Below are 57,671 nucleotides of genomic sequence, written 5' to 3' on the forward strand. Positions count from 1 at the left end.
CCATGACACCTCCCCCCCCGCCCCTCCGCGAAAAAAACGCGATAGATAGATCGTCGCCTACGCCTAGGGGAGCGAAGGCCGAGAGTCGGGTTCACCTGCCCTGGGGGTGGTTGTGCTCTAGCGTGGTCGCGGTGACGATTCAATTTCAGTCCTGGTGGTCGACGCTCACGCCATCAACGCGGGCAGCGCTGATCGCAGAGCCGAAACGGATTCTTCCGCTCGAGCTCGTGCCCGAGCTGGCTAGCACCAATCCGCCGAGGGTGGTCGGGGTGGCGTACTGGGTGGAAACCCAGAATCCTCCAGGCTTCACCCTGGATTCCGAGACCGTGAAGCAGATCCTTGCGTGCCGGGATACGCTGGCTAGTTGGTTCTCTGACCTCGACCCCGCCGTCCGCAAGGTGATCGCCGCCAGTCCGGCCGGCAGAATTCCTGCACAACACAACAGTCCTGACCTCGTCGCGCTGGGTTTGGTATCGACTGCTGGTGATCCTCCGGATGAGGCTCCGTTTAGGTTGACGATGATCGGGCAAGACGCTGTCACTTGGTTGCAGAGTTTGAACGTGGAACCGTGACGTCGAGCGGAACCTGATTCGTCGGGGCCAGTTGGAGTCAGCGAAAACCAAACACCCCCGACCAATCAGGTCGGGGGTGTTGCTGGCTCCGCTGACTACCGGGCCGTAGACCTAAGTACCTCAACCTGAGCGAGGATCGCCGCCGCGATCTTCTCTGCTGTGTCGAGATCGAAGCCCTGGCCGTCGATGAGGACGACACGCGTTTCTCCTTCCTCCTCGCAGGTATGAACCTGCCGGCCAACCGTGATCCTGGCGTCATCGTGGTCGGTTGACGGGAATGTGGTCGACACGACGTAGTTCGCTGCGCTCTCGGCCGTGAATGCCATTGCCTCGGTGAGTAGTGTGTCGACGTCCTCAGGCGTCACGTAGTCCTGCATGTGTTCCCCTCGTGTGGTTGTGGTGAGAAATAGTGCAGCAGGAGACCGACAGAGTCGACGCCCTGCGGGCGGCAGTGCTGACCGAACGGAGAACCCAAGGGTTCCGGAGTGTGTAACCCCACCCCGGAAACTCCCACGAACCATGCCCCGTTATCGCGTCACGGCAACGCCTGTAGCCCACCCACTGGAAGCGGGCAGGCTGGCGTCGACCCTCACAGCGTCCGGCCGGAACCATCCGTGAGAGCGCCCGCGCCGGTTCGCGGGATTGAGTACACCGGGTGCCGCTGGGGTACGTCGGGCGGCGCTGTGGACGACGAGGAGACCGTTACCGGCCCACTCCGCCGACCACTTCCCAGCATCGGGAAATGGTCGACGGGGCAGGTCGCTAGCGGATGCCTGCCTCGCGCCACGCCTCGGTAGCGCAGTCGACCGCATCGATGAATGCGGCGGGGGACGTCAGTGTCAGATGAATAAGTACCTGGCGCTGCTGCTGCGGCGTCATGGCGTCGTAGTCGACGAGGAGGTCGCTGATCGCGCGGCTCATGCGGGCACCGCCCACATCATCGAGGCGAAGGTGACCAGGCCGAGAAAGAAGATGTATGCGCCGAAGACAATGGCGACGCTGAGGAGCGCGGTACGTAGTCCAGCGACGGTGGATGCAGATATGCTGCGGGAACGGTTCATGACGGCCTCTATCCGTTGTGTTCCGAGGCCCTGGAAGGTGTTGGTAGCACCGACCGGGGCCGTTCTGTGTGTTCGGAACCGGGAGAGATTGCCCCGTAGTGCACGCTGGGTGCACAGCAGGGGGATTCGGGCCTATTCGTGCAGGTCAGAGGGTGCCCCCGGCAGGAATCGAACCTGCGACCTAGAGATTAGAAGGCTCTTGCTCTATCCAACTGAGCTACGGAGGCGTGACCCCTGTTCGGGATCGGGTCAGGAGTCTACCGGCTCGGGTTGGCGCGTCACGCCAGGCCGCGCGACGACGCTGCGTAGTACCTGGGCGTGGCTCACACGCGCCCGCCTCCTACCCTGGTGGCATGGCATCACCCGAGCTCGCCCACGTCGACACGCCGCCGACCCGGACGGCACGCGGCAGCGTGGTTCCCGTTTTCGTCGTCCTCGGTCTGATCGCCGGACTGGTCGCAGCGTTGGTTGTGGGACTGTCGGCGTCCGAGGCGCTGGTGCGACTCGGCATCCCCGACCCCGGCCCGCTCACCACGTACGGGCTGCCCGCGCTCAAGGCGATCGGTGAGGTCGCGGCGATCATCTCCATCGGGTCGCTGCTGCTCGCGTCGTTCCTGGTGCCGCCGCAGAAGAGCGGCGTCCTCGACGTCGACGGGTACCGGGCGGTGCGGACGGCGTCGAATGCGGCGATCGTGTGGGCGGCGTGCGCGCTGGTGCTCGTCCCGCTGACGGTGTCCGACACGTCGGGTCAGCCGTTCGGTGAGGCGCTGCAACCGGAGAACCTGTGGCGGGCGATCCCGCAGATCGAGCTCGCGGAGGCGTGGCGGAACACGGCGATCCTGGCGATGATCCTCGCGATCTGCTCGAGGATGCTGCTGCGCTGGAACTGGACGCCGGTGGTGCTCGCGCTCGGCGTCGTGACGTTGATCCCGCTCGCGCTCACCGGCCACTCATCGGCCGGCGGTTCCCACGACATGGCGACGAACAGCCTCCTGTGGCACCTGGTCGCGGCGTCCCTGTGGGCCGGTGGCCTGTTCGCGCTGTTCGTCCACGCCCGCCGCGGCGGTGCCCACACCGACCTCGCCGCGCGCCGCTTCTCGAAGGTCGCGACCGCGGCGTTCGTCATCATGGCGATCTCCGGCGTCATCAACGGCCTCGTCCGGCTGCCGCTGAGCGACCTGTTCTCCAGCACCTACGGCTGGCTCCTGGTCTCGAAGACGGTCGCCCTCGTGATCCTCGGCGTGTTCGGTTTCCTGCAGCGCAGGCAGGCGCTGCCCGCGCTCGAAGCGGACCCGACGTCGCGTGGTGCGTTGATCCGTTTCGCGGGTGGAGAGGCGATCATCTTCGCGGCGACGATCGGACTGGCGGTCGGACTCGGCCGCACGCCGCCTCCGCCCACGGACATTCGCCCGACGCCCGCCGAGGTGCAGCTCGGCTACAACCTCGACGGCCCGCCGACCCTGGCGCGCCTGATGTTCGACTGGCGCTTCGACCTGATCTTCGGCACCGCCGCGATCATCGCCGCCGTCTGGTACGTCATCGGGGTGCGACGACTGCGGCGACGCGGCGACAGCTGGCCCGTCGGCCGCACCGTCGCCTGGCTCCTCGGCTGCGCGACCCTGCTGATCGGCACGTCGTCGGGTCTCGGCCGATACTCGCCCGCCGTGTTCAGCGTCCACATGGGCGCGCACATGGCGCTGTCGATGCTCGCGCCCGTGCTGCTCGTCCTCGGCGGACCGATGACGCTGGCGCTGCGCGCACTCAAGCCCGCGGGCCCCGACGGCGCGCCCGGGCCGCGCGAGTGGCTGCTCGCCGCACTGCACAGCAAGTACTCGCGGTTCATCACGCATCCGCTGGTGGCGTCGTTCCTGTTCGTCGGCGGCTTCTACGCCCTGTACCTCGGCGGGATCTTCGGTGCGACCCTCGATTCGCACGGCGCGCACCTGCTGATGAACGTGCACTTCATCCTCAGCGGCTACCTCTTCTACTGGGTGGTCATCGGCATCGACCCGGCGCCGCGTCAGATCCAACCCGTGACGAAGCTGGCGATGGTGTTCGGATCGCTGCCGTTCCACGCGTTCTTCGGCATTGCCCTCATGAGCACCATGGAGGTCATCGGAGGCTGGTACTACCGGTCGCTGGGACTCGGCTGGAACGACGACCTGTTCAACGACCAGAAGGTCGGCGGTGGCATCGCGTGGGCGACCGGCGAGATTCCCCTGGTCCTGGTGATGCTCGCACTGCTGGTGCAGTGGTCGAGGTCCGATGAGAAGACCGCCAAGCGCATCGACCGTGCCGCCGACCGCGACGACGACGCGGAGCTCGCCGCGCACAACGCGATGTTCGCCGAGCTGGCCCGCCGCGACAAGGACGGCTGGAACTAACCGGCCTGGCGCAGCCGATCCCGGGCCTCGGCCGGGGTGACGGTCTCGGGACTCTCCGCGACGGGATTGGCGAAATGCCATTTCAGGACCGATCGCGTCACCGGCAGGGTGCCACGGAGGACGGCCTGCATCGCCGCGGGTGACCGGGTGGCCCGCACCGCCGCCCTGGCAGCGGGTACGACGGCGCGGTCGAGAGCCGCGGGCTGGTCGAAGTCGCCGAGGACGCGCATCCACTTCGGGAGGGTCGCGATGGCGGCGGGCGCGATCAGCCGACTCGACGCCCACAGGGGCCACCGGCCTGCGCCGCCCTCGGTGCGCAGCAGGTAGTGCATGCCGCGCTGCGCCCGTTCGGACGTGCACAGACGAGGTCGGACCTCGGCGAAGTACTCGCGGACCGCCGCCCGTGACGCCGGGACGTCGGACTTCGCGCAGGTCTGCAGCTCGGCGGCGACGACGCAGTCGGCCCAGTACCGGTCCTCGTCCTCGGGCGTGAGCGGTCCCGGCCCGAACATATCGTACGCCTTGAGCACCGAGTGCCAGCCCGTGACGTGGATCCACAGCTGGCTGTCCGGGTTGTTGGCCGCGTACCGCTTGCCCGAGACGGGCTCGATTCCGGTGACGCGGGCGTGGACCCGCATCAGCAACTCCGACGTCTCGACGGCGGTGCGGCTGTCGCCGACCGCGACGACGAGGAAGTACGACAGGGTGCCGTCGAGGCGGCCCCGCGGGTCGGTGTAGATCCCGTCGGCGTCCGCGACGGCTGCCGCGAGCATGGGGTCGAAGTGTTCCAGCGTGACGGCGCGTTGGAATCCGATGAGGGCGGTCGGATGCGTCCACACCTTCCACGTCGGGGAGTCCGGGCCGAAGAACCCGTTGTCGCGTCGGGGGAGTGTCGGGTCGAACGGCCAGGTGCGGGTCGCCATCATGCGGGAGTCGGTCATCGTGTGCCCCTGTCGGTGTCCTGCGTCCATGAATACAACGCGACCGTAGCAATGTGGTGGGGCGAATACAACGGTTGCGTAGGATTGGTGACCGTAGGGTGAGCCGGAGGAGGTGGCGACCACATGACGAGAGCCGACGCCGAACGGCCGCGACGCAAGTACGCGCCGCGCCTGCCGCCCGAGCAGCGGCGTGAGCAACTGCTCGACGCGGCGTTCGAGGTCACCAGGCGGCACGGGCTCCACGACCTGAGCATGGAAGCGGTCGCGACCGAGGCCGGTGTGGGAAAACCCGTGCTGTACACGGTGTTTCGCGCCCGAGCCGACCTGGTGGCGGCGCTGCTCGAGCGCGAGCACGGGCGTGCCGTCGCGCAGGTGCTGGCAACGATGCCCACCGACCTCACCGCTGCCGGACCCACCGCGGCGTACACGGCCACCGTCACCGGATTCGTCGGCGCCGTCCTCGACAACCCGACCCGGTGGCGTCTCATCCTCACCGCGCCCGACAGCGCGCCGGGGGAGTATCGCGACCACCTGCGGTCGGCCCGGTCCGCGGTGCTCGCCCGCGCCGTGGAGCTTGCGTATGCGGGCATCGCGCTGGAGCCGGCGCTCGCGGAACTCGACGCGGACCTGCTCGCCCACACGATGCTGTCCTTCGCCGAGATGCTCGGACGCCTGGCCGTCAGCGATCCCGACCGCTACACCAGTGATCGGCTTGCCAACTACGCGGCTTCCCTTGCCGGCCTCATCGCCGATCCGACTAGCACGCGCCGTGGACACCGGCCGGATACCGGGCGCTGAATTCGCCCACCCTGTGGACGGTTTCACGAACCGTCCACAGATCGTAACGGGGTACTCCCGTCGCCTCCGTGGGCCGGACACGATCGGGGTGTGACGCCGAGCGGCGTCGGACGAGGAGTTCGCAGACATGTACGAAACCCACACGGCCGTGATCGGCACCGTCATCACCAACCCGGTCAAACGATCGACCGTCGGTGGCGAGGAAGTCATCAGCTTCCGAATGGCCAGCAACGCCCGAAGGTTCGACCAGGCAACGGGGGAGTGGACGGATAGCGGCACTCTCTACCTGACCGTCAGCTGCTGGCGCCGACTCGTCGACGGCGTCGCCGCGTCGTTGATGAAGGGTGATCCGATCGTCGCGTACGGACAGTTGCGGACCAGCGAGTACACCACCAGGGAGGGTGCCCCGCGGTCGGACCTGGAGATGCGTGCCACCGCGGTCGGACCCGACCTGGCCCGATGTGTCGCGAAGCTCGAACGCGGACAGAAGAGTTCGAGCGCGCCGGACGCCCTCGATGGCGGTGCAGGGTCCGATTGCGAGAGCGATGTGACCGGTGCGGAACTCGAGACGGTCGCGACCGGGTAACGCGCACATCACATCTCGATGGTGTCCGGTCACAGAGGTGCCGAAATGCGGTGTCCCCCAGGAGAGAGCGCATACGGTGAACTCGCTCGCACGATCACGTCTGTAGCGGATCTGGGAGGCGTTGATGAGGTGGACGACGGTTCTGTCGACAGTGCTCGTCACGATCGCGGCGGGTGTCGCCGGGACACCCGGCGTCGCCGGCGCGGCGGAGGGTCCACCGGGCTCGGTCGTCCAGGTCGAACCGATCTCCGCCGCGGCAGCACTGCCCGGTGCCGCCGACGGATACCGGGTCGTCTATCGCACCACCGACCACCACGGCGCCGGGCGCCTGAGCTCCGGTGCCGTGTACGTGCCACCGGGCGAGGCGCCCGCGGGTGGCTGGCCGGTGGTGTCGTACGCGCACGGCACCATCGGCCTCGCCGACGGATGCGAGCCGTCCACGGTCGGTGGGCTGGGCCAGGAAGCGACGTACATGGATCGGTGGCTGCGTAGGGGCTACGCGGTTGTCGCCACCGACTACGCGGGCCTCGGCACCCCGGGGGAACTCGCCTACCTGGACGGCGTCGCGGCCGGCCACGACGTCGTCGACATGGTCCGAGCCGGGCGTTCGGCGGTGCCGGAGCTCTCGTCGCGCTGGGTGGTCGCCGGACTGTCACAAGGTGGGCACGCGGCGCTGCACACCGCGCGCCTGGCGACCACGTACGCGCCGGAACTCGACTACCGCGGCGCCGTCGCATTGGGGCCACCGACCAACCTCGACCAGGTGTTCGCGCTCGGCATGCCGGGGATCCCGAACTTCGGACTCGCGGGCCTGACCAAGTTCACCCTGTTCACGATGGCGGGCCTGCGCGCAGCGCGGCCGGACCTGAACATCGATTCGTATCTGTCGGCGCGCGGCCTCGAACTCGCCAGGATCTCGACGCAGGTGTGCACGCGCGAAGTGGACAAGTATGTCGGTGGTGCATCCGTGGGTGACCTGTTCGTCAAGCCCCTCCACGACCTGCGCCCGGCGTTGACGGAGTACCTCGGAGTGCCGACCTCGGGGTACGACCGCCCCTTACTTCTCGGGCAGGGGGCTGTCGATCGCGTCGTCCCCCTCCCCCTGACCCTCGTCTTCGCGGGCCAGCTGGCCGCGTCCCGGACCGCCGTGAACTTCCGGGTGTATCCGACCGCCGATCACATTGGCACGCTCGCTGCGGCGTTCGACGACTCCGCACGGTTCGTCGACGCGGTGACGCGGTGAGCTGCTTGCGGTGAACATCGCCGATTCGTTCCGGAGACGGACCGAATGAGGTATTCACATCGTATGCGACATACCTGGGGGTCTGAATTCTCTGACGAGTTGGCGGGACGGAGGCGGCGAATCTTCCCGACACGAGCTGTGCTGGTACGGGTGGCTGCGGCTGCGGCAACCATGGCGACGGCCGCAGGGCTGCTGGGGCCCGCAACCGCGACCGCCACGCCGCCTGCTCCCGGCACCGTGATCGGAACGGACGCGCTGCCGCCGATGGCGCAGCTTCCCGGGACCGCGTCGCAGCGCCGGCTCACGTACTGGACCGAGGGGCCGACGGGCGCCCCCGCCCTCAGCACGGGCGCCGTCTACGTTCCGAGTGGTACCCCGCCTGCTGGTGGGTGGCCGGTGATCTCCTCGGCGCACGGCACCACCGGTGTCGGTGACTCGTGTGCGCCCGCGCACGGGTACGACACCACCTACCTCACCCGGGACTACCTGTCGGGGTTGCTGACGCGGGGCTACGCGGTGGTTGCCACGGACTACGTGGGGCTGGGCACCGAGGGAACACATGCTTACCTGCACGGACGCAGCGAGGGCCGGGCCGTGATCGACATGGTCCGGGCGGCGACCTCCGTGACCCCGGAACTGTCTCGCAGATGGGCGGTGGTCGGCCACTCGCAGGGCGGGCATGCGGCGATGCTCGCCGCCCATCAGGCCACCGACTACGCGCCCGAGCTCGACTACCGCGGCGCAGTCGCCACCGGCACGCCGGCGAATCTGGAGTTGCTCCTGCCGTTCGGCGGACCCGGATTCCCGAACCTCGGGCTCAACGGACTGACCATGTTCGCCTCCTACATCATCAACGGTCTGAAGGTTGCCCGCCCCGACCTTCCGATCGACGACTACCTGACGCCGGTCGGAGCGGCGCTCGTCAAGGATTCCGAGTCGCTGTGCTACACGGAGTTGCGCGATCGTGCGGGCACCATCGGCGTCGGCGAGATGTTCAGCCGGCCGCTGAACGAGCCCCGGATCAGGGATGCTCTGCGTGACTATCTCGCGGTCCCCACCACGGGCTACGACAGGCCCGTGTTCATCGGGCAGGGACTGCGCGACCAGACGGTGCCCTTCCCGCTCGCCACGAAGCTCGCGCTCGACATGGAGGCGGCAGGCGAACCCGTGACCTTCCGGACCTACGACGCCTTCCACGGCTCCTCGATCGTGGTGTCGCTCCCCGACACGACCGCCTTCATCCGGTCGCTGTTCGAGACCGCCTGACCTTGCACGCCGACCTGCGGCGGGCCGTGCGCCCGACGCAGGTCGGTGAGTATCAGGTCCTCGACCCGTGTGGATTGGGGCGGCGTCTGCGCTGCCGATACCCTGGTGCACATGGCGGAGTTCATTTACACGATGAAGAAGGTGCGCAAGGCGCACGGCGACAAGGTCATCCTCGATGACGTCACGATGAGCTTCTACCCGGGCGCGAAGATCGGCGTCGTCGGCCCGAACGGCGCGGGTAAGTCCTCCATCCTCAAGATCATGGCCGGGCTCGACCAGCCCGGAAACGGTGAGGCGTTCCTCGCCCCAGGCGCCTCCGTCGGCATCCTCATGCAGGAGCCGCACCTGGACGAGACCAAGACCGCTCGCGAGAACGTCGAGGAGGGCCTCGGCGAGACCATGGTGCAGCTCAAGCGCTACAACGAGATCGCCGAGCTGATGGCCACCGACTACTCCGACGAGCTCATGGAGGAGATGGGCGAGCTTCAGGAGAAGCTCGACCATGCCGACGCCTGGGAGATCGACTCCCAGATCGAGCAGGCCATGGACGCGCTGCGCTGCCCCCCGGCCGACGAGCCCGTCACCCACCTCTCCGGTGGCGAGAAGCGCCGTGTCGCGCTGTGCAAGCTGCTGCTGAGCAAGCCCGACCTGCTGCTCCTCGATGAGCCCACCAACCACCTCGACGCCGAGTCGGTGCTGTGGCTCGAGCAGCACCTGGCCGCCTACCCGGGCGCCATCCTGGCGGTCACCCACGACCGGTACTTCCTCGATCACGTCGCGCAGTGGATCTGTGAGGTCGACCGCGGCCGTCTCTACCCGTACGAGGGCAACTACTCCACTTACCTGGAGCAGAAGGCTGCCCGCCTCGAGGTGCAGGGCAAGAAGGACCAGAAGCTGCAGAAGCGCCTCAAGGAGGAGCTCGCCTGGGTCCGCTCGGGCGCGAAGGCACGCCAGTCGAAGAACAAGGCCCGCCTGGACCGCTACGACGAGATGGTCGCGGAGGCCGAGAAGCACCGCAAGCTCGACTTCGAGGAGATTCAGATCCCGACCCCGCCGCGACTCGGCAACGTGGTGGTCGAGGTCGAGAACCTGGACAAGGGCTTCGACGGCCGCATGCTCATCAAGGACCTGTCGTTCACGCTGCCGCGCAACGGCATCGTCGGCGTCATCGGCCCCAACGGTGTCGGCAAGACCACGCTGTTCAAGACGATCGTCGGGCTCGAGGAGCCGGACTCGGGCACGGTCAAGGTGGGCGAGACGGTCAAGCTCAGCTACGTCGACCAGAACCGTGCCAACATCGACCCGACCAAGACCGTGTGGGAGGTCGTCTCCGACGGACTCGACTACATCGAGGTCGGCCAGAACGAGATGCCGTCACGCGCGTACGTCAGTGCGTTCGGATTCAAGGGCCCGGACCAGCAGAAGCCGTCGGGGGTGCTCTCCGGTGGTGAGCGCAACCGCCTCAACCTGGCGCTGACCCTCAAGGAGGGCGGCAACCTGATCCTCCTCGACGAGCCGACCAACGACCTCGACGTCGAGACCCTCAGCTCGCTGGAGAACGCGCTGCAGGAATTCCCCGGTTGCGCCGTCGTGATTTCCCACGACCGCTGGTTCCTGGACCGGACCTGCACGCACATCCTGGCGTGGGAAGGCGCATTCGGCGACAACGAGGCGGCCTGGTACTGGTTCGAGGGCAACTTCGAGGCCTACGAGGAGAACAAGGTCGCGCGCCTCGGCGCCGACGCGGCTCGCCCGCATCGCGTCACCCATCGCAAGCTGACCCGCGACTAGGTGCGAGTGCGTTGACGAAGCTCTACACCTGCGAGGTTCACGTGCGCTGGGGCGATTCCGATCGCCTCGGCCACGTGAACAACGTCCTGTATGCGGAATACGCGCAGGAGGCTCGCGTGCAGTTCTTCCGTGACTGCATCATCGGGGCGGGCGCGCTGCCCACCCCGATGGTGGTGCGGAAGATGACCTTCGACTACCTGCGGCCCGTGACGGACGAGACCGGTCCGATCACGGTCGAGATCGTGATCCCGCACGTCGGTACGTCGTCGTTCGTGGTGCATCAGTTGATGCGCGACCGCAACGGCGAGGTGTGTGTCCGCGCGGAGGGCGTGATGGTCGGATTCGACCCGGAGACCGAGAAGTCCGTTCCGCTGCCCGAGCGGACGCGTGAACTGTTGAAGGAGTACGCGCCTGTCGAGGTGTCGGCTCCCGCGCGGTAAACCCGGCTAGGCTCAGCGGTGCACACCTGTCCGTGAGATCAGGGGGTGACCGCGAGGTGACCGTGTCTGCAGATCGATTCGGCTCGGAGTGGACGGCGGGCCTGCCATCCGCCGTCTCCGAGCATCTCCCCGAGGTGATCGGCGCCTATTTCCGAGGAACCGACGCCGCCGTGACGGACGAGGTCGTCACCGACGAGGCGATGGCGGCGTTCCGTGCACACCTCGAGTTCGCGTCCGTCCGCGAGCCGGGGCTGTCGGCCGCCCGCGTCGTCGTCCCCACCGACGGAGCTCCCGCGGTCCAGGTGGTCACCGACGACATGCCGATGCTCGTCGAGTCGGTGACGGCGCTGCTGGCGCGGTTCGGTGTCACCGTCGTCGAGATCGTGCACCCCGTGCTGAGGGTGCGCCGGGACTCCGCAGGCCGCCTGGTCGACGTGCTGGTCGACGGTGCGCACCACGAGAAGTCGACGCACACCGAATCGTGGATGCACCTGCGACTGCATTCGGCCACGGATCCCGCGCTGTTCGACCCCCTCGCCTCCGCGGTCGGCGATGTCCTCGACGACGTCCGGCAGGTCATCGCCGACACCGACGCGATGCGGGCGATGCAGCGCGATCTCGCGGATCGCCTGGACGTACTCGCGGACGGCGGACCCATCGGCTACCCCGAACACGAGATTCGGGACACCGCGGCCCTGCTGCGCTGGTTCGCCGGGGGCAACTTCGCTCTTCTCGGCTACCGCCGGTACGAGTTCGGCGACGCGGCCGCGCACGGTGGGGCGGTCGGCCGAATCGTCCCCGGCAGCGGACTCGGGGTGCTCGGCGCCGAGATCCGCACCGACCACCGGATAGACCTGCCTGCACCGCAATTCGATGCCGACGGGCCACTGCTGACGTTCGCGCAGGGGCCGCTGCCCGCGACCGTCCACCGTTCCGTGTACCCGTCGTTCGTGCGTGTGCTGGATCTCGACGACACCGGTGCGGCCGTCGGTGAGCATCGATTCCTCGGCGTGCTCACCGTGACCGGTGTCCACGAGAACATCCTCGACATCCCCGTCGTCGCGGCCAGGGCTCGGGCCGTCATCGCCCGCTCGGGCTGCGACCTGCACTCGTTCTCCGGTCAAGCGATGCTGGAGGTCATCCAGTCGTTGCCGCGTACCGAACTGTTCTCGATCGGCACCGCCGAACTGTTCGACACGGTCTCGGCGGTCGTCGCGATCGGGGTCCGCAGGCAGGCTAGGCTCTTCCTGCGCGACGACCACGACGGTCGATTCGTGTCCGCGCTGGTGTATCTGCCGCGGGACCGCTACAACACCCGGGCGCGCCTGGCAATGCAGTCGATCCTGCTTCGCGAGCTCGGTGGCGGCACCCTCGACTACAGCGCCCGCGTCACCGAATCCGACTTGGCGATGGTTCATTTCACGATCCGGACCTCGGTGACGGAGCCGGCGCCGAACGTGGACACCTCCGCGGCGAATCGCGAGCGGATCGAGACGTTGCTCGCTGCGGCGACCCGCTCCTGGGACGACGACCTGGCCGACGCGGTCGTCGGGGATCTGGACGTGACGTCGCTGACCGCGCAGCGCTACGCGTCGGCGTTCCCGGAGAGCTACAAGGAGGACTTCGGTGCCGCGCGCGCTGTCCGTGACGTCGCCAGGCTCGAGGCTCTCGGTGTCGACGGCGTCGACCTGCAGTTGTATCGCAGGCGTGGCGCACCGCCCGGGCGTTGGCGCTTCACCCTGTACATCACGGGGGAGGGCGTCTCGCTGAGCCAGGTGCTGCCGGTACTGCAGTCGCTCGGGGTCGAGGTGGTGGACGAGCGTCCCTACGACGTCACCCGGCCCGACGGAACCCTGTGCTGGATCTACGATTTCGGTCTTTCGGCGGCGCCGGAACTCGTCGACGCCGAGGTGGAGGAGAATCTGGAATCCGAACTGGGTGAGCGGCTACCCGCCGCTCGCGACCTCCAGCGCCGCTTCACCGAGGCATTCACCGCGGTCTGGCGCGGGTTGTCCGAACCCGACAAGTTCAACGAGTTCGTGCTCCGCGCCCACCTGGAGTGGCGCGAGGCAGCGATGCTGCGTGCCTACGCGAAATACCTGCGGCAGGCCGGTTTTCCGTACAGTCAGTTCCGCATCGAGTCGGTGCTGCTCGAGCACGCGGACACCACCCGTCTGCTCGTCGACATGTTCGCGGCGATGTTCGATCCCGATGCGGCGGATTCGTCGCGCGCCGAACGACTCGTCGTCGAGGTGCGACGTCGAATCACCGAGGTGGTCAGCCTCGACGCCGACCGGATCCTGCGGGCGATGCTCTCCCTCATCCTCGCGACCCTGCGCACCAACGCCTATGTGCGCGGTCCGGGTGGCGAGCGGCGGGACGTGCTGGTGTTCAAACTCGACGCCGAGCAGGTCACCGAACTGCCCAGGCCGCGGCCGCGTTTCGAGGTGTTCGCCTACTCGCCGCGGGTGGAGGGCGTGCACCTACGATTCGGACCGGTCGCCCGAGGTGGCCTGCGCTGGTCGGATCGCCGGGAGGACTTCCGCACAGAGATCCTCGGCCTGGTGAAGGCGCAGGCCGTCAAGAACGCCGTCATCGTGCCGGTCGGGGCGAAGGGCGGATTCGTCGTGAAGCGGACTCCGGCTCCCACGGGTGACGCGGCATCCGACCGGCAGGCGACACTCGCCGAAGGCCGCGCCTGCTACCGCCTGTTCATCGCCGGACTCCTCGATGTCACCGACAACGTCGAACCGGCAACCGGCGCGGTGCTGCCCCCGGACCGGGTGGTCCGGCGCGACGGCGACGACACCTACCTCGTCGTGGCCGCGGACAAGGGCACCGCCACCTTCTCCGATCTCGCGAACGAGGTTGCCGCCGAGTACGGTTACTGGCTCGGCGACGCCTTCGCGTCCGGCGGATCGGTCGGCTACGACCACAAGGCCATGGGTATCACCGCCCGTGGAGCGTGGGAATCGGTGAAGCGGCACTTCCGTGAGCTCGGTGTCGACGTGCAGGAGCAGGACTTCACGGCCGCCGGTGTCGGAGACATGAGCGGCGACGTCTTCGGCAACGGCATGCTGCTCAGCAGACACCTGCGCCTCGTCGCCGCATTCGACCACCGGCACGTCTTCCTCGACCCGAACCCGCACGCCACGCGGTCGTTCGCGGAGCGCGAGCGCCTGTTCCGGATGCCGCGGTCGTCGTGGGCGGACTACGACACCGCCCTGATCAGCGCGGGCGGCGGCGTGTGGGATCGCTCGGTCAAGTCGGTGCCCCTGAGCGACCAGGCGCGCACAGCGCTCGGCCTGGACGCCTCGGTGTCCGAACTGTCACCGCCCGAACTGGTCCGCGCCATCCTGCGCGCGCCGGTCGACCTGCTCTGGAACGGCGGCATCGGCACCTACGTGAAGGCGTCGACCGAATCGCAGGCCGACGTCGGGGACAAGGCGAACGACCTGGTCCGGGTGAACGGTAACGAGGTTCGGGCCAAGGTGATCGGCGAGGGCGGGAACCTCGGCGTCACACCGCGCGGACGCGTCGAGTACGACCTCTCGGGCGGCCGGATCAACACCGATGCCCTCGACAACTCGGCAGGCGTGGACTGCTCCGACCACGAGGTCAACATCAAGATCCTGCTCGACACGGCAGTCGGGAGCGGAGCGCTTGCCCCTGCAGAACGCAACGACCTCCTCGCGTCGATGACGGACGAGGTCGCCCGACTCGTGCTGCGCGACAACATCAATCAGAACACCCTGATGGGCACCTCCCGGGCCGATGCCGTGGGAATGCTCGGCGTGCACACCCGCTTGCTCGCCGACCTCGAGACGTCACGCGGGCTCGACCGTGCGCTCGAGGCGCTGCCCACCGACGAGGAGATCGCGCGACGTCGGGAGATCGGACGCGGCTTCACCTCGCCCGAGCTCGCGACCCTGCTCGCGCACGTGAAGCTGACCGTCAAGGACGACCTGCTCGCCAGCGAACTACCCGACAGCCCCACCTACGCGGTCCGGCTGCCGCACTACTTCCCGCGGCCGCTGCGCGAGCGGTTCGCGCCGCAGATCGGCGGGCACCGACTGCGCAGGCAGATCGTCGCGACGATGCTCGCCAACGAGGCCGTCGACTTCGGCGGCATCAGCTACCCGTACCGTCTCGCCGAGGAGGCAGGGGCCAGCAGCACCGACGCGATCCGCGCGTTCACCGCCGCCACCGAGATCTTCGACCTGCGCCAGCTGTGGTCCGACATCGGCAGCGCCGCCGTGCCCGCGTCCGTCGCGGACGACCTGGTCCTGGAGTCGCGGCGGATGCTGGACCGGGTGTCGCGCTGGCTGCTGACCAACCGGCCGCAGCCGATCGCCGTCGGCGCCGAGATCAACCGCTACGCCGGCCGGGTTCGTGAACTGATGCCGCGGGTCCACGGCTGGCTGCGGGGTCACCACCTGACCGAACTGGAATCGCGGACGGCGTCCGTCACCTCGCGCGGCTGCCCGCGCGACCTGGCGTTGCGGGTCTACGGGCTGCTCGACGCGTTCCCGGTCCTCGACATCATCGACATCGCCGACATCACCGAACGCGAACACGACGAGGTCGGGCCGCTCTACTACACCCTCGACGCGCACCTCGGGATCGACGAATTCCTCACCGCCATATCGGGACTCGAGCGAGGTGACCGGTGGCATTCGTTGGCCCGACTGGCGCTGCGTGAGGATCTGTACGGGTCGCTGCGGTCGCTCACGATGGACGTCCTGTTCGGGGGTGAACCCGACGAGAGTCCGGCCGAGAAGATCGAGGACTGGGAGTCGACGAACGCCTCCCGGCTCGCGAGGGCGCGGGCGGCGCTCACCGAGATCGGGGAGTCTGGAACGCTTGACCTCGCGACGCTGTCCGTGGCGGCGCGTCAGGTACGGAGCATGGTGCGCGGAGCGGGCACCCGAGCAGAAGGAGCACGGTGAGCGGGGTTCTTGCAGAGACGGCCCAGCAGGGGAGCCAGGTGGGGTTCCACACCAAGGTCGGGGTCCGCTGGTCCGACATGGACGTCTTCCAGCACATCAACCACGCCCGGATGGTGACGCTCCTCGAGGAGGCCCGCATCCCGTGGCTGTTCGAGGACGGCATCCCGACGGTGACGCTGCGTGACGGCGCCGTCATCGCGGACCTGCACGTCCGCTACCGCGGTCAGCTCCGGCACGACGACGGACCGCTCGACGTGCTGATGTGGATCGACCAGATCCGGGCCGTCGACTTCACCATCGGCTACGAGGTGCGTGCAGGCGGCGCCGACCCGTCGTCCGCGCCGTCGATCGTCGCGTCCACCCAGATCGCGGCGTTCGACATCGACACGCAGCGGCTGCGCAGGCTCACCGCGGCCGAGCGCGGGTACCTGGAGCGCTGGCAGCGTGGCTGATCGCGCACTGGTCCTGTCCGGGCCGGGGGAGCGGGCGAATCTCGCCGCCTTCCTCGGCCGGGTCGTCCGCCTCGACGAGGCCGCCGTCGTTCGGTTGAGGCGACGCGACGACGACCATCTCGTCGTGTGGGCCCCGACGGGATTCGACGCGCTCGCCGCGCGCGTGGTCGCCGGACGTGTTCGTCCGGACGACCTGACGGCCGCCGCCGACAGCCTCCTCCGCGCACTCGGCGCAGACGTCGATGGCGGCGAGATCGATCCCGGCTTCGCGATGGACTCGGCGTGGCGCGGCGCGCTTCCCCCCGATCCGGGATGGGTGCACGTCGACGACGTTCCGGCGGGTGTGCTGATCGACCTCGCCCGGCACGGCACCCAGGTGGCCGCCGAGCACGGCGGTCACGGCCCGCCCGCCTCGCTGCTCGACCAGGAGGTGCTCGCCGTCGACGGCGGGGGCGACGAGGTCACAGTCACCATGCGAACCGTGTTTGCATTGGCCGCAATGGGATTCGTGCCCGGAGGCGACGTCGAGGGAGCGGTCGTGGACCCGGCCGAACTGGTTCGGGTCAGGGCGACACGCACCTGGTTGCGACTCGACGCGCGTTACGGGTCCGTCTTCGCTCGCCGCGGCGGGGACATCCCGCTGTCCGTGGTGTAGCGCGGACAGCGGCGGGCGCGGCGGCGGGTGGGGAGTCGAACCTGCCCACGCCGCCCGCTGACCTCGTGAATTCGCGAATATTGCGCCGAAATAGCTGCATGGTGAGCGGCGTATGTGGAAGCTGCGTGGAACTCGTATCTCGGCATTATGTTCGGGTAGGCAATCTTTCCGCAGCTTTCTTGTGCTCTATATCGAAAGCCTAACGTTCCGAACAGCTGTCCAAGTACGGCGAGAGAGTTCTGTGAACTTTGCTTAACATTCGCTGGCATGGCGACTTCTTCGAAAGCAAAGCAGCGCGTTGTTTTTCGTGATGTTCGGATTTTCGACGGTGTGTCCGACAGTCTCGTTGCCGGGGACGTCCTGATCGACGGCGACCGGATCGTCGGGGTGTCCGAGTCTCCGGTAGGTGACGAGCCCGGTCGCGAGACGGTCGCCGTCGACGGCGGTGGGCGTGTTCTCATGCCGGGCATGAGCGACGCACACGTGCACCTGGTGGGTAACGCCAACACGATGGTCGACATGGTGGCCGGCTCGGAAAGCCACATCGCTCTCAACGGCCTCGCAGAGGCGGGGAGCATGTTGTTGCGCGGCTTCACTGCCGTACGGGACATGGCCGGCGACACCGGCAGTCTCAAGTCGGTCATCGACCGCGGACTGTTCCCCGGCCCCCGGATCTACCCGTCCCAGGCTGCGATTTCGCAGACCAGCGGACACGGTGACTTCGGTTTCGTCTACGAGACGCCGACCGCGTTGGGTGGGGCGCAGTCCCGGGCCGAGCAGATCGGATTCATGCGAGTCGCGAACGGTGAGGCGCAAGTCCTTGCCTCGGTGCGCGAGCAGTTGAAGAAGGGTGCCTCCCAGATCAAGGTGATGGTCGGCGGTGGTGCCGCGTCGATGTACGACCCCCTGTACACGGTGCAGTTCACGGATGCGGAGTTGCGAGCAGCGGTGGACGCGGCCACCGACTACGGCACCTACGTCGCCACGCACGTCTACAACGTCACCGGCATTCGCCGGGCCGTCGAGGCAGGCGTGAAGTCGATCGAGCACGGACATCTCGCCGACGAGGCGACCATCGCGATGCTGGCGGAGCGCGGCGTCTGGCTCTCGATGCAGCCGTTCGCGCTCGGCGACCACCACTACCCGGACCCCGACCGCGCGGGGAAGGACCGCGAAATCTGCACCGGCACCGACCAGGTGTACAAGTGGGCGACGAAGCACGGGGTGAAAGTGGCGTGGGGCACCGATCTGCTCCTCGAACCGCAGCTCGCCGCCCGTCAGAGCGAGATGGCGGCCCGCCTGGGCGATCACTACAGCAACCTCGACGCACTGCGGATGCTGACCTCCGGCAACGCGGAGCTGTTCCGGCTCGCGGGCGATCGTGACCCCTACCGGCAGGCACCGTTCGGTGTCGTCGCCGAGGGCGCGTGGGCCGACGTCCTGCTCGTCGACGGCAACCCCCTCGAGGACCTGAATCTTCTGGCGGACCCGGGGAAGAACCTGTCGGTCATCGTGAAGAACGGCGAGATCGTCAAGAACAGTCTCTGACACTGCGCGCCGAGTTCTCCACCGAACACCAAACACTGTCGAAGGCACGCGCCGCCGGTCGGCGCGGGATGAGAGGTGTGTTTTGGTCGAAGTCACCACGGCGGAACCCGAGAAATTCTGGGAGCCGGTCCCCGGTTCCCTGGTATCCGCGAGGGCAATAGAACTCCACGGGCCGTGGGGCCACGTGTTCGGCCCCCTCGACCTCGACATCGACGAGGGCGGGGTGACGGTACTGGCGGCGCAATCCGGCGCGGCCCGGACCGCCTTGCTCATGGCCCTGTGCGGCAGGATGCGCCTGTCGGGCGGCACCCTGACCGTGCTGGGCAAGACGAACCGACCACAGAAGGTGTTCGCGCAGTCGGCGGTCGCCTGCATGAACGAACTCGACGGCGTCAGCCCGTCGGTCACCGTCCGGGACATCGTCACCGAACAACTACGCTGGGACTCGGCGTGGTTCAAGTTCGTGCCCCGGGTCCGCGAGGATGGCGTGGAGCGGATGTGCGCGGAGGTCTTCGGCGACGTTCCACTGCCGCCGTTGAACGGTTTCGTCGACGACCTCCCCGAGATCCAGCAGATGCTGCTCCGGATCGCGGTGGCCAACACACGCCGGCCCCCGCTGCTCGTCGTCGGGCGGCTGGACAAGGTCGCCGACGACGACGAGCGCCGTATCCTCCTCGAACGCCTGGTGGCGTTGGGGGAGAAGCAGTCGGTGATCACTGCCGACGTGAACCCGCTCCCGCCGGACAGCGGGGTCCGTGCGGTCGTCGAACTCGAACTCGGTGCCGGCGACGTCGGTGTCCTGACAGAGGGGAGATGACTCGTGCTGGCAGGAGTGTCCCTCGGGAGCGATTCGAAGCGCTACTTCCGCGGCACCATGCCGCGGATCGCCATCATCACGATCATCCTCATGCCACTGCTCTACGGGGCGATGTACCTGTGGGCGTTCTGGAACCCGTTCGGCGCGGTCGACAAGATCCCGGCCGCGATCGTCAACAGTGACACCGGCCGCACCGCCACCGGTCAGCAGCTCGATGCTGGTGAACAGGTGGTCAAGTCGCTCGTCGCCTCCGGCCAGCTGGACCTGGCCGAGGTGTCCGCGGACGAAGCCGCTCAGGGACTCTCGTCCGGAAAGTACTACTACACGATCACCCTGCCGGAGAACTTCAGCGCCGCGGTCGAATCGCCGAACGGCGACGACCCGCAGAAGGCGGAGCTGATCTTCACCTTCAACGATGCCAACAACTACCTCGCGACCATCATCGGGCAGGATGCCTCCGAACAGGTCATCAACCAGGTCAACACGACCATCGGTGCGCAGGGCGTCGGGCAGGTGCTCACCGGGCTGCAGAGCGCCGGCTCCGGCCTGAAACAGGCTGCCGACGGTGCCGACCAACTCGCCGCCGGGATCGACACCGCCAAGACCGGTGCAGACCAGCTCAGCTCGGGCGCGAACGAGCTGGCGACGAACATGGTCACCGCCGAGTCCGGATCGGCGCAACTGGCCAGCGGCGCAGACCAACTCGCGACTGCGATCGACGGTGCCACCACGCCGCTGATCAACGCGCTGGGCAGCGGCGCCGTCCCGAACATCGGCGGTCAGGTGTCAGAACTCCGGCGGTCTCTTGAGGCCCTGGGGAGCAGAATTCCCGAGGGGACGCCACCGCCGGTCACAGCGGTTTCGCGGGCTCTCGAAATCCTCGGGCAGAGTAACGATCCCCTGGTCGAGCGGGCCGTGGCGGTGCTGTCGCCGCTCGCCGCCCAGCAGGTGAGTGGCGACGCCGCGCAGTTGCAGGCGGAGATCGGGCGACTCAGCGGTGACGCCCGCGCGGTCGAGTACCAACTGACGGACCCGGGAAGCCCCCTGCAGTCCGGTCTCGCGATGCTGCAGAACGGGGGGATCGCGTCGGATCTCCAGCAGTTGCGCAGTGGCGCCGACGAACTCAGTAGTGGCGCAAGCGCACTCAACTCCGGCTTGGTTCAGTTGACCGACGGCAGCCAGCAGCTCGCCGGGGGTGCCGGGCAGCTCGCGTCCGGGATGGTCGAACTGCAGACCGGCTCTCACGAACTCGCCAGTGCCCTCGAGCAGGGCGCCGGCCAGGTGCCGAGCTGGTCCGACGAGCAGAAGACCGCGACGGCGGACACGTTGTCGACTCCGGTTGCCCTCAAGCAGGACTACACGAACGTGGCTTCCACGTTCGGCACCGGATTCGCGCCGTTCTTCCTCTCGCTGGCACTGTTCGTCGGCGGCATCATCACGTGGATGCTGCTGACCCCCTTGCAGTCCCGGCCGACGATCGGCGGTGTCGGCCTCTATCGCACGGTGCTGGCGTCGTACTGGCCGGCGCTGCTGGTGGGGATTCTGCAGGTGGCCGTCATGTACACCGTCGTGCACTTCGGTGTCGGGCTCGATGTGAAGCACGTGCTGGGCACGATCGCGTTCTTGATACTGGTCTCCGCCACCTACCTTGCGATGATCCAGGCGTTCAATGCGCTGTTCGGGGTAGCGGTCGGGCGCGTGGTGACGCTCGCCTTCCTGATGCTCCAACTGGTCTCTGCCGGCGGAATCTACCCGGTGCCGACCACCGCCAAGCCGTTTCAGTACATCCATCCGTTCGACCCGATGACGTACACCGTCAACGGGCTGCGGCAGCTCACCATCGGCGAACAGGTCGACTCGCGGCTGTGGATCGCCATCACGGTACTCATCGGCATCCTGCTGGTGAGCCTGAGTCTGAGCGCGTTGTCCGTGCGCCGCAACCGGCAGTACACGATGGAACGGCTCTACCCGCCCATCGAAGTGTGACGGGTGACCGCACAACAGATTTCGCTCCACGAACATCCACCGAGTGTCGGAACCGAGTATTGGAGAGAAGATGTCTGATTCCTTCGCAGTGCCCACCGAAACCCTTGCCCCGGCCTACACCGGACGACTCGGAACCGATGCGGTGCCGGCACTGCGCCTGCCGAAGTCCGAGACCGACCCGGAGGCCGCCTACCGGTTCATCCACGATGAACTGATGCTCGACGGAAGTTCCCGGTTGAACCTGGCGACCTTCGTGACCACGTGGATGGACCCGCAGGCGGACCGGCTGATGGCCGAGACGTTCGACAAGAACATGATCGACAAGGACGAGTACCCGCAGACTGCGGAGATCGAGACTCGCTGCGTGAACATGGTTGCGGCCCTGTTCAATGCGGACGGCCTCGACGAGTCCGATCCGTCGTCCGCCACGGGGGTGTCCACCGTCGGATCGTCGGAGGCGGTGATGCTCGCCGGACTCGCCCTCAAGTGGCGCTGGCGGGCGGCGCGGGAGGCAGCCGGAAAGGACAACACACGCCCGAACCTGATCCTCGGCAGCAACGTCCAGGTCGTGTGGGAGAAGTTCTGTCGCTACTTCGACGTCGAACCGAAGTACCTCCCGATGGCGAAGGGGCGCTACGTCATCACCCCGGAGCAGGTTCGAGAGGCCGTGGACGAGAACACCATCGGTGTGGTCGCGATCCTCGGGACCACGTTCACCGGTGAGCTCGAGCCGGTCGCCGAGATCTCCGACGTTCTCGACGAGATCGCGGCGAAGGGCGGACCGGACGTCCCGCTGCACGTCGACGCGGCGAGCGGCGGCTTCGTGGTGCCCTTCCTGCACCCCGAGCTGAAGTGGGACTTCCGTCTGCCACGCGTCGTGTCGATCAACGTCAGCGGCCACAAGTACGGCATGACCTACCCGGGTATCGGATTCGTCGTGTGGCGGTCGAAGGAGTACCTGCCCGAGGACCTCGTCTTCCGCGTCAACTATCTGGGCGGGGACATGCCCACCTTCACACTGAACTTCTCCCGACCCGGCAATCAGGTGGTGGGTCAGTACTACAACTTCATCAGGCTGGGTGTCGCGGGGTACACCCAGATCATGGAGTCGTTGCGGGACACCGCGCTGATGATCTCCTCGGAACTGTCGGCGATGCAGGACATGCACGTCATCACGGACGGCAGTGCGATTCCGGTGCTGTCGTTCGAGGTGGTCGGCGATCCCGGGTACACGGTGTTCGACATCTCGCACGAGCTGCGGGCCCGGGGCTTCCAGGTGCCCGCCTACACCATGCCCGCCGACGCGGAGGACGTGGCCGTCCTGCGAATCGTGTTGCGGGAGGGCTTCAGCCGGGACATGGCCTACAAGCTCGTGCTGGCGATGAAAGACGTGGTGGCGCGACTGAAGGCCGGTGCCGAGCACACTGCGAGTGGTTTCGCGCATTAGCCCTGGTCCCCGTTGACGCACCGATCCGGGGATTGGGTGGCACGACCTGATTCGGCGGTCACCGGCGGCGCAGGTGTGGCCACACACCTGTGCCGCCCCGGTCCTCGATGGCGCCCGAGTTCGGTGCCGTGCAACACAGCGACTCCCGTGGGCGGGAGGTCGCACAATCCTTCCATCTCTCGATTGGGCTGTGCATCATGCTGATTCACCCGACTCTACGAATGCAGTCGTGGGGTTTTGTCATCGGCTCACTGTTGTTTGCGCTCGGATCCGCACCCTGGATCTCCCCGGCGATGGGTGCGGCCGCCGCCAACACATCCTTCTTCGTCGGCTCGTGGTTCTTCACCGCCGCTGCGTTCATCCAACTGGTGCTGAGCGGGGCGGCGACCACCACTGACCACGGCAAGCCGGCGATTCGGGCCGAATGGCTTTCCGCCGCGATCCAACTCCTCGGAACGATACTGTTCAACATCAGCACGGGTGCTGCCCTGCACGCACACACGGTCGAGGGCGAGATGCACCTCGTGTGGAATCCCAACGCCGAGGGATCAGTCGCTTTCCTGCTCAGCAGCGCTCTGGCCGTCCTGATGCTCGTGCGGGCCAACCAGCTATGGGAACCCGGGTCGAAGGTCTGGCAGAGCGTGTGGCTGAACCTGCTGGGGTCGATTGCGTTCGGGGTCTCCGCAGTGGGAGCTTTCATCACCCGGAACGGCACAGTGATGGACGACGTCCTGGCGAACGGAGGAACCTTCGTAGGCGCATTGTGCTTCTTCGCGGCCTCCGCGCTCTTCCTCGGCAAGCCGGAACGGCCCGCAGTCGAGGAATTCGTCGCCGCGACCGAGTAGCGCGTCAGATCAGCCAGGCCGCCGCGTTGGAAGGAAGAGCGCCCTCGACGAGCGGGGCGCTCGCGAGCAGCAGCTGTCCCGGAGGCAGGGGGATCGGGCCGTCGGTGGCGTTGAGCGCACAGATGAGCCCGCCGCGCCGGCGGAACGCCAGGCAGCCGGGAGGACTGCCGTACCAGTCGACGCCGTCGCCCGAGAACTCCGGGCGCTGCGAGCGCAGTTCGATCGCGGTGCGGTACAGCGACAGCATCGACCGGACGTCCTCGAGCTGTGCCTCCACCGTCAGCGGAGCCCAGTCCGTAGGCATCGGCAGCCACGTCGACTCGGCGGTCGTGAACCCGAACGGCGGCTCGGTGCCCTGCCACGGCAGCGGGACGCGGCAGCCGTCGCGGCCGCGCTCGGCGTGACCGGAACGCTCCCACACCGGATCCTGCAGCGCGTCCTCGGGCAGATCGTCGACGTTCGGCAACCCCAGCTCGGCGCCGTTGTAGACGAAGACGGCCCCGGGCAAGGCGAACTCGACGAGCGTCATCGCCCGCGCCCGCGCCCAACCGAGAGCGCCGCCGCCGTACCGCGTCACCTCCCGCTCCACGTCGTGGTTCGACAGCGTCCACGTCGGCGTGCCACCCACCGCCGCGACTGCGGCGAGCGAGTTGTCGACCGCGGCCCGCACCTGCTCGGCGCTGAACTTCGCCTCGGCGAGCCGGAAGTTGAAACCCAGATGCAGCTCGTCCGGTCGGATGTACTCCCCGAACCGCTCGTTGTCGCGGACCCAGATCTCGCCGACCGCCATCGTGCCGGGGAACTCGTTCATCACCGTGCGGATGCCGCGGTGGATCTCGTGCACCCCCGGATTGTTGAACCGCGGATCGTCGTCGTCGTTGCGCATCAATTCGTTGAGATCCCAGTCGTGGTCCGGGAGGCCCTCCGGCTTCGCCATCCCGTGCGCGACGTCGATCCGGAACCCGTCCACGCCGCGGCTGAGCCAGAACCGCAGCGTCGTGTACAGATCCTCCGCGACCTCCGGGTTCTCCCAGTTCAGGTCGGGCTGCTCGCGCGCGAAGATGTGCAGGTACCACTGTCCGGGCGTGCCGTCCGCCTCGGTGATCCGCGTCCACGCAGGACCGCCGAAGATGGACGGCCAGTTGTTCGGCGGCTCGTCGCCGTTCTCGCCCTTGCCGTCACGAAAGATGTACCGGGACCGCTCGGGGCTGCCCGGCGCAGCGGCCAACGCCGCGACGAACCACTCGTGCTGATCGCTGGTGTGGTTCGGGACCAGGTCCATCGTCACCTTGATACGGCGTGCGTGCGCCTCCTCGATCAACGCGTCCATCGCTGCGAGATCACCGAACAGGGGATCGATGTCACGCGGATCGGACACGTCGTACCCGTGGTCCGCCATCGGGGAGCGCATCACCGGGCTCAGCCAGATCGCGTCGATCCCGAGCAGCTCCAGGTAACCGAGGCGCTCCCGGACCCCACCGAGATCACCGACACCGTCCCCGTTGCCGTCGGAGAACGAGCGCGGGTAGATCTGGTAGAACACCCCGTTCGTCCACCACCGGTCGGACTCCGCCTGCCCCGCAACCCCCTGCGGGCTCTCCACGCTGCTCACGCCCGCCACAGTGCCACACGCCCACGACGGTCACGACTCGTGGCGGCGCACACCGCAGGTCCTGTCGATCAGATGGGCGAATTGACGAGTGAGTTCGCGGCCATGTCGATGTAGTCGACCAGCGTGCGGCGATGCTCGGCATCGAGTGTCTGCTCGTCGATCGAGTCGATCGCGATGTGCATGCACCGCAGCCACGCGTCCCGTTCCAGCGGACCGATCTTGAACGGGTTGTGCCTCATCCGCAGGCGCGGATGGCCACGCTCCTCCGAATAGGTCCGCGGCCCACCCCAGTACTGCTCGAGGAACATCCGCATCCTGCGCTCCGCGGGACCCAGATCCTCCTCGGGATAGAGCGGACGCACGATCTCGTCCTTCGCGACCTCCTCGTAGAAACGGGAGATCAGTTTGCGGAACGTCTCGGCTCCGCCGATCGCTTCGTAGAAACTCACTTCGGGTTCACTCATGGCGCCACCATTGTGCCCTCAGGTCGGCGCTGCGTCGATGGGCGCCAGAGGGCAGTGTCGATGGGCGCGAGCGTCGCAGTTGCCTCCCGTTCACCTTCCTGCCCGCAAACCGTCGGGAAAATGCGCGTGCGTCGACGCGTAATCCGTGGTCAACTGGGACAGGTCGTCCTCCGGAGGTCGCATGAAGCACCGACACAGCGCCCGCGCGCACCGACAACTCGAGCCCGCCGACGCCCGTCACCCACCGGGCTCGGGGGCTTCCCCGCTCTATGCGATCGACGAGGGCAACAAACCCTCCCACCCAGGCGATGATGCGGTTCCCGCCTGGGTGAAGCGCCGGGTGCTGCTGCTCAACGCCACCTACGAACCACTTACCGCCCTCCCGGTCCGCCGCGCAGTCGTCCTCCTGGTCTGCGACAAGGCCGATTCCGTCCACGAGGATCCGCTCGGACAGGTCATCCACTCCGCCGGTTCTTCGATCCAGGTTCCATCGGTGATCCGGCTCCGAAACTACGTGCGCGTGCCGTACCGCGCCCGAATCCCGATGACCAGGGCCGCACTCATGCACCGCGACCGCTTTCGCTGCGCCTACTGCGGCGACAAGGCCGAGACCGTCGACCACGTCATCCCGCGCAGTCGCGGAGGCGAACACTCGTGGGAGAACTGCGTCGCCTGCTGTGCCCCCTGCAACCATCGAAAAGCGGACAAACTTCTCAGCGAGCTCGGATGGACGCTCCGCGCAGCCCTCGTTCCTCCGAAGGGTCAGCACTGGCGCCTGCTTGCCGCGACGAAGGAACTCGATCCGCTGTGGCTCCGATATCTGGGCGAGGGCGCGGCGTAGGAAATTCCTGTGCCCCAGCGGCACAAATCCGCCGCCCCTGGGCTACCTTTGGCGGGTGAGCATTCTCGAGACAACGCTGATTTTCGTCGGGATTCCCGTCGTCATCACGGCCATCCTCGCGGGGCTGAGCTACCTGGCTCCGCGAGCCGCCGGTGAGACCCCCGCCCACTACTCGCTCGACAAGGAGTGGAACCACAAGCCGGTGCTGTGGTCCGCTGTCGACGAGGTGACGACCCGCCCCGGCCACCACAGTGGTCACGCGGAGATCGAGGGTTCGGCAGATCTGATCGGAGGTTCCGCAAGTGGCCGGTGGTAGCAAGTTCCCCGCAGTCGTCGAAGCCGACCTCCCCGTCGGTTACGCCGTCACCCCCAGCGGTCGCGTCTCGGGCGTGCACCGCATCGGCGAGCCGTTCGTCGACGACCTTCCGTTCACGGTCGACGAGCTCGTCGCCCTCGACGACGCACTGACCGACGCGACGCGGGCCACGAAGGTTCGTTTCAATCTCTACGTCGGTGCGCTCGGCGAAGACCCGGCAGCCGGTGTCGCCGCACTGTTCCCGACCACCCCCGAGGCCGAGCGGTCCGTGCTGATCGCGGTGTCGCCCAACCAGCGGGTCATCGAGGTCCGCTCGGGCAAGGCGGTCGCCGACCGCGTCACCGATCGCGTCGCGCAGCTCGGCGTCACGGCCGCGGTGTCGTCGTTCGCCGAGGCCGACCTGATCGACGGCCTGATCTCCGCGATCCGCGTGATGAGCGCGGCGATCGCGCAGCCGTAAGCACCGCCCCAGCTGCTCCCGAATGGCGCATTCGGTCACTCCACGTGACCGAATGCGCCATTCGGGGTTCAGGGGGAGGTCAGCTCGCGTCGAACTCGCGCGCGGCGAGGGACCGCACGATGCCGGCCTTGCCCTCGACGACGAGACGGCGCAGGGCCGGCGGATGGTCGCCCTCGAGGAACGCGTCGGCTGCCGCGACGGACTCCGCACTGATCGACCAGTGCGGGTACAGCCCGACGACCACCGTCTGCGCGACCTCGCTGGAGCGTCGCTCCCAGACACCCGCGATGTCGGCGAAGTACCGCGCCACGAACGGTTCGAGCAGCGCGCTGTGGCCGATCCCCGCGAACCCTCCGACGATGGATCGGGCGGTCGTGTTCGCGACGGAGTCGTCCCCGATGACCGTCGCCCACGCCTGTTCCTTCACCGCTGCCTGCGGCCTGGCGACGCGTGCCGCCGCGGCCGCTCGGGCACCGGCGGCGGTCGGGTCGCGGTCCGATTCGGCGTCGATGAACGGTGATTCGAGTCCCTCGGCGTCGACCTCACCTGCCGCGGCGAGCGCGGTCACCAGACGCCACCGTAGGTCGGTGTCCACGACCAGACCGGGCAGCCCCACCTTCTCGGGCGCGCCGTCGAGCAGTTCGACGAGAACCTCGGTGTGCCAGGGCGAGAGCTGCGCCGCCGCGAGGGCGTTGACGAACGCGAGCTGGTGATCGGAACCGGCGTCGGCTTCGCGGGCGAGCTCCAGCAGCCGGTTCGCGAAGTCGGGCCAGCCGGACGCGGCGGCCCACGTCGGGTCGGCGTAGCTGGACAGGGCGGTGTTCGCCTGCAGCAGCAGTCGCGAAGCGACCCCGACCTCGGATTCGGCGCCGATGCCGCGCTGGACCAGTGCCACGAAGTCACGGGCCTTCAGTTCGGCCTGCCGCGTCATCTCCCACGCCGCCGACCACACCAGCGTGCGCGGCAGCGGTTCGACGATGTCGCCGATCCGGTCGATCGCGGTCGCCAGCGACTCCGGGTCGAGGCGGACCGAGCAGTAGGTGAGGTCGTCGTCGTTGACGAGGATCAGCTTGCCGCGCGCGACGCCGACCAGCTCGGGGACCTCGGTGCGCGCGCCCTCGACGTCGAGTTCGACGCGCCGGGAGCGGACAAGCTTGCCGTCCTCGTCGTCGTAGATGCCGACCGCGAGCCGGTGCACCCTGGTCTCGCCCGCGCCCGGAGCGGCGCCGTCCTGCAGGACCGCGAACGAGGTGAAGTTGCCGTCGGCGTCCACCTCGAACTCGGGGCGCAGAATGTTCAGGCCGGTGGTCTTGAGCCACTGCGCGCCCCAGTCGGACAGGTCGCGTCCGGACGCCTTCTCCAGCGCGGCGAGGAGGTCGTCGAACGTGGCGTTGCCGTAGGCGTGCTCGGTGAAGTACGCGCGCAGGCCTGCGAGGAACGGCTCGACGCCGACATACGCGACGAGCTGCTTGAGCACCGACGCGCCCTTCGCGTAGGTGATGCCGTCGAAGTTGACCTCGACGGCCGCGAGGTCCGGGATGTCAGCGGCGATCGGATGCGTCGAAGGCAACTGGTCCTGCCTGTACGCCCACGACTTCTCGACGTTCGCGAAGGTGGTCCACGCGTTGGTGTACTCGGTGGCCTCGGACTGGCACAGCACCGACGCGAACGTCGCGAACGACTCGTTGAGCCACAGGTCGTCCCACCAGCGCATCGTGACGAGGTCGCCGAACCACATGTGGGCCATCTCGTGCAGCACGGTCTCGGCGCGCCGCTCGTACGAGTAGCGGGTTACCTTGGACCGGAAGACGTAGTCCTCGAGGAAGGTCACCGCGCCTGCGTTCTCCATTGCACCCGCATTGAATTCGGGAACGAACAGCTGGTCGTACTTGCCGAACGCATACGGAACCCCGAAGTTGCGGTGGTAGAACGCGAAACCCTGCTTCGTTTCGGTGAAGAGCCGGTCGGCGTCCATGTGTTCGGCGAGTGAGGCACGGCAGAAGATGCCGAGCGGGATGTGCCCGTGCTCGTCGGTGTACGAGTCGTTCCACTCCGCGTACGGGCCCGCGATCAACGCGACGAGGTAGGTGCTCATTCGCGGGGTGGTGCGGAAGCGGTGCTCGCCGGGAGTCGCGACCAGTGTCTCGACGACCGCGGAGTTCGAGATGACCTTCCAGTCCTTCGGCGCGTTGACCGAGATCGTGAAGGTGGCCTTGAGGTCCGGCTGGTCGAAGCAGGCGAACATTCGCTTTGCGTCGGCCGTCTCGAACTGCGAGTACAGGTAGACGGACCCGTCGGTGGGGTCGACGAACCGGTGCAGACCCTCGCCGGTGTTGGTGTACAGGCAGTCCGCGTCGACGACCAGCTCGTTGCGGGCGGCGAGCCCGGTCAGTGCGATGCCGGCCTCCTCGCTGTAGCCGGAGAGGTCGACGGGGGAGCCGTTGAGGGTGGCCGAGTGCACCGTCTTCGCGATCAGGTCGACGAAGGTCTCGGCGCCGTCGACGGAATCGAAGGTGACGGTCGTGCGGGAACGGAAAATGCCCTCGCCCGGGGCCCCGGCACCGTCGGTCAGGTCCAGTTCGATGGCGTAGTTGTCCACGGTGAGCAACGCCGCTCGCTGGGCAGCCTGCTCACGGGTCAGGTTCGGTGGGGCCACGTTTCGACACTCCTAGTCGGTCGGATTCGGTTCGAGAACGCCCCTATCCCATCACGCACGACCGACTTGCTCACGTCTACACGTCGCCAAGCGGCACGTCGGGATCGGCGAGACGAGTCACGTCCACCGGTCGCCCCGACGCGATCAGTGCCTTGACGTCGTCGGTGACGTCCCAGATGTTGACGTTCATCCCCGCGAGGACGCGATCGTCGGTGTCGAGCCAGAACGCGACGAACTTGTGGCGTGGCGCGTCGCCGCGGACGACGACCCGCGAGTCTCGTGCGGCGTGCCCGACGTACTCCATCCCGAGTTCGTACTGGTCCGTGAAGAAATAGGGCAGGTTCGAGTACTCGGCGGGCTGCCCGAGCATCGTCGCTGCCGCGACGTCGGGCTGGTTGAGTGCGTTCGCCCAGTGCTCGACGCGAATCCGGGTGCCGAGCACCGGATGCTCCTGTGCGGCGATGTCGCCGACCGCGACGATGTCGGGGTCGCTGGTGGTCAACGACGAGTCGACGAGGACGCCGCCGTCCACAGCCAGGCCCGCATCCTGCGCCAGTTCGACGTTCGGTTGCGCCCCCACAGCGACGAGCACGGTGTCCGCGTCGACGACCTCGCCGGTGCCGAGGCGAACGCCGGTCGCGCGCCCATCCGTCGTGACGATCGACTCGACCGAGGTTTCCAGACGCAGGTCGACGCCGTGCTCCCGGTGCAGTTCGGCGAACACCGTGCCCATCTCGGGGCCGAGTGCGCCGAGCAAGGGCAGTGCCGCGGACTCGACAACGGTCACGATGACGCCGTGCCCCCGCGCGGCGGCCGCGACCTCCATGCCGATCCACCCGGCCCCGACGATGACGAGACGTGTGCCGCGCTTGAGCGTCGCGAGGAGCGAGTCGGACTCGTCGACGGTGCGCAGGTAGTGCACCCCGTCGGCGTCGGAGCCCGGAATCGGCGGCCGGCGCGACCGTGACCCGGTCGCCAGCGCGGCTTTGTCGTAGTGGACGGTGCTGCCGTCCGGCAGGGTCACGGTGTGGGCGGCGGGGTCGAGTGCGGTGACGGTGGTGCCGAGTCGTACGTCGATGTGCTCGTCGCGAAACCAGTCCGCGGGATGCACGGTGAACTCGGTGAGTGGCTTCCGTCCGATGAGGTGGTCCTTCGAGAGTGGTGGGCGCTCGTAGGGGAGGTGTTCCTCCGCGCAGAAGAGGATCACCTTCCCGTCGAAATCCTTGACGCGCAGGGCTTCTGCGGTCTTTGCTCCGGCGAGTCCTCCGCCGACGACGACGAATGTGCGGGTTGTGGACATCGTTGGCCCTCCGCGAGTCGGGTGTGCATCCGTATCTCGACGGTACTGGCCGCGGGAAGCAATCGCAGCTGACATGTGTTGTGCCGAGGGGGCGAGCGCCCCACACGCCACGAGTGATGGAGAAGCGAGTGAGTGAGACCGTGCCCGCGGACCGAAATGCCGCGAAGAGGGACAGTGCCGACTTCTGGTTCGACCCGCTGTGTCCGTGGTGCTGGATCACTTCGCGGTGGATCCTCGAGGTCGAGAAGGTGCGCGACATCGACGCGAACTTCCACGTCATGAGCCTGGCCGTCCTCAACGAGGGGCGCGATCTCCCCGAGGAGTACCGGGCGATGATGGAGAAGGCCTGGGGTCCGGTCCGCGTCGCCATCGCCGCCGCGCAGGCACACGGTGACGAGATCCTGTTGCCGCTGTACACCGCGATGGGCACCCGCATCCACGACCAGGGCAACAAGGACTTCGGTGTGGTGATCGCAGAGGCACTCGCCGAGGTCGGGCTGCCCGCCGAGCTGGCGTCCGCCGCCGACACCGACGTGCACGACGAGGCCCTGCGCGTCAGCCACAAGGCCGGAATGGACGCCGTCGGCGACGACGTCGGCACCCCCACCATCCACGTCAACGGTGTGGCGTTCTTCGGTCCGGTGCTCTCCCGCATCCCGCGCGGCGAAGACGCGGGGAAGGTGTGGGACGGCGTCGTCGCACTCGCCGGTTACCCGCACTTCTTCGAGCTCAAGCGCACCCGCACCGAGGACCCGAGCTTCGACTGACCGTAAGGCAATGGACACACGACGACCCCCCACGCGCTCGCGTGGGGGGTCGTCGTGCGTACAGGGATCACATCGGGCGTGACGTCACTTCGGGGGCATCCGGATGCCGCCGTCGACTCGGACGACCTCCGCGTTCATGTACGAGTTGGTGAGCAGTTCGAGAACCATGCTCGCGAGCTCGTCCGGTACACCGAGACGATTCGGGAACAGGACGCTCTCGCCGAGCTTGGCCTTGAACGCGTCGGACTGCGGGCCCGTGCCGTAGATCGGGGTGTCGATGAGGCCGGGGGCGACCGTGTTGAGGCGGATGCCCGCCGCAGCGAGGTCGCGTGCCACGGGGAGCGTCATGCCGACGACGCCGCCCTTGGACGAGGAGTAGGCCGCCTGACCGATCTGACCGTCGAACGCGGCGACGGACGCCATGTTGACGATCGCTCCGCGCTCACCGGACTCGGTGAGTTCGAGGCGGCTCATCGCGGTCGCGGCGATGCGGGTGACGTCGAAGGTGCCGATCAGGTTGATCTCGATGACCTTCTTGTAGACGTCCAGGTTGAACGCCGACTCGTACGCACCGTCACGGCCGATGGTCCGCGAAGCGGAACCGATACCGGCCGAGTTGACTGCCGCACGCAGCGGGCCGAGCTCGGAGGCCGCGTCGACCGCCTCGATGATCTGTTCGGTGTTCGTGACGTCGACCTGCACGAACAGGCCGCCGATCTCCTTCGCGAGGGCGTTTCCGACGTCCGCGTTGAGGTCGGCGATGACGACCTTCGAGCCGCGGGCGGCGAGCTGACGCGCGGTGGCCGCGCCGATGCCCGACGCGCCGCCGGTGACGACTGAACTGGTTCCGTTGAGTTCCATGGCGGCAACACTAGCGTTCGCTCAAATTCCGTGGTCCGTGACGGTGACTTCGTCGGCGGTCCCTATCATCGACCCCATGCGCGTATACCTGGGTGCCGACCACGCCGGCTTCGAGCTCAAGAACACGATCAAGGACCATCTCATCGCCAACGGGCACGAGGCCATCGACTGCGGAGCCCACGAGTACGACGCACTCGACGACTACCCGGCCTTCTGCATCGAGGCCGCGCGCCGTGTCGTCGAGGACGAGGGCAGCCTCGGCATCGTCCTCGGTGGCAGCGGCAACGGCGAGCAGATCGCCGCGAACAAGGTGCCCGGCGCCCGCTGCGCTCTCGCGTGGAGCGTGGAGACGGCGCAGCTCGCTCGCCAGCACAACAAGGCGCAACTGATCGGTCTCGGTGGCCGGATGCACTCCGTCGAGGAGGCGCTCGCGATCGTCGACGCGTTCCTCGCGACCCCGTGGTCGGGGGAGGACCGTCACCAGCGTCGTATCGACATCCTGTCCGAGTACGAGCGCACCGGCGAGGCCCCGGCCGTTCCGGGCGCCTGAGTGCCTGAAGGTCACACCCTCCATCGACTCGCACGGGAGCATCAGCGATCCTTCGCCGGTGCTCCCGTTCGTGTGTCCAGCCCGCAGGGTCGTTTCGACGTCGGTGCGGCGTCCGTGGACGGACGGGTACTCGAGGACGCGGAGGCGTTCGGAAAGCACCTGCTGCACCGCTACGAGGGCGGCCGGATCGTGCACGTGCACCTCGGGCTGTACGGCAAGTTCACCGAACTGCCGCTGCCGATGGGCGAACCCGTCGGACAGGTGCGGATGCGGATGGTGGGTGCCGACGTCGGCACCGACCTGCGCGGTCCGACGGCCTGTGAGATCTACGACGAGACTCAGGTGGCGGCGCTGACGGCGCGGCTGGGCCCGGACCCGTTGCGGTCCGACGCAGATCCGGACCGTGCGTGGCGTCGAATCGCGAAGTCGCAGAACGCGATCGGTGCGCTTCTGATGGATCAGGCGGTGCTCGCGGGCGTCGGAAACGTGTACCGCGCCGAGGTGCTGTTCCGGCATGGCATCCATCCCGACCGGCCAGGTCGGGCGGTGCGGCGCGACGAGTGGGACGCGATCTGGACGGACCTCGTGGTGTTGATGGCGGTCGGCGTCGATGCGGGTGTCATGCACGTGGTGCGTCCCGAGCACGACACCGGTGCGCCGTCGTACGCGGAGGATCGGCCGCGGACCTACGTGTACCGCCGCGCGGGGGAGGCGTGCCGGGTGTGCGCGACGCCGGTCGTGCACTCGGTCATGAAGGGACGCAATCTCTTCTGGTGTCCGACCTGTCAACCCGCCTGACGACGCAGAGCGGCCCGGGTCGATCGACCCGGGCCACTGCCGCGTTCACGTTCTAGAAGTCGAAGCCGCCGAAGTCTCCGCCCCCGAAATCCCCGCCGCCGAAGTCTCCACCGCCGCCGAAATCTTCACCGCCGCCGCCGAAGTCCTCGCCGCCGCCGGCGTCGCCGCCCATGTCGCCGCCGTCGCCGCCCATGTCGCCCGCGTCGCTGCCGTCACCGGCACCGCTCTCGAAGTCCTGCGCGCCGTAGGCAACTCCGGCCATTCCGCTGAACATGGCGGAGAACAGCAGCATCGAGCCGACACCCCAGGCGCCCGCGACGAGCGCCGGCTTCCACCAGGGCTCGGAGTACCAGCCGGCGGGGACGGGTCGGCCTGCGACGCGTCCGCCGGGGTAGTAGTTCGGGGTGCGCTGCGACGGGTTCGGTGACGCGGCGACCTGACGGCCCTCGAACTCGACCTCGCGGTCCTCGGTGACCTGGCCTGCCGCCTTCTGGCCGTCGATGCTGGGCACCTCGGGTCCGGGGTCCATGCCCATCGCCGTCCGGGCTGCGCGGATGTAGTAGAGGCCCTCGAGCGCGGTTTGCTTGGCCAGTCGCGCCTGAACCGGGGTCTTGGCCTGTTCGATCTGTGAGCCGGACGCGGTGTAGCGCTCGGACGCGTCGGCCAGTGCCTGCTTGGACGCGTCGTCGGTGCCGGTCAGGTTGTACACCTGGCCGCCGAGACGTTCGATCGACTGCCGGGCGTCGGCCTTGGCGTCCTCGAGTTGGTTGGCCGAGTGGCCGGCGGTCTTGTTCTTCTGGCTCTTGGAGACCAGGAATACGACCGCGCCGATGACAACGACGATCAGGAGGAGTTCCACGCGAGACCTTCCAGACGAACCGGGCCTTGAATCCGGGGGACCGGCAGCGGCTCGCACACAGGGACAAATCGGACAACCACAGGATACCGGGAATTGCCGGGAGGTCGCCGTTCGCCGTTCGCGAAACGTGTCGGTGGCAGATGCGAACATATGTTCGTGTCCGATTTCGAGTCAGCGCCGTCGTCGACTGCATCGATCCTGCATGCCGACCTGGACTCGTTCTACGCGTCGGTCGAGCAGCGTGACGACCCGTCGTTGCGAGGCAGGCCGGTGATCGTCGGCGGCGGCGTGGTGCTCGCCGCCAGTTACGAAGCGAAGGCGTTCGGTGTCCGGACGCCGAGCAATGCGGGTCAGGCACTGCGCCTGTGCCCGCAGGCCGTCGTGGTGCGCCCACGATTCTCCGCGTACGCCGAGGCGAGCAAGGCGGTGTTCGAGGTGTTTCGGGACACCACCCCGCTGGTCGAGGGCATCTCCATCGACGAGGCCTTCCTCGATGTCGGTGGGCTCGCGCGGGTCTCGGGGACGCCGCTCGACATCGCGACCAAGCTGCGGCGTGACGTCCGTGAGAAGGTCGGGCTGCCGATCACGGTCGGCATCGCCCGCACGAAGTTCCTGGCAAAGGTGGCCAGCGCGGTGGGCAAGCCCGACGGACTTCTGCTCGTGCCGCCGGATCGTGAACTGGAGTTCTTGCACCCGCTCCCGGTGGAGCGGCTGTGGGGAGTCGGCGCCGTCACCTCGGGCAAGCTTCGCGCGTACGGCATCGACACCGTCGGGCAGATGGCCGTACTCCCCGAACGGGAACTGATGGCCGTGGTCGGGCAGGGAGCGGGCCGACATCTCCACGCGTTGTCGTGGGCGCGTGATCCGCGCCGGGTGCAGACGGGTACCCGGCGTCGGTCGATCGGTGCCCAGCACGCGCTCGGGCGTGGGCAGCGGTCTGTCGAGGAGATCGACGCGATTGCGGCGTCGCTGGTGGATCGGGTGACGCGGCGGCTGCGCCGCGCGGGCCGGGTGTGCCGCACCGTGGTGCTGCGGTTGCGGTTCGCGGATTTCACCCGCGCCACCCGATCCTGCACGGTAGGGCAGGCGACGGCGCGGACCGAGACCATCCTGTCCGCGGTGCGCGCCCTGCTCCTCGAGGCCAGGCCGCTGATCCTCGATCAGGGCCTGACGCTCGTCGGAGTCGCGCTGACCAATCTCGACCGGGAGGGCGCCGAGCAGCTCGCGTTACCGCTCGACCTCGGCGCACCCGGATCGGTACCGGTGTCCGGGGGTGTCCGCGCTGCGAGCACACCCGATGTCACGGCCCTCGACTCGGCGCTGGATTCGGTACGCGACCGCTTCGGTGCGGTCGCGGTCACCCGCGCTGCAATGCTGGGTCGCGACCGCGGCGTCAGCGTCCCGATCCTGCCCGACGGGTGATGTGCCCCGTCGGGCAGGCGGGACCGGCCCTCAGACCTCGGCGGCCGCGTTCAACTGCTCGAGCGTGCCGGTCGCCTCCAGGTACTCCTGCACCCAGCGCTCGATCACGGCGGAGGTCTTCTCGACCTTCGTGAACTGACCGACGACCTGGCCAACCGGGTTGAACGCGACGTCGACGGTCTCATCGGGGTACTTGTGCGTGGCGGCGACGGCCATGCCGGAAACCATGTACTGCAGCGGCATTCCGAGGGGCTCGGGGTTGCCCTCGGTCTCCCAGGCCTCGGTCCAGTCGTTGCGGAGCATGCGGCACGGCTTGCCGGTGAACGAGCGGCTGCGGACGGTGTCGCGGCTCGACGCGTCGATGTACGCCTGCTGCTGGACGGTGGTGTTCTCCGCCTCCTCGACCATCAGCCACTGCGAGCCGGACCATGCGCCCTGCGCGCCGAGGGCGAGGGCTGCCGCGATCTGCTGACCGCTGCCGATACCGCCTGCCGCGAGCACGGGAACCGGAGCGACCTCCTTGACGACCTGCGGCCACAGGACGATCGACCCGACCTCGCCGCAGTGGCCGCCGCCCTCGCCGCCCTGCGCGATGATGATGTCGACACCCGCGTCGGCGTGCTTGCGAGCCTGGTACGGCGAACCACACAGCGCCGCGACCTTGCGTCCGGCCTTGTGGATGTGGTCGATCATGTCGGCGGGCGGGGTGCCGAGGGCGTTCGCGATCAGGGTGACCTTCGGGTGCTGCAGCGCGACCTCGACCTGCGGAGTGGCGGTGGCCTCGGTCCAACCGAGAAGCTGCAACGCGTTCTCGCTGCCGTCGTCGGCCAGCGGTACGCCGTGGTCGGTGAGGATCTTGCGGCCGAACTCGAGGGTCTCCTTGGGGACCATGTTCTGCAGCATCGTCGTCAGCTCTTCGCCGGACAGGTTCGAGTCCATGCCCTCGTACTTGTTGGGGATGACGATGTCGACGCCGTACGGGTGATCGCCGATGTGCTCGTCGATCCACTTCAGCTCGATCTCGAGCTCTTCGGGGGTGAACCCGACCGCGCCGAGGACACCGAAGCCGCCGGCCTTGCTGACGGCGACGACAACATCGCGGCAGTGGGTGAACGCGAAGATCGGGAACTCGATGCCGAGGTCGTCGCAAAGCGGGGTGTGCATGGGCGCTCCTTGGATGATTCAGGTGGCAGACTGAAACAGGTTCTACCCTAGGTTGGGTGCCTCTGGATAGGGGTTGCTATGCGTTCGATCGAACAGATGAATCCGACGCCGACCTCACCCGCGCGGCCCGCCACGCCGCGAACGCCTCCCGCGTCGTGTAGCGGGGGGTGTACCCGAACACGCACTTGAGCCGATCGTTCTTGAGGACGGGGCGGTACTGCAGGAACTTCGTCTGCTCCGGACCGTGCACCGTCAGGTTCAGTGCGTTCCCGATTCGCAGGCCCGCTTCGACCAACCCGGCAGGGACGGCAAGCGTGCCCTTGCCCAGTGCGTCCGCGATCTCGTCCACGGTCATGGCACCGTCACCCGCGACGTTGAAGATTCCGGTCCGTGAGCCGACGACCGCCTGGACCATCGCGGCCGTGACGTCCTGGTCCCAGACGAAGACGAACGGGCTCTCACTGCCCCGGATCTTGAGGAGGCGCTTCTTCTCGAAGAGGGCGGTGATCTGGTTGTCGACGTCGGCGCCGAGGATGGTGCCGATCCGGAAGATCGTCTGTTCCAGCGCGGGATGCGCACGGCGGTACTCCGCCAGCATCTCCTCGACGAGGCGTTTGTGCCGTGAGTACGGGAAGCTGTCGTTTCCTCGCAGCGGGGTGTCCTCGTCGATCCACGCCGGATTGTCGGCGTGATAGCCATACGCCGCGCCGCTCGACGAGACGACGATGCGACGGACGCCGTGCGCCACGCACGCGTCGAGCACCGTTCGTGACCCGTCGACGTCGACGCGGAACTCCTGCTCCGGAGTCGTCGACCTACCAGGATTGACGATCGACGCCAGGTGCACGACCGTGTCGACGGCGTTCTCCGAGAGCACCGCGGCGATCGACGCGGGATCGCAGACGTCGCCGATGGCGTACCCGACGCCCTCGAGCGGGTCCTCGGGCGCTCGGAGGTCGACGCTGACGACCTGCTGGTTCGCGTCGCGCAGTCCGCGCACCACGGAGCGGCCGAGGAATCCGCTTCCGCCCGTCACCATCACCGTCATGCCGGTATCCCTTCAGTGGAGGTTGTCGTCGTGGTCTCGGTGCGCCTTCTGGCCCACATCCCCGCCAGCGCCAGCCCGGCGATGATGTCCCAGATTCCCCACCAGCCGGCGACGATCGCCATGCCGCCGAGCCCGTCGAAGAAGGTGAACACCAGGCCGAGACCGAGGCCGGCGTTGCGTATCCCGACCTCGAACGTGACGGCCCGCCTGCTGCGCTCGTCGAGTCCGGTCGCCACCGCGCATCCGTAGCCGAGCGCGAGGGCAACGGCGTCGTGCAGGAACACGGCGAGCAGCACGACCCCGATGTGGCCGAGGAACACCGAGAAGTTGCCGGCGAGCGCCGCGGCGATGAATCCGACCAGGGCGAGCAGCGACAGGTTCTTGACCCACGGTTCCGCCGCGGCCGCCCACCGTGGTCGCGCGCGGGCCAGCAGAAGTCCGAGGGCGAACGGCAATCCGATGATCAGCGCGATGTCGGCGAGCATCTCCGCGGGGTTCAACGACACGGACTGCAACAGCGCGTTCGTCTCGGCTTGCCTGCTGCCCCAGAACGCGATGTTCACGGGCATCAGGAAGATCGCGAGCACATTCGAGACCGCGGTCATCGACACCGACAGCGCCACATTGCCTTTGGCGCGATGCGTCAGGACGTTGGAGATGTTGCCCGGCGGACAGCACGCGACCAGGATCATGCCGAGCGCGACCGACGGCGCCGGATTCAGGACGAGGGTCAGCAGGTACGTCACCGCGGGCAGCAGCAGGAACTGGGCGGCGATCCCGACCGCCATCGCCTTCGGCATCCGCAGAGCTGCGCGGAAGTCGTCGACCGACGTGTCCAGGGCGATTCCGAACATGATGCAGGCCAGGACGATGTTCAGCAGCGTCAGCGAACTCGAATCGAAGCCGAGTACCACGTCATCGATGGGCATGGACGTCCTTCGGTGTCGGTGCGGTGACGCCCGGACGCACTGCGCGCGGGGCGTCGAGTCGGGTGATGTGCTCGGTGACAGCGCGTCGGTACGCGTCCCTGTTCACGTAGTACGACATCCGGTCGAGGTCCAGGTAGCGGTAGCCGCCGCTCAGGTCCGGTGCGGGTCCGGCCACTCGCGTCGCGAACTCGGCCGCCGCTGTCGACGACTCGTCCTGCGCTCGAATCACTTTGGCGACGAGTTCGGCCTGCTCGTGTCGTCCCTGCCAGCCGATGCCGGAGGCCTCGACCATGCCGAGGACGAACAGGTTCGGGTGTCTGCGGGACGCGATGTTCAGGTACAGCGACGGCGCGCGACCCGTCCAGTCGAGGTGCTCGGGATCGATGAACGGGTAGTGCAGGCGATACCCGGTCGCGCACATGACGAGGTCGTAGTCGCCCGCGTAGCCGTCGGCGAAGTGAACGAGGTTCCCGTTGAACCGCTCGATATCGCCGCGGACGGTCACATCGCCGTGGCCCGCATGGTGCAGGATCAGCGAGTTCACGATCGGGTGCGACTCGTACATCCGGTGATCTGGAGCCGGGAACCCGAACCGGACGGGGTCGCCGGTGAACAGTTTGAGCAGGCGGGTGTCGATGCGCTGTTTGAGCCACGGCGGCAGGGGGAGGCGGCCGCCCACGGTGTCCGCCGGACGTCCGAGCACGTACTTCGGTACGAAGTGGTAGCCGCGGCGGACGCTGATGTCGACGGACCGCGCGTGGTGGACGGCGTCGACCGCGATGTCGCAGCCACTGTTGCCCGCGCCGACGATCAGGACCCGTTTGCCGTCGAAGATTCGCGGGTCGCGGTAGCTGCTGGTGTGCAGGAGTTCGCCCGTGAAAGCGCCGGAGAAGGACGGCATGTTCGGTTCCGACAGGGTGCCGTTGGCGATGATGACGCCGCGATATCGGGCGGTGGTCCGGGTGCCGTCGGTGTCGGTCACGACGACCCACTCGTCGCCGTCCGGTTCGACCCGCACGACGGAAGTGCCGAATCGGAAGTGCCGGTGCAGGTCGAAGCGCCGGGCGTACGCCTCGAAGTACTCCCGGAGCTCGCGGTGGCCGGGGTAGTCCGGTGTTCCGGCGGGCATCGGGAACTCGGCGAACTGGGTGGTGGTCTTCGACGAGATCAGGTGCGCCGACCGGTAGACGGTGCTGCGGGGGTTGTCGATGTTCCACAGCCCGCCGACCTGGGTGTGTGCCTCGAATCCGTCGAACGGGATGCCGAGCCGCGACAGGTTGCGGGCGCCGGCGAGACCGGACGGGCCCGCTCCTATCAACGCGTAGCGGTCGGCGGTGCGCGCCGACGGGGGTGCGGACATGGTCACCCGGCCTTCCTGCAGAGGCCGGGCCCGTGGTCCCGGCGGTCTCCGAATCGTCTCCTCGGCCACCCGAGGCGCCACAGATCGCAGGAAAAGGTGAGAATAATCGGTCATGACGCAGGAAATCGACAAAGGCATCGACGAGGTGGACCTCCGTCTCGTCAACGCGCTGCAGCTCGCGCCCCGCGCCTCGTGGACGCGGCTGGCCGACGCACTGGAACTCGACCCCGTCACCCTGGCTCGCCGATGGGCCCGGCTGAGCGACTCGGGCAGCGCCTGGATCACCGTGTCGCCGTCGACGAGCGTCTTCCGTCAGGTCTGTACGGCATTCCTCGAGATCCGGTGCAGGCCGGAGCGCGGTGAAGCGGTGGCCGCTTCGCTGGTCGAGCACACCTTCGCCGTCACCGTCGAGCGTGCGAGCGGCGACGCCGACCTGCTCGTGACCGCGGGCGCGCCCGACCTGGCCTCGATGTCGCGGTTCGCCCTCGACGTCGTCGCGACCGTCGACGGCGTCGAGTCGGTGCGTACCCGGCTGATCACGCAATGGTTCACGGAAGGCAGTCGCTGGCGCCTGAACGCACTCGCGCCGGGGGAGCGGTCCACGCTGCCCGCGCCGCGCGCACCGGGCACGTTCGGGGGTGCGCCGGCGTTGTCCACCGAGGACCGTGCGCTGCTGCGGGTCCTGTCGACGGACGGACGGATGTCGCTGACGGACCTCGGGGCCGAGCTCGGCATGAGTGCGCCGAGCGCTCGGCGCCGCCTGGACCGATTGCTGCAGCTGGAACTGGTCACCATGCGATGCGAGTTCGCCAGGCCGCTCGCCGGGTACGCGGTGCTCGCCACCTTCTGGGGGCGGGTGCCTCCCGCGCTGGTGGAGGACACCGGACGCAGGCTCAGTCGCGAGCCGGAGACCCGGAACTGCTTCGCCGTCCACGGTCCGAACAACCTCGTCGTCCAGACCTGGCTGCGGTCCGTCGGAGACCTCGGCGCGTTCGAGCAGCGGCTCGCCGACGGCTACCCCGACCTCGAGATCCGGGACCGGTCGGTGGTCCTGCGCCTGCACAAGTTGCTCGGACACGTGCTGGACGCGGGCGGACGCCGGGTTCGGTCGATCGTGCCCGACGTGTGGGATGCCACTCGATGAGAACGGTCACGGAACGACGAAAGCCCGCCACCTCGGTGGTGGCGGGCTTTCGTTCCTGCGCATCGGGCATCTCTGCCCTTCGAGGGGATGACGGGAATCGAACCCGCGTAGCTAGTTTGGAAGACTAGGGCTCTACCATTGAGCTACATCCCCGGTGCACACGACTCATGGGATCGCCATGACTGCCGTCTGCGTTGGAGACTGTACATAACCTCGCTTTGAATTCGCTAATCGGGTGGTCGTAGGATTCTCACTCGGTGCCGATACTGTGGGGACCTCACGGTGCTTCGGTGCAGTGGAACGGACGGGGTGTGGCGCAGCTTGGTAGCGCATCCGCTTTGGGAGCGGAGGGTCGCAGGTTCAAATCCTGTCACCCCGACCAGGGACAACACGAAGAACGGCGGGCACCTGAGAGTCAGGTGCCCGCGACCAGAAAGACCACCACGAAGGAGCAATGTCCGTGAAGAGCACCGTCGAGCAGCTGAGCCCGACGCGGGTCCGTATCAACGTCGAGGTGCCCTTCGAGGAGCTCAAGCCCGACTTCGACAAGGCATACAAGGCCCTCGCGCAGCAGATCCGTCTCCCCGGCTTCCGTCCGGGCAAGGCACCGGCCAAGCTGCTCGAGGCCCGTGTCGGCCGCGGCGCAGTCCTGGAGCAGGTCGTCAACGACGCACTGCCCGGCCGCTACGAGGAGGCCGTCGTCTCCGGTGAGATCAAGGTCATCGGCCAGCCCGAGATCGAGATCACCAAGATCGAGGACGGCGAAGAGCTCGCCTTCACCGCCGAGGTCGACGTCCGCCCCGAGATCACCCTGCCCGACTTCTCCACCCTCGCCGTCGAGGTCGATCCGATCGAGATCTCCGACGAGGACGTCGACGCACAGCTGCTGTCGCTGCGTCAGCGCTTCGGCACCCTCGTCGGTGTCGACCGCGCCGTCGAGGAAGGCGACTTCGTCTCCATCGACCTGTCCGCCACCGTCGACGGTGAGGACGTGCCCGAGGCTTCCACCACGGGCCTGTCCCACGAGGTCGGCTCCGGCCAGCTGATCGAGGGCCTCGACGAGGCGATCGTCGGCCTGAAGGCAGGCGAGTCGAAGGAGTTCACGACCAACCTGGTCGCAGGCGAGCACGCGAACAAGGAAGCGGTCGTGACCGTCAAGGTCGACACCGTCAAGAAGCGTGAGCTGCCCGAGGCCGACGACGAGTTCGCTCAGATGGCCAGCGAGTTCGACACCCTCGAGGAGCTGAACGCAGACCTGCGCGAGCGGGTCGAGCGTGTGAAGAAGGTCGAGCAGGCCGGCCAGATCCGCGACAAGGTCCTCGAGAAGCTGCTCGAGACCGTCGAGGTTCCGCTGCCCGAGGCCGTCGTCAAGGCCGAGGTCGATGCCGCCGTGCACGACGCGATCCACGGACTCGACCACGACGAGGCCAAGCTCGCCGAGCTGCTCGAGGCTCAGGGCTCGTCGCGTGAGGAGTTCGACAAGGACGCCAAGGACGCCGCCGAGAAGTCGGTGAAGACCCAGCTGCTGCTCGACGCGATCGCGGAGGCCGCAGGCACGAGCGTCGGCCAGCAGGAGCTGACCGAGCGGATCCTCTTCCAGGCGCAGCAGTACGGCATGTCCCCGGATCAGTTCATCCAGCAGATCCAGCAGGCCAACCAGCTCGGCGCCGTGTTCGCGGATGTCCGTCGCGGCAAGGCCCTGGCCGGCGTCGTCGAGCAGTTCACCGTCACCGACACCGCCGGTGCGACCGTCGACACCAAGGAGCTGTTCGGCAGCCCCGACGAGGACGCGGCCGACGCGGAAGCCTCCGACGAGAGCTAGATTTCACGCCATAAGCGAACAGGGGCGGCACCGGGACTCCGGGGCCGCCCCTGTTCGTTAGTGTCTGTGTCGAGAACCAACGATTCGGTGATCGAGAAACTTCAGCGATCGAGAAGGCAGGTACCGTGATTTCACACAACCCGGCGGCTTCGCAGGGCCCCGCCATGACTTCGGCCACGTCCGGTCTGAACCTGAGCGACTCGGTGTACGAGCGGCTGCTCCGTGAGCGCATCATCTTCCTCGGTACCCAGGTCGACGACGACATCGCCAACAAGCTCTGCGCACAGATCCTGTTGCTGGCGGCGGAGGACCCGACGCGCGACATCTCGCTGTACATCAACTCGCCCGGCGGCTCGGTGACCGCTGGTATGGCGATCTTCGACACCATGCAGTTCGCGGAGTGCGACGTCGCGACCTTCGGTATGGGCCTCGCGGCCTCGATGGGCCAGTTCCTGCTCTCCGCGGGCACCCCGGGCAAGCGGTATGCCCTGCCGCACGCGCGGATCATGATGCACCAGCCGTCCGCCGGCATCGGCGGCACCGCGTCCGACATCGCGATCATGGCCGAGCAGTTCGCGCACACGAAGCGTGAGATGGCCGAACTGATCGCCGAGCACACCGGACAGACGGTCGAGCAGATCACGGCGGACTCCGACCGCGACCGCTGGTTCACCGCGACCGAGGCCAAGGACTACGGCTTCGTCGACCACGTCATCTCCCGCGCGCGGCAGGCAGGCGGCACCGCCAACTGAGCCGGTAGCGCCCCACCGCCCACAACTCACCCTGGAGAAACAGATGGCAAACCTCTTCGATCCCCGCGGACTGGCAGGCGCCGCCCCCGCTGCCCCCAGTGCGCGCTACATCCTGCCTCAGTTCACCGAGCAGACCAGCTACGGCGTCAAGACGTCCGACCCGTACAACAAGCTGTTCGAGGAGCGCATCATCTTCCTGGGCAACCAGGTCGACGACGTGTCCGCGAACGACCTGATGGCTCAGCTGCTCGTGCTGGAGTCGCAGGATCCGGATCGCGACATCACGATGTACATCAACTCGCCCGGTGGCTCGTTCACCGCGCTGATGGCGATCTACGACACCATGCAGTACGTCCGGGCCGACATCACCACCGTGTGCCTCGGCCAGGCGGCGTCGGCGGCGGCAGTCCTGCTCGCGGCCGGCACCCCGGGCAAGCGTCTGGCGCTCCCGAACGCGCGTGTGCTGATTCACCAGCCCGCGACCGGCGGCATCCAGGGTCAGGTCTCGGACCTCGAGATCCAGGCCAGGGAGATCGAGCGCATGCGCAGGCTGATGGAGGAGACCCTGGGTCGCCACACCGGCAAGGAGCCGGAGGTGATCCGCAAGGACACCGATCGCGACAAGATCCTCACGGCCGAGGAGGCCAAGGACTACGGGATCATCGACAGCGTCCTGGAGTACCGGAAGCTCTCCGCCCAGAAGTAGTCGTTCGCGCTGTCGCCCGGCGGCAGCACTGGTGTCGCCCCGCCCGGGTCGTAACGGTCCGGGCGGGGCACGCGAAACACGGTCAACCAGTCGACCTCGTTCCGAAAGTGCGGGTACGGTCACTCTCAGGGGTTTCGTCCGCAATGGCGGCGACGTCCACGATCGGGACCACGGCGTCTGGGACGCCACGACCACACGGCGTCTGGGACGCCACGACCACACGGCGTCTGGGACGCCACGACCACACGGTGTCAGCGACACCACGGCGTCCTTGACGCCAGGACCACGCGGAACGATCAGCACGAGTAGCGAGTGCAGCTGAGAAGGAAGTAGGACCTGACGAGATGGCACGCATCGGTGACGGCGGAGACCTGCTGAAGTGCTCGTTCTGCGGCAAGAGTCAGAAGCAGGTGAAGAAGCTCATCGCGGGGCCGGGTGTGTACATCTGCGACGAGTGCATCGACCTCTGCAACGAGATCATCGAGGAAGAGCTCGCGGAGTCCAGCGAGGTCAAGCTCGACGAGTTGCCGAAGCCCGTCGAGATCCGCGACTTCCTCGAGAACTATGTGATCGGTCAGGACGACGCCAAGCGGACGCTCGCCGTCGCGGTCTACAACCACTACAAGCGCATCCAGGCCGGTGACAAGGGTCGCGACGTTCGCGGCGAAACAGTCGAGCTCGCGAAGTCCAACATCTTGATGCTCGGCCCGACGGGCTGCGGCAAGACGTACCTGGCGCAGACGCTGGCGAAGATGCTGAACGTGCCGTTCGCCATCGCCGACGCGACCGCGCTCACCGAGGCCGGCTACGTCGGTGAGGACGTCGAGAACATTCTGCTCAAGCTGATTCAGGCGGCGGACTACGACGTCAAGCGCGCCGAGACCGGCATCATCTACATCGACGAGGTCGACAAGATCGCCCGTAAGTCGGAGAACCCGTCGATCACCCGCGACGTCTCCGGCGAGGGCGTGCAGCAGGCGCTTCTGAAGATCCTCGAGGGGACGCAGGCGAGCGTGCCGCCGCAGGGTGGACGCAAGCACCCCCATCAGGAGTTCATCCAGATCGACACCACCAACGTGTTGTTCATCGTCGCGGGTGCGTTCGCGGGGCTCGAGAAGATCGTCTCGGATCGGGTCGGCAAGCGTGGCATCGGCTTCGGTGCCGAGGTGCGCTCCAAGGCGGAAATCGATACGCAGGACCACTTCGCCGAGGTCATGCCGGAGGATCTGATCAAGTTCGGTCTGATCCCCGAGTTCATCGGCCGCCTGCCCGTCGTCGCGTCGGTGACGAACCTGGACAAGGAATCGCTGGTGCAGATTCTGTCCGAGCCGAAGAACGCGTTGGTCAAGCAGTACACCCGTCTCTTCGACATGGACAGTGTCGAGCTGGAGTTCAGTTCGGATGCGCTCGAAGCGATCGCGGACCAGGCGATCCTGCGTGGTACCGGTGCCCGTGGACTGCGCGCCATCATGGAAGAGGTGCTGCTTCCGGTGATGTACGACATCCCGAGCCGGGACGACGTCGCCAAGGTCGTCGTGACGGCGGAGACCGTCAACGACAACGTGCTGCCGACCATCGTCCCGCGCAAGCCGGAGCGGGAGCGCCGCGACAAGTCCGCGTGATCGGTGCCTACCGGGATGACGTGGGCTCCTCGCTATCCTGGGTGCGAACCACCACACTGATTCGTGCTCGCCGCGGTGTCCGATGCGGAACTCGCGGTTCCTAGGAGGCTTGGCGTGACGACACCGGGACCGATCTACGTCCTGAATGGGCCGAATCTGAACCTGCTCGGCCTGCGTCAGCCCGAGATCTACGGCCACGACACCCTCGACGACGTTGTCGCACTGTGCGAGGAGGTCGCGGGGCGTCACGGCCGGACCGTCGAGGTGCGGCAGTCCAATCACGAAGGCGTCCTCATCGATTGGGTGCAGGAGGCGCGGACTGCGGCGTCCGGTGTCGTGATCAACCCCGCCGGCTACACGCACACCTCTGTCGCGTTGCGCGACGCACTGGTCACCTTGGAGGTTCCGCTCGTCGAGGTGCACATCAGCAACGTGCATGCGCGCGAGGAGTTCCGCAAGCACTCCTATGTGTCGCCTGTCGCGACCGGAACGATCGCCGGTCTCGGTATCACGGGCTACGGCCTGGCGGTCGAGTTCGTGTGCACGCGATGACGCGGAGCGCATGACTCTGCTGGACGGGCTCCGTGAGGTTCTCGTGGGCCCGCTCCCGGACATCGGGCGGCGGTTCTCTGCGCAGATAGCGGCCCAGGTTCCGCACACCGCGTTGGTGATCTTCACCCGCGAGTGCACCGGTCGTCCCCGCAAGGTCGCGGGCGACGTGCGGATCGTGGAGAAGGTGACGGTCGCGGAACTCGACCGGCTGCGGACCGATCTCGGTCCCGCACGGGCGGATTCGTCGATCAGGTTCCGCGGCACCGCGGTCCTCGGCGGTCGTGAGCACCCTGTCCACGCGATCCTCGACCGCACCGACACCCTCCTCGTCGTCGTGCCCCGCTTCAAGATCGATTTCGACGCCGAGTTGTTGGCGGACCAGTTCGCGATCGTCGCGCTCGGGATCCAACTGCAGGTACGACACGCGAGCCCCGCGTACCTCGCCGAATCGCGTGCCGCGTCGGCAGAACGCGCACGCACCGTTTCCGAGCTCACCGAGGCGCACGCCGCGACACTCGAGACGATCCTCGCGACACTCAGGTCGCCCGACCTCGACGACACCCGGGCCCGGATCACCGCGCGGGAGTCGGCGACATCCGCGCTGATCGGACTCCGGACCGCTGTGGACCTGCACCGCGAGATGGCGGAGGAGGCCGTGACCACCGCCTTCGCCCGACTGCGTGGCGAGCTGCGCGGGTTGGTGCCGTCGGGTGTCGTCGTCGAGTTCGTCGATCCACCGGTCGGTGGACGAGGTCTGCCCGGCGAGGTCGCGCACGCGGCGCGGGCCGTGGTCCGGGGTGCGGTCCTCGGGCTCGTGGTGCAGCCCGACCTGCGTCGGGTGCGGGTCGCGTGGGACTGCGACGGCGCGAATCTCCTGATCGACGTCCGGGACGACGGACGCGGCGCGGTCGACCTCGCCGAGCTCGCCAGGCAGCTGCGTCCGCGGGTCGAAACTCTTGGCGGCACATACGAATCCGAGTCCACGCCCGGTTGGGGATCGAGACTGTCGGCGACGCTGCCGCTCGATCACACCGAGACGGGTGAAGGACGGCACGCGCTGTCGGTGCTCGGTCCCCGCGAGGTCGAGGTTCTCGAACATCTCGTCGCGGGCAGACGCAACCGGGTGATCGCCGAGCGACTCCAGGTCAGTGAGAGCACCGTGAAGTTCCACGTGGCCGCGGTGCTGCGGAAACTCGAGGTCGGCACCCGAGGAGAGGCTGCGGCCCTCGCGTCCGAGGCTGGGGTCAAGGCCGCGCTCTGACCTCTTCCGCTGCTCCTCGCGCTGTCCGGGTGTGCAGCAGAGGTGGCGTTCGAGATCGATGCGGTGCTTTGGACGCAGCAGTGGGCTGGCTGTTCGGCTAGGTCGAACCGTCCTTTCGGGCAGGACGTGCGGAGTCGGCGGGGGACTACCGTCACACATGCGGGTATTGCAACGCGCGTATCCGCATCGTCGACCAGGAGGAGACCAGGCCATGCCGCAGCAGGTACGAGGTGTGATCGCGCGCTCGAAGGGCGCCCCGGTGGAGATCGTCCCGATCATCATCCCCGACCCCGGGCCGGGTGAGGTCGTCGTCGCGATCGCCGCGTGCGGCGTCTGCCACACCGACCTGACCTACCGCGAGGGCGGGATCAACGACGAGTACCCCTTCCTGCTCGGGCACGAGGCCGCGGGTGTCGTCGAAAGTGTCGGTGAGGGCGTCGAATCCGTCGAGGTCGGCGACTTCGTCGTGCTGAACTGGCGCGCCGTGTGTGGCCAGTGTCGTGCCTGCAAGCGGGGGCGCCCGCAGTACTGCTTCGACACCTTCAACGCCACCCAGAAGATGACTCTCGAGGACGGCACCGAACTCTCGCCCGCTCTGGGTATCGGGGCGTTCGCCGACAAGACCCTCGTCCACGCCGGACAGTGCACCAAGGTCGACCCGTCCGCCGACCCGGCAGTCGTCGGCCTGCTCGGATGCGGCGTCATGGCCGGCATGGGCGCGGCGATGAACACCGGCAACGTCGGCCGGGGTGATTCGGTCGCGGTCATCGGCTGCGGCGGTGTCGGCGACGCCGCCATCGTGGGTGCCCGCCTCGCAGGCGCGAACAGGATCATCGCGGTCGACCGCGACAACAAGAAGCTCGACTGGGCGCGCGACCTCGGCGCGACCCACACCATCAACGCCACCGAGTTCGACGTCGTGGAGGCCGTGCAGGATCTCACCGGAGGCTTCGGTGCGGACGTGGTCATCGACGCCGTCGGGCGCCCCGAGACGTGGAAGCAGGCGTTCTACGCTCGCGACCTCGCGGGCACCGTCGTCCTCGTCGGCGTCCCGACGCCGGACATGACGCTCGAGATGCCGCTCGTCGACTTCTTCTCCCGCGGTGGCTCTCTCAAGTCGTCCTGGTACGGCGACTGCCTGCCCGAGCGCGACTTCCCGATGCTCGTCGACCTGTACCAGCAGGGCCGACTGCCGCTGGAGAAGTTCGTCACCGAGCGCATCGCCCTCGACCAGGTCGAGGAGGCATTCGAGTCGATGCACCGCGGCGAGGTCCTGCGTTCGGTCGTGGTCCTGTGAGCCTGCGCATCGACCGGGTCGTCACCAGCGGCACCTTCGCGCTCGACGGCGGCGAGTGGGACGTCGACAACAACATCTGGCTGATCGGTGACGACTCCGAGGTCGTGATCGTGGACGCGGCGCACACCGCGCAGCCGATCATCGACGCCGTCGGTGGTCGCAAGGTCGTCGCGATCGTGTGCACGCACGGCCACAACGACCACATCACCGTCGCCCCCGAACTGGCCGAGCGCCTGGACGCGCCGATTCTGCTGAATGCCGCGGACAACGTGCTGTGGGAGATGACGCACCCCGGCGTCGCGCACGGGTCGCTGGAGGACGGCCAGCGGATCGCCGTGGGCGGCACCGACATCCAGGCCATAGCAACCCCTGGTCACTCGCCGGGCTCGACGTGCCTGTACCTGCCGGAGGCGGGGGAGTTGTTCACCGGCGACACCCTGTTCTCCGGTGGCCCCGGCGCGACGGGACGGTCGTACTCGGACTTCCCGACGATCATCGGGTCCATCCGCGACAAGCTGTTCGCGCTGCCCGCGGAGACGAAGGTGCACACCGGCCACGGTGACGGCACCACGATCGGCACCGAGTCGCCGCACCTCGAGGAGTGGATCAGGCGCGGCAACTGATCCTGAAAAGGGGTGTGCGCATACCTTCTGGAGTGTGCACACCCCTGTTCAGCGTCCAGAACCCCTGCGGAGGGGTGAGAACCTGTGTGGACGTCACGACACCTCGATCCGCTCGGCGCCGGTGTACACGTTCATGGTCTCGCCGCGCAGGAAGCCGACCAGCGTCAGCCCGGACTCCGCCGCGAGGTCGACGGCGAGCGACGACGGGGCGGAGACCGCCGTCAGCATCGGCACGCCCGCGACGACGGCCTTCTGCACCAGCTCGAACGACGTGCGACCGCTGACGGCGAGGATCGAGTCCGAGAGTGGGACGCGGCGCTCCGTGACGGCCCACCCGAGGACCTTGTCGACGGCATTGTGTCTGCCGACGTCCTCACGCAGGGCCAACAGTGTGCCGTCCGCGGTGAACAGGCCCGCCGCGTGCAACCCGCCGGTCGAGTCGAAGACACGCTGCCGGGACCGCATCGCCTCCGGAAGCGTCGCCAGTACCGCGGCCGGAACCGTCGGGTGCGAGGCGTCGAGGTCGTACGGGGCCCGCACCCGAACCGAGTCGAGTGACGCCTTCCCGCACACCCCGCACGCCGACGTGCTCAGGAAGTTTCTCTCTGCGACAACGGGTTCGGGTACCCCCTGCGCGAGTGCGACGTCGAGGACGTTGTAGGTGTTCGCACCGTCCTCGTCGACACCGTCGCAGTAGCGCACGACGGCGATGTCCTCCGCGGTACGGATGATGCCCTCGCCCAGCAGGAACCCGTGCACGAGGTCGATGTCGTGGCCGGGTGTGCGCATCGTGACGGTCAGTGACCGTCCGCCCATTCTGATCTCGAGCGGCTCCTCGACCGCGAGGCTGTCGGGGCGACGCACCGTCCCGTTCGGGCCGATGCGCAGCACAGATCTTCGGGCCGTGACGCGTCCCATCTCAGTGGCCTCCGACCGGCTCCAGCCGCACGACGACCGCCTTCGACACCGGTGTGTTCGACTTCGCCGCAACGTGGTCCAGCGGAACCAGCGGGTTGGTCTCGGGGTAGTACGCCGCCGCGTTCCCCTTCGGTGTCGAGTACTCGACGACGCGGAAGTCGTGGACGCGACGTTCCTCGACGCTGCCGTCGGCGGCGGTCCACTCGGACACCACATCGACCCGGGCGCCGTCGCTCAGGCCCTGCTCGACGAGATCGGCGGCCGACACGAAGATCACCCGGCGGCCGCCCTTGACACCGCGGTAGCGGTCGTCGAGGCCGTAGATCGTGGTGTTGTACTGGTCGTGGCTGCGCATGGTCTGCAGGACCAGCCGGCCGGGGGGAGTGCGAACCCACTGCAGTTCGCCGGTGACGAAGTTCGCCTTGCCGGTGCGCGTCGGGAACTCGCGGCGATCACGCGGCGGGTGGGGGAGCTGGAAGCCGTCGGGTTGCCGGACCCGCTCGTTGTAGTTATCGCATCCGGGAACGACACGGGAGATCGCGTCCCGGATTCGGTCGTAATCTGCGGCCAGTGTCGCCCACGGCACGGTGTGCCCGGCGCCGAACAACTCGTGCGCGAGATCGCAGACGATCGCGACCTCACTGCGCAGGTGCTCGCTCGCGGGGGTGAGGCTGCCGCGGGACAGGTGCACCATCGACATCGAATCCTCGACGGAGACGAGCTGTTTCCCGGACGCCTGCACATCCTTGTCGGTGCGTCCGAGTGTCGGCAGGATCAGTGCGGTCCGTCCGGCCACCACGTGCGAGCGATTCAGCTTCGTCGAGACCTGCACCGTCAGGCTGCACCGCCGCAAGGCGTCCTCTGTCGCTGCGGTGTCCGGGGTGGCCCGAATGAAGTTGCCGCCCATCGCCATGAACACCGATGCGTCACCGGCGCGCATCGCGCGGATGGCGCCGACGGTGTCGAACCCGTGCCTGCGCGGGCTGGTGATCCCGAATTCGCGATCGAGGGCGGCGAGGAACGTTTCGGGCATCTTCTCCCAGATGCCCATCGTCCGGTCGCCCTGCACGTTCGAGTGGCCACGCACCGGGCACACGCCCGCTCCGGGCTTGCCCATCATGCCGCGCATCAGCAGCAGGTTCGTCAGTTCCTGGATCGTGGCGACGCCGTGGGTCTGTTGCGTCAGCCCCATCGCCCAGCAGGCGATGGTGCGTTCGGACGCGATCATCGCGTCTGCGGTTTCCCGCACCTGGGTCATGGTCAGGCCGGTGGCCTCGAGGACGGTGGCGAAATCGACCGCACGAGCGACCTTCTCGAACTCGTCGAAACCGGCGCAATGCTCCGCGACGAACGTGCGGTCGACGACGGTGCCCGGCGCCGCGTCGTCCGCCTCGAACAGCAGTCGCGCGACTCCGCGGAACAGGGCCATGTCGCCGCCGAGTCGGATCTGCAGGAACTCGTCGGCGATCTCGACGCCGTCCCCGAGCACGCCGTCCACGGTCTGCGGGTCCTTGAATCGCAGCAGACCCGCCTCGGGCAGCGGGTTGACGGCGATGATCTTCGCGCCGTTCCGCTTCGCGGCCCGCAGCGTCGACAGCATGCGTGGATGATTGGTGCCGGGGTTCTGTCCGGCGATCAGGATCAGGTCCGCGAACTCGAGGTCCGGCACCGTCACCGACCCCTTGCCGATGCCGATCGACTCGGACAGCGCACTGCCCGACGACTCGTGGCACATGTTGGAGCAGTCGGGCATGTTGTTGGTGCCGAAGCTCCGAATCATCAACTGGTACAGGAACGCGGCCTCGTTGCTCGTGCGGCCCGACGTGTAGAAGACGGCGCGATCCGGATCGGGGAGTGCGCGAAGCTCGTCGGCGATCAGCCGGAACGCCTCGTCCCATTCGATCGGCGTGTAGTGGCTCGCACCGTCACGCAGCACCATGGGGTGGGTGAGCCTGCCCTGCTGGCCGAGCCAGTAGTCCGTCTTCCCGGACAGTTCCGCGACCGAGTGTGCGGCGAAGAACTCGGGCGTCACCGTCCGGCGGGTGGCTTCCTCGGCGACGGCCTTGGCGCCGTTCTCGCAGAATTCGGCGGGCCTGCGGTGTCCGGGCGTCTCCGGCCATGCGCAGCCGGGACAGTCGAAGCCGTGGCGCTGGTTCAGCCGGGTCAGCGTCTGCGCCGTGCGGACCGCACCCATCTGTTCGACGGATCGCTGGAGCGACACCGCGACGGCCTTCACGCCGGCGGCGTGGTCCCCCGGCGAGCCGACCACGACCTGCGACTCGTCGATGTCGGGCGCCGGTCCTCTGCGTGTCATGCCTACATACTGGACTGTGCCGGCATCGGTCGTACACAGATGGTCCGGACGCGTCGGGTGCTTCGGTAGCCTTACCTGGCGTTTGCTGTGCGAGGAGGTTCGATGCCGGGTCGATTGTCACGACGGGGATTCCTGATCGGGACGTCGGGCGTGGCGTTCACCCTCGCCGCGGCGGCCTGTGGTGGCGACGACGGCGCGTCCGGGTCCACATCGGGACCCACCGTGCGCGACGAGTTCGGCGCCACCATCGTGCCCGCAGATCCTCGCCGAGTCGTGAGCGTCGGCCACAACGACCACGACACACTTCTCGCGCTCGGTGTCGTTCCCGTCGGCGTGTTCGACTGGTACGGAGACCAGCCCGACGCAACCTGGCCGTGGGCCCACGACCTGCTGGACGGGTCGACACCGGCGATCGTCGGCACCGCTGGGTCGGGTATCGACACCGAAGCGGTCGCCTCGGTCGACCCCGATCTGATCATCGGCACGTACTCGGGCATGACGCAGGGCGAGCACGACAAACTTTCCGCGATAGCGCCGACCGTCGCCCAGCCCGCGGAGTACGCGGACTTCGGCGTGCCCTGGCAGATTCAGACCCGCACCATCGGCAAGGCTGTTGGACGGTCCCCGCAGGCCGACGGCTTGGTATCGACGGTGCAGCGTCGGTTCACCGCCGTCGCCGACGCGAACCCGGCGTTCCGGGGCAGGACGGTGATCGTCGGGGCGCTCAAGGGTGCAGGCCAGTTCGGTGTGTTCGGACCCGAGGACCCGAAAGTGCGGTTCTTCACCGAACTCGGCTTCGTGAACCCACCCGTCACCCAGCAGATCACCGGCACCAACTTCGCGCCGATCAGCACCGAACAGCTCGGCCTCGCCGACGCGGACCTGCTCGTCTGGTACGCGGGCGGCGGGTTCGGTGACAAGCTGCGGGCCGAACTCGCGGGCACGCCCGTCTACGGCCAACTTTCGGCCGTCAAGGAGGGTCGCGTCGTCATCCTCGACGACGATGCAGCCGACGCGATGGCCTGGAGCACTGTGCTCTCACTGCCCTACGCGCTGGAGCAGATTCCGCCGCGCATCGCGCCGTTGCTGAACGGATAGCGGCGCACGCGGAAGCCCTCCCGCAGCACGTCGGGTCCGGGTCGGGTTGGATGGATCCGACGACCCCGACGAAGGAGACCCATGCGCAGCGAACTGTTCGCCAACACCGAACGATCGGGACAGCCCGGACGATTCATGCTGCAGAACTCCCGCATGCTCAAGGTGGACCTGCGGGGAACCGGTGGAGAGTTCCTGGCCCGTCAGGGGTCCATGGTCGCCTACCAGGGCGACGTCGATTTCAACTACCAGGGCAGCGGCGGCATCGGGAAGTTCTTCAAGAAGGCGCTGACCGGTGAGGGAATGTCGCTGATGAAGGTGTCGGGCAGCGGCGACGTCTTCCTCGCGGCCGACGCCGACGAGATCTTCCTGTTCGAACTCGAGGGTGAGTCGGTGACCGTCAGCGGGGCGAACGTGCTCGCGTTCGAGAGTTCCGTGCAGTGGGACATCAAGCGGGTCGAGGGTGCGTCGATGGTGAGTGGCGGACTGTTCAACACGACGTTCACCGGGCACGGCGTCCTCGCGATCACGGCCTACGGCACGCCCGTCGTCCTCGATGTGGATGCCCCGACCTACGTCGACATGCAGAGCGCCGTCATGTGGTCGACCGGACTGCAGTCCACCATCCGCAAGACCGCGAAGCTCGGTGCGGTCATCGGTCGCGGTTCGGGGGAGGCGTACCAGTTGTGCCTGACCGGAAACGGTTTCGTCGTCGTCCAGGCCTCGGAGGGGCACCCTCCCATTCCTGGGCAGTAGGGGCACCCTCCCATTCCTGGGCAGTAGGGGCACCCTCCCATTCCTGGGCAGTAGGGGCACCCTCCCATTCCTGGGCAGTAGGGGCTCCCTCCCGTTCCTGGGCGGTTCGGGGCGTCGCCCTGATTCCGAAGCGGTGACCGCAGGGTCGGTGCGGCGGTACGGTGCGCAGAACAGTGGGAACGGAAGGACAGAACGTGGTTGCTACGCGAACGGCACTGGTGACGGGTGCATCGTCGGGGATCGGCGAGGCGGTGGCGCGGGCGCTCGCGGGTCGTGGTTGGAAGGTGTATGGCACCAGCCGGAATCCCTCGCGGATCGCGCATCCGGTCCCGGGAGTCGAGTACCTTGCGTTGGATCTGACGGACGACGCGAGCATCGTCCGGTGCGCCGAGGCGGTCGGCGCGGTGGACGTGCTGGTGAACAACGCGGGCGAGAGCCAGAGTGGGCCGCTCGAGGAGCTTCCGATGGAGGCGATCGACAGGCTGTTCCGGACCAACGTGTTCGGCGCGGTGCGGCTGACCCAGCTGGTTCTGCCGGGAATGCGGTCACGCCGCTACGGCAGGGTGGTGATGGTCGGGTCGATGCTGGCGAGTTTCCCACTGGCACACCGGTCCTCGTATGTGGCGACGAAGGCCGCGATCAAGGGCTTCGCGACCGCGGCACGCCGCGAGGTCTCGCCCTTCGGCATCGCGGTCACGACGGTCGAGCCGGGCTCCATCAGCACCGGTATCGGTGAACGGCGCACGCACTACCTCGCCGATGGGTCGCCCTACACGGACGACTACCGCACGATGATCGAGCACCTCGACGCCAACGAACGCTCCGGCATCACCGCGGACACCGTCGCGGCGACCGTCCTCAAGGCCATCGACGCGGATCGGCCGAAGCAGCTGTACGCCGTCGGCAGCAACGCGCCGCTGGTGTTCGCGCTCCGCCGGATCGCGCCGCGCGGGATCGTCGAGAAGATCGTCGCCCGCAAGCACGGTCTGTAGGCGCCACTCCGTGTCCGAGTGCGAGCCACCGACGAACGAGATCCCTGTGCGCGTTCCACTCGACCTCGTGCTCAACCGCACCGAAGACCTGATCCTGTGGATGTCCGATGTGCACGTGTACTCGACCGGATTCGTGTTCACGGTCTGCGCCCGCGAACGGGTGGGTGCGGTGGTCCTGGACATGTACGGATTCGGATATCCCTCGTGGGAGGGTTCCAGCGCGCCGCTGCTCGTGGGGATCGAGTACGCGGACGGAACCGTAACCTCCAACCTGCCCTGCGAACGCTTCTCCACCGGGTTGGAGCACAACGGCAGCGCGAGCCAGGTGGGATCAGGGTGGGTTTCGTACTTCCAGCATCCGCTACCGGTGCGTGGACCGGTCCGGATGGTCACCGCGTGGCCGTGGTTCTCGGTGCCGGAGCGGGTCGTCGAGGTCGACGGCCGGCTACTGGCCGAGGCGGCAACGGCGGTCGAGACGCTGTGGCAGGCAATCCCGGAGTCCGAGCCTCCGACCGGTGGTTCGGACAGTCGCGTCCTTCCACTCGACCTGGAGCCGGGCGGCTGGTTCGACACCGTCGCTCGGCCCGCGGCCGAGAGGGATTAGGGGTCGGCGCGTTCCCTGTCGTCGA

The 57,671-nt window shown here is 67.7% G+C and carries 52 protein-coding genes and 3 tRNA genes (1 of these 55 running past the window's edge); 37 read left to right on the top strand and 18 right to left on the bottom strand.

Features of this window, described 5'->3' with window-relative positions; genetic code table 11:
- Positions 1-131 precede the first annotated feature (131 nt).
- Positions 132-572, top strand: a complete 441-nt coding sequence (locus FFS72_RS18945; protein WP_137875381.1) for a hypothetical protein — start codon at positions 132-134, stop codon at positions 570-572.
- Positions 573-667: 95 nt separating this feature from the next.
- Here the strand turns inward: FFS72_RS18945 and FFS72_RS18950 are convergent, their stop codons facing one another.
- The 3 genes from FFS72_RS18950 to FFS72_RS18955 all read right to left on the bottom strand — a co-directional run bounded on the left by FFS72_RS18950 (position 668) and on the right by FFS72_RS18955 (position 1,860).
- A complete protein-coding gene (locus tag FFS72_RS18950; protein ID WP_137875382.1) occupies positions 668-949 on the bottom strand; it encodes a hypothetical protein in 282 nt (93 codons plus the stop codon).
- 385 nt (positions 950-1,334) lie between these two features.
- Entirely contained in the window at positions 1,335-1,493 is a 159-nt protein-coding gene (locus FFS72_RS26525) for a hypothetical protein (protein WP_171018742.1), read from the bottom strand.
- A 293-nt stretch (positions 1,494-1,786) separates the two neighbouring features.
- Positions 1,787-1,860, bottom strand: a tRNA-Arg gene (locus FFS72_RS18955).
- 126 nt (positions 1,861-1,986) lie between these two features.
- On the opposite strand from FFS72_RS18955, the gene FFS72_RS18960 reads away from it, so the two are divergent.
- Positions 1,987-4,017 carry a bifunctional copper resistance protein CopD/cytochrome c oxidase assembly protein gene (locus tag FFS72_RS18960; protein ID WP_137875383.1) on the top strand — a complete coding sequence of 677 codons (2,031 nt, stop codon included), beginning with the start codon at positions 1,987-1,989 and terminating at the stop codon, positions 4,015-4,017.
- Here the strand turns inward: FFS72_RS18960 and FFS72_RS18965 are convergent.
- Positions 4,014-4,958 (bottom strand): oxygenase MpaB family protein, encoded by a 945-nt coding sequence (locus FFS72_RS18965; protein WP_137875384.1) that lies wholly within the window; start codon positions 4,956-4,958, stop codon positions 4,014-4,016. The genes FFS72_RS18960 and FFS72_RS18965 overlap by 4 nt on opposite strands.
- A 123-nt stretch (positions 4,959-5,081) precedes the next feature.
- On the opposite strand from FFS72_RS18965, the gene FFS72_RS18970 reads away from it, so the two are divergent.
- The 14 genes from FFS72_RS18970 (at position 5,082) to FFS72_RS19035 (ending at position 23,781) form a co-directional block, all read left to right on the top strand.
- On the top strand, positions 5,082-5,756 hold the full coding sequence (locus tag FFS72_RS18970) for a TetR/AcrR family transcriptional regulator (RefSeq protein ID WP_137875385.1): 675 nt from the start codon (positions 5,082-5,084) through the stop codon (positions 5,754-5,756).
- Positions 5,757-5,883: 127 nt separating this feature from the next.
- Positions 5,884-6,342 (top strand): single-stranded DNA-binding protein, encoded by a 459-nt coding sequence (locus tag FFS72_RS18975; protein ID WP_137875386.1) that lies wholly within the window; start codon positions 5,884-5,886, stop codon positions 6,340-6,342.
- 124 nt (positions 6,343-6,466) lie between these two features.
- Positions 6,467-7,585 carry a lipase family protein gene (locus tag FFS72_RS18980; protein ID WP_137875387.1) on the top strand — a complete coding sequence of 373 codons (1,119 nt, stop codon included), beginning with the start codon at positions 6,467-6,469 and terminating at the stop codon, positions 7,583-7,585.
- A gap of 171 nt (positions 7,586-7,756) precedes the next feature.
- Positions 7,757-8,851, top strand: coding sequence for an alpha/beta fold hydrolase (locus FFS72_RS18985; RefSeq protein ID WP_137875430.1), 1,095 nt, complete (start codon positions 7,757-7,759; stop codon positions 8,849-8,851).
- Between the two features lie 111 nt (positions 8,852-8,962).
- Positions 8,963-10,642, top strand: a complete 1,680-nt coding sequence (ettA, locus tag FFS72_RS18990) for an energy-dependent translational throttle protein EttA (RefSeq protein WP_137875388.1) — start codon at positions 8,963-8,965, stop codon at positions 10,640-10,642.
- A gap of 11 nt (positions 10,643-10,653) precedes the next feature.
- Positions 10,654-11,082, top strand: a complete 429-nt coding sequence (locus FFS72_RS18995; protein WP_137875389.1) for an acyl-CoA thioesterase — start codon at positions 10,654-10,656, stop codon at positions 11,080-11,082.
- Positions 11,083-11,138: 56 nt separating this feature from the next.
- On the top strand, positions 11,139-16,031 hold the full coding sequence (locus tag FFS72_RS19000; RefSeq protein ID WP_249353407.1) for an NAD-glutamate dehydrogenase: 4,893 nt from the start codon (positions 11,139-11,141) through the stop codon (positions 16,029-16,031).
- Entirely contained in the window at positions 16,028-16,483 is a 456-nt protein-coding gene (locus FFS72_RS19005; protein WP_283235429.1) for an acyl-CoA thioesterase, read from the top strand. Before FFS72_RS19000 ends, FFS72_RS19005 begins: the two co-directional genes overlap by 4 nt.
- Positions 16,476-17,138, top strand: a complete 663-nt coding sequence (locus FFS72_RS19010; protein ID WP_137875390.1) for a DUF8010 domain-containing protein — start codon at positions 16,476-16,478, stop codon at positions 17,136-17,138. The genes FFS72_RS19005 and FFS72_RS19010 overlap by 8 nt, the downstream gene beginning before the upstream one ends.
- Before the next feature lie 267 nt (positions 17,139-17,405).
- Positions 17,406-18,686 (top strand): metal-dependent hydrolase family protein, encoded by a 1,281-nt coding sequence (locus FFS72_RS19015; protein ID WP_137875391.1) that lies wholly within the window; start codon positions 17,406-17,408, stop codon positions 18,684-18,686.
- A 184-nt stretch (positions 18,687-18,870) separates the two neighbouring features.
- The gene (locus FFS72_RS19020) at positions 18,871-19,503 is read left to right on the top strand and encodes an ATP-binding cassette domain-containing protein (RefSeq protein ID WP_137875392.1); all 633 of its coding nucleotides are present in this window, start codon (positions 18,871-18,873) and stop codon (positions 19,501-19,503) included.
- Between the two features lie 3 nt (positions 19,504-19,506).
- Positions 19,507-21,489: a YhgE/Pip domain-containing protein gene (locus FFS72_RS19025; protein ID WP_137875393.1), complete on the top strand. Its 1,983-nt coding sequence runs from the start codon at positions 19,507-19,509 to the stop codon at positions 21,487-21,489.
- 70 nt (positions 21,490-21,559) lie between these two features.
- A complete protein-coding gene (gad, locus tag FFS72_RS19030; RefSeq protein WP_137875394.1) occupies positions 21,560-22,936 on the top strand; it encodes a glutamate decarboxylase in 1,377 nt (458 codons plus the stop codon).
- A gap of 197 nt (positions 22,937-23,133) precedes the next feature.
- Positions 23,134-23,781 carry a hypothetical protein gene (locus FFS72_RS19035; RefSeq protein WP_137875395.1) on the top strand — a complete coding sequence of 216 codons (648 nt, stop codon included), beginning with the start codon at positions 23,134-23,136 and terminating at the stop codon, positions 23,779-23,781.
- A gap of 4 nt (positions 23,782-23,785) precedes the next feature.
- Here the strand turns inward: FFS72_RS19035 and FFS72_RS19040 are convergent, their stop codons facing one another.
- Both FFS72_RS19040 and FFS72_RS19045 read right to left on the bottom strand, forming a co-directional pair.
- On the bottom strand, positions 23,786-25,384 hold the full coding sequence (locus tag FFS72_RS19040; protein WP_137875433.1) for a glycoside hydrolase family 13 protein: 1,599 nt from the start codon (positions 25,382-25,384) through the stop codon (positions 23,786-23,788).
- 77 nt (positions 25,385-25,461) lie between these two features.
- Positions 25,462-25,857: a globin gene (locus tag FFS72_RS19045; protein WP_137875396.1), complete on the bottom strand. Its 396-nt coding sequence runs from the start codon at positions 25,855-25,857 to the stop codon at positions 25,462-25,464.
- Between the two features lie 181 nt (positions 25,858-26,038).
- On the opposite strand from FFS72_RS19045, the gene FFS72_RS19050 reads away from it, so the two are divergent.
- From FFS72_RS19050 to FFS72_RS19060, 3 genes are read left to right on the top strand one after another with little or no spacing between them, the layout of a single operon-like run.
- A complete protein-coding gene (locus tag FFS72_RS19050) occupies positions 26,039-26,698 on the top strand; it encodes an HNH endonuclease (protein WP_171018743.1) in 660 nt (219 codons plus the stop codon).
- A gap of 55 nt (positions 26,699-26,753) precedes the next feature.
- Entirely contained in the window at positions 26,754-27,014 is a 261-nt protein-coding gene (gene ctaJ, locus FFS72_RS19055; RefSeq protein WP_137875397.1) for an aa3-type cytochrome oxidase subunit CtaJ, read from the top strand.
- On the top strand, positions 27,001-27,474 hold the full coding sequence (locus tag FFS72_RS19060) for a DUF5130 domain-containing protein (RefSeq protein WP_050062732.1): 474 nt from the start codon (positions 27,001-27,003) through the stop codon (positions 27,472-27,474). Before ctaJ ends, FFS72_RS19060 begins: the two co-directional genes overlap by 14 nt.
- A gap of 79 nt (positions 27,475-27,553) precedes the next feature.
- Here the strand turns inward: FFS72_RS19060 and pepN are convergent, their stop codons facing one another.
- Both pepN and FFS72_RS19070 read right to left on the bottom strand, forming a co-directional pair.
- Positions 27,554-30,130, bottom strand: a complete 2,577-nt coding sequence (pepN, locus tag FFS72_RS19065; RefSeq protein WP_137875398.1) for an aminopeptidase N — start codon at positions 30,128-30,130, stop codon at positions 27,554-27,556.
- A 76-nt stretch (positions 30,131-30,206) separates the two neighbouring features.
- Complete coding sequence (locus FFS72_RS19070; protein WP_137875399.1) at positions 30,207-31,430, bottom strand: NAD(P)/FAD-dependent oxidoreductase; 1,224 nt, start codon at positions 31,428-31,430, stop codon at positions 30,207-30,209.
- 128 nt (positions 31,431-31,558) lie between these two features.
- On the opposite strand from FFS72_RS19070, the gene FFS72_RS19075 reads away from it, so the two are divergent.
- Complete coding sequence (locus tag FFS72_RS19075; RefSeq protein WP_283235431.1) at positions 31,559-32,197, top strand: mycothiol-dependent nitroreductase Rv2466c family protein; 639 nt, start codon at positions 31,559-31,561, stop codon at positions 32,195-32,197.
- 84 nt (positions 32,198-32,281) lie between these two features.
- Here FFS72_RS19075 and FFS72_RS19080 read toward each other — a convergent pair whose 3' ends face one another.
- Positions 32,282-33,058: an SDR family NAD(P)-dependent oxidoreductase gene (locus tag FFS72_RS19080; protein ID WP_050062736.1), complete on the bottom strand. Its 777-nt coding sequence runs from the start codon at positions 33,056-33,058 to the stop codon at positions 32,282-32,284.
- A 76-nt stretch (positions 33,059-33,134) separates the two neighbouring features.
- Here FFS72_RS19080 and FFS72_RS19085 point away from each other — a divergent pair, with 76 nt between their 5' ends.
- Positions 33,135-33,608: a ribose-5-phosphate isomerase gene (locus FFS72_RS19085; RefSeq protein ID WP_137875401.1), complete on the top strand. Its 474-nt coding sequence runs from the start codon at positions 33,135-33,137 to the stop codon at positions 33,606-33,608.
- The gene (locus FFS72_RS19090) at positions 33,609-34,406 is read left to right on the top strand and encodes an Fpg/Nei family DNA glycosylase (protein ID WP_137875402.1); all 798 of its coding nucleotides are present in this window, start codon (positions 33,609-33,611) and stop codon (positions 34,404-34,406) included. It abuts the gene before it with no gap.
- Positions 34,407-34,458: 52 nt separating this feature from the next.
- On the opposite strand, the gene FFS72_RS19095 is transcribed toward FFS72_RS19090, so the two are convergent.
- A complete protein-coding gene (locus FFS72_RS19095) occupies positions 34,459-35,265 on the bottom strand; it encodes a GA module-containing protein (protein WP_137875403.1) in 807 nt (268 codons plus the stop codon).
- 150 nt (positions 35,266-35,415) lie between these two features.
- Between FFS72_RS19095 and dinB the strand changes: the two genes are divergently transcribed.
- Positions 35,416-36,687: a DNA polymerase IV gene (dinB, locus tag FFS72_RS19100; RefSeq protein WP_137875404.1), complete on the top strand. Its 1,272-nt coding sequence runs from the start codon at positions 35,416-35,418 to the stop codon at positions 36,685-36,687.
- Positions 36,688-36,717: 30 nt separating this feature from the next.
- Here the strand turns inward: dinB and FFS72_RS19105 are convergent, their stop codons facing one another.
- The 4 genes from FFS72_RS19105 to FFS72_RS19120 form a co-directional block, all read right to left on the bottom strand.
- Positions 36,718-37,851: a nitronate monooxygenase gene (locus FFS72_RS19105; RefSeq protein ID WP_050062741.1), complete on the bottom strand. Its 1,134-nt coding sequence runs from the start codon at positions 37,849-37,851 to the stop codon at positions 36,718-36,720.
- 76 nt (positions 37,852-37,927) lie between these two features.
- Positions 37,928-38,899, bottom strand: coding sequence for an SDR family oxidoreductase (locus FFS72_RS19110; protein WP_137875405.1), 972 nt, complete (start codon positions 38,897-38,899; stop codon positions 37,928-37,930).
- The gene (locus FFS72_RS19115; RefSeq protein WP_137875406.1) at positions 38,896-39,828 is read right to left on the bottom strand and encodes a bile acid:sodium symporter family protein; all 933 of its coding nucleotides are present in this window, start codon (positions 39,826-39,828) and stop codon (positions 38,896-38,898) included. The genes FFS72_RS19110 and FFS72_RS19115 overlap by 4 nt, the downstream gene beginning before the upstream one ends.
- Positions 39,815-41,188, bottom strand: a complete 1,374-nt coding sequence (locus tag FFS72_RS19120) for a flavin-containing monooxygenase (protein ID WP_137875435.1) — start codon at positions 41,186-41,188, stop codon at positions 39,815-39,817. Before FFS72_RS19120 ends, FFS72_RS19115 begins: the two co-directional genes overlap by 14 nt.
- Before the next feature lie 112 nt (positions 41,189-41,300).
- Between FFS72_RS19120 and FFS72_RS19125 the strand changes: the two genes are divergently transcribed.
- On the top strand, positions 41,301-42,332 hold the full coding sequence (locus FFS72_RS19125; protein WP_137875407.1) for an Lrp/AsnC family transcriptional regulator: 1,032 nt from the start codon (positions 41,301-41,303) through the stop codon (positions 42,330-42,332).
- A gap of 82 nt (positions 42,333-42,414) precedes the next feature.
- Here FFS72_RS19125 and FFS72_RS19130 read toward each other — a convergent pair.
- Positions 42,415-42,485 (bottom strand) — tRNA-Gly (locus tag FFS72_RS19130).
- A 152-nt stretch (positions 42,486-42,637) separates the two neighbouring features.
- Between FFS72_RS19130 and FFS72_RS19135 the strand changes: the two genes are divergently transcribed.
- From FFS72_RS19135 to FFS72_RS19175, 9 genes are all read left to right on the top strand, one after another.
- Positions 42,638-42,714: transfer RNA gene (locus tag FFS72_RS19135), tRNA-Pro, on the top strand.
- Between the two features lie 78 nt (positions 42,715-42,792).
- A complete protein-coding gene (gene tig / locus FFS72_RS19140; protein WP_137875436.1) occupies positions 42,793-44,154 on the top strand; it encodes a trigger factor in 1,362 nt (453 codons plus the stop codon).
- Between the two features lie 164 nt (positions 44,155-44,318).
- Positions 44,319-44,906: an ATP-dependent Clp protease proteolytic subunit gene (locus tag FFS72_RS19145; protein ID WP_137875408.1), complete on the top strand. Its 588-nt coding sequence runs from the start codon at positions 44,319-44,321 to the stop codon at positions 44,904-44,906.
- A gap of 43 nt (positions 44,907-44,949) precedes the next feature.
- Entirely contained in the window at positions 44,950-45,612 is a 663-nt protein-coding gene (locus FFS72_RS19150) for an ATP-dependent Clp protease proteolytic subunit (RefSeq protein ID WP_137875409.1), read from the top strand.
- Between the two features lie 344 nt (positions 45,613-45,956).
- Positions 45,957-47,234 (top strand): ATP-dependent Clp protease ATP-binding subunit ClpX, encoded by a 1,278-nt coding sequence (gene clpX / locus FFS72_RS19155; RefSeq protein ID WP_050062746.1) that lies wholly within the window; start codon positions 45,957-45,959, stop codon positions 47,232-47,234.
- A 114-nt stretch (positions 47,235-47,348) separates the two neighbouring features.
- The gene (gene aroQ / locus FFS72_RS19160; protein WP_137875410.1) at positions 47,349-47,786 is read left to right on the top strand and encodes a type II 3-dehydroquinate dehydratase; all 438 of its coding nucleotides are present in this window, start codon (positions 47,349-47,351) and stop codon (positions 47,784-47,786) included.
- 10 nt (positions 47,787-47,796) lie between these two features.
- On the top strand, positions 47,797-49,047 hold the full coding sequence (locus tag FFS72_RS19165; RefSeq protein ID WP_137875411.1) for a helix-turn-helix transcriptional regulator: 1,251 nt from the start codon (positions 47,797-47,799) through the stop codon (positions 49,045-49,047).
- A gap of 211 nt (positions 49,048-49,258) precedes the next feature.
- Positions 49,259-50,344, top strand: a complete 1,086-nt coding sequence (locus FFS72_RS19170) for an S-(hydroxymethyl)mycothiol dehydrogenase (RefSeq protein ID WP_050062754.1) — start codon at positions 49,259-49,261, stop codon at positions 50,342-50,344.
- On the top strand, positions 50,341-50,967 hold the full coding sequence (locus tag FFS72_RS19175) for an MBL fold metallo-hydrolase (RefSeq protein WP_137875412.1): 627 nt from the start codon (positions 50,341-50,343) through the stop codon (positions 50,965-50,967). Before FFS72_RS19170 ends, FFS72_RS19175 begins: the two co-directional genes overlap by 4 nt.
- A gap of 93 nt (positions 50,968-51,060) precedes the next feature.
- Here FFS72_RS19175 and fdhD read toward each other — a convergent pair whose 3' ends face one another.
- Together fdhD and FFS72_RS19185 are read right to left on the bottom strand one after the other, a co-directional pair.
- Positions 51,061-51,885 (bottom strand): formate dehydrogenase accessory sulfurtransferase FdhD, encoded by an 825-nt coding sequence (gene fdhD, locus FFS72_RS19180; RefSeq protein ID WP_137875413.1) that lies wholly within the window; start codon positions 51,883-51,885, stop codon positions 51,061-51,063.
- A 1-nt stretch (position 51,886) separates the two neighbouring features.
- The gene (locus FFS72_RS19185; protein WP_137875414.1) at positions 51,887-54,199 is read right to left on the bottom strand and encodes an FdhF/YdeP family oxidoreductase; all 2,313 of its coding nucleotides are present in this window, start codon (positions 54,197-54,199) and stop codon (positions 51,887-51,889) included.
- Positions 54,200-54,301: 102 nt separating this feature from the next.
- On the opposite strand from FFS72_RS19185, the gene FFS72_RS19190 reads away from it, so the two are divergent.
- The 4 genes from FFS72_RS19190 to FFS72_RS19205 all read left to right on the top strand — a co-directional run bounded on the left by FFS72_RS19190 (position 54,302) and on the right by FFS72_RS19205 (position 57,646).
- Entirely contained in the window at positions 54,302-55,297 is a 996-nt protein-coding gene (locus FFS72_RS19190) for an iron-siderophore ABC transporter substrate-binding protein (protein ID WP_137875415.1), read from the top strand.
- An 81-nt stretch (positions 55,298-55,378) separates the two neighbouring features.
- Positions 55,379-56,050 (top strand): AIM24 family protein, encoded by a 672-nt coding sequence (locus tag FFS72_RS19195; protein WP_137875416.1) that lies wholly within the window; start codon positions 55,379-55,381, stop codon positions 56,048-56,050.
- Between the two features lie 194 nt (positions 56,051-56,244).
- Positions 56,245-57,042, top strand: a complete 798-nt coding sequence (locus FFS72_RS19200) for an SDR family oxidoreductase (RefSeq protein WP_137875417.1) — start codon at positions 56,245-56,247, stop codon at positions 57,040-57,042.
- A gap of 46 nt (positions 57,043-57,088) precedes the next feature.
- Positions 57,089-57,646: a hypothetical protein gene (locus tag FFS72_RS19205; RefSeq protein WP_137875418.1), complete on the top strand. Its 558-nt coding sequence runs from the start codon at positions 57,089-57,091 to the stop codon at positions 57,644-57,646.
- Here FFS72_RS19205 and FFS72_RS19210 read toward each other — a convergent pair.
- Positions 57,643-57,671: the 3' portion of a DMT family transporter gene (locus tag FFS72_RS19210; RefSeq protein WP_137875419.1), read on the bottom strand. It continues 370 nt past the right edge of the window; the window shows 29 of its 399 coding nt (coding positions 371-399); its start codon lies off the right edge, out of view; it ends in the stop codon at positions 57,643-57,645. The two genes, FFS72_RS19205 and FFS72_RS19210, sit on opposite strands and share 4 nt — an antisense overlap.

Origin of the sequence: Rhodococcus sp. Q (assembly GCF_005503035.1) — a bacterium.
Taxonomy (GTDB): Bacteria; Actinomycetota; Actinomycetes; order Mycobacteriales; family Mycobacteriaceae; genus Rhodococcus_G.

Excerpts from the sequence above, each read along its gene's own strand:
- FFS72_RS18950 (WP_137875382.1), bottom strand. The coding sequence starts at position 949 with ATGCAGGACTACGTGACGCCTGAGGACGTCGACACACTACTCACCGAG.
- FFS72_RS26525 (WP_171018742.1), bottom strand. The coding sequence starts at position 1,493 with ATGAGCCGCGCGATCAGCGACCTCCTCGTCGACTACGACGCCATGACG.
- FFS72_RS18960 (WP_137875383.1), top strand. The coding sequence starts at position 1,987 with ATGGCATCACCCGAGCTCGCCCACGTCGACACGCCGCCGACCCGGACG.
- FFS72_RS18965 (WP_137875384.1), bottom strand. The coding sequence starts at position 4,958 with ATGACCGACTCCCGCATGATGGCGACCCGCACCTGGCCGTTCGACCCG.
- FFS72_RS18970 (WP_137875385.1), top strand. The coding sequence starts at position 5,082 with ATGACGAGAGCCGACGCCGAACGGCCGCGACGCAAGTACGCGCCGCGC.
- FFS72_RS18975 (WP_137875386.1), top strand. The coding sequence starts at position 5,884 with ATGTACGAAACCCACACGGCCGTGATCGGCACCGTCATCACCAACCCG.
- FFS72_RS18980 (WP_137875387.1), top strand. The coding sequence starts at position 6,467 with ATGAGGTGGACGACGGTTCTGTCGACAGTGCTCGTCACGATCGCGGCG.
- FFS72_RS18985 (WP_137875430.1), top strand. The coding sequence starts at position 7,757 with ATGGCGACGGCCGCAGGGCTGCTGGGGCCCGCAACCGCGACCGCCACG.
- ettA (WP_137875388.1), top strand. The coding sequence starts at position 8,963 with ATGGCGGAGTTCATTTACACGATGAAGAAGGTGCGCAAGGCGCACGGC.
- FFS72_RS19015 (WP_137875391.1), top strand. The coding sequence starts at position 17,406 with ATGGCGACTTCTTCGAAAGCAAAGCAGCGCGTTGTTTTTCGTGATGTT.
- gad (WP_137875394.1), top strand. The coding sequence starts at position 21,560 with ATGTCTGATTCCTTCGCAGTGCCCACCGAAACCCTTGCCCCGGCCTAC.
- FFS72_RS19035 (WP_137875395.1), top strand. The coding sequence starts at position 23,134 with ATGCTGATTCACCCGACTCTACGAATGCAGTCGTGGGGTTTTGTCATC.
- FFS72_RS19045 (WP_137875396.1), bottom strand. The coding sequence starts at position 25,857 with ATGAGTGAACCCGAAGTGAGTTTCTACGAAGCGATCGGCGGAGCCGAG.
- FFS72_RS19050 (WP_171018743.1), top strand. The coding sequence starts at position 26,039 with ATGAAGCACCGACACAGCGCCCGCGCGCACCGACAACTCGAGCCCGCC.
- FFS72_RS19070 (WP_137875399.1), bottom strand. The coding sequence starts at position 31,430 with ATGTCCACAACCCGCACATTCGTCGTCGTCGGCGGAGGACTCGCCGGA.
- FFS72_RS19080 (WP_050062736.1), bottom strand. The coding sequence starts at position 33,058 with ATGGAACTCAACGGAACCAGTTCAGTCGTCACCGGCGGCGCGTCGGGC.
- FFS72_RS19085 (WP_137875401.1), top strand. The coding sequence starts at position 33,135 with ATGCGCGTATACCTGGGTGCCGACCACGCCGGCTTCGAGCTCAAGAAC.
- dinB (WP_137875404.1), top strand. The coding sequence starts at position 35,416 with ATGTTCGTGTCCGATTTCGAGTCAGCGCCGTCGTCGACTGCATCGATC.
- FFS72_RS19105 (WP_050062741.1), bottom strand. The coding sequence starts at position 37,851 with ATGCACACCCCGCTTTGCGACGACCTCGGCATCGAGTTCCCGATCTTC.
- FFS72_RS19110 (WP_137875405.1), bottom strand. The coding sequence starts at position 38,899 with ATGACGGTGATGGTGACGGGCGGAAGCGGATTCCTCGGCCGCTCCGTG.
- FFS72_RS19115 (WP_137875406.1), bottom strand. The coding sequence starts at position 39,828 with ATGCCCATCGATGACGTGGTACTCGGCTTCGATTCGAGTTCGCTGACG.
- FFS72_RS19120 (WP_137875435.1), bottom strand. The coding sequence starts at position 41,188 with ATGTCCGCACCCCCGTCGGCGCGCACCGCCGACCGCTACGCGTTGATA.
- FFS72_RS19125 (WP_137875407.1), top strand. The coding sequence starts at position 41,301 with ATGACGCAGGAAATCGACAAAGGCATCGACGAGGTGGACCTCCGTCTC.
- FFS72_RS19145 (WP_137875408.1), top strand. The coding sequence starts at position 44,319 with ATGACTTCGGCCACGTCCGGTCTGAACCTGAGCGACTCGGTGTACGAG.
- FFS72_RS19150 (WP_137875409.1), top strand. The coding sequence starts at position 44,950 with ATGGCAAACCTCTTCGATCCCCGCGGACTGGCAGGCGCCGCCCCCGCT.
- clpX (WP_050062746.1), top strand. The coding sequence starts at position 45,957 with ATGGCACGCATCGGTGACGGCGGAGACCTGCTGAAGTGCTCGTTCTGC.
- FFS72_RS19165 (WP_137875411.1), top strand. The coding sequence starts at position 47,797 with ATGACTCTGCTGGACGGGCTCCGTGAGGTTCTCGTGGGCCCGCTCCCG.
- FFS72_RS19170 (WP_050062754.1), top strand. The coding sequence starts at position 49,259 with ATGCCGCAGCAGGTACGAGGTGTGATCGCGCGCTCGAAGGGCGCCCCG.
- fdhD (WP_137875413.1), bottom strand. The coding sequence starts at position 51,885 with ATGGGACGCGTCACGGCCCGAAGATCTGTGCTGCGCATCGGCCCGAAC.
- FFS72_RS19185 (WP_137875414.1), bottom strand. The coding sequence starts at position 54,199 with ATGACACGCAGAGGACCGGCGCCCGACATCGACGAGTCGCAGGTCGTG.
- FFS72_RS19190 (WP_137875415.1), top strand. The coding sequence starts at position 54,302 with ATGCCGGGTCGATTGTCACGACGGGGATTCCTGATCGGGACGTCGGGC.
- FFS72_RS19195 (WP_137875416.1), top strand. The coding sequence starts at position 55,379 with ATGCGCAGCGAACTGTTCGCCAACACCGAACGATCGGGACAGCCCGGA.